Here is a 57,218-nt window from a genome sequence, read left to right as displayed (position 1 = left end):
CCGGGACTCGGCGTGCCGCCGCGCGTCGCCGGTCAGGTCCCGGCGGTGCACCCGCCAGAAGCCGGCCACCCCGGCGAATGCGTACACCCCCTGCATCACCGCGGCGGCCGGGCGGGGGTCGGGGCGCCACGGCGCGTGGAACCGCGCCGGCCCGTCGTCTGCGCAGAGGTCCACCAGGTCCAGCAGCGCGTTCAGCTTCTCGTGCTGGAATTCGTGCACGAGCAGCTCGGCCAGCAGCACCGGATCGTCGGTCGGGGACATGCCGACGGCGCCGAAGCAGCCCCGCACCGACGCGCTGACCTGGGTGCCGTCCGTCGGCGCGCGCAGCGGGACGATCGCGCGCAGGCCGCCCCGCATCGCTCGCGCGTGCGCCGGCTGCTCGGTGCGCAGCAGCCGCCACGCTGCGGCGACCGTCCGTTCGAAGGCGTGCATGCCGACGGGTTCCAGCGGGGCGAGGGCGGGCGCGGAGAACCGGTCCCGCAGCGGGTCGGCGTCGATGACGGCCAGGCACAGGCCGGGCAGGTCGACGCGCGGTTCCGGCCGCCAGCCCGGCGCGGAGCCACGGGCGGGGGTGGCCGGCGCGCCGGCACCCGGCACGCCGACCCGCACGGCGCCGACCCGCACCGTCGCGCCGCCGTCGAAGCGCAGCGGCACCCGGCCCGGCCCGACGCCGACGGCGACGCCCAGGCCGGGTAACACCAGGTCCGGCGTCGCGGTGGGCACGTCCAGGCGGAACGGCACCCGCGCGGCGACGGCGGCGGACGCGGCGAGCGCCCCGAGGCGGCCGGCCGCGACGTCCCGCCCGGCCTCGTCCGCCGCCGAGGCCAGCCCGGCGAACCATGCCCCGAGAAACGGGTATCGCAGCAGCTCACGCCCGGCGGCCGGGGCTGTGCGGTCGATGCGGGCGATCAATGCCAGGGCCTCGCCGAGCTCCGGCGGCATGCGGCGGGCCTGCTCGGCGGCGGCGACCAGCAACAGGCGACGGCGGGAGAGCTGCGCGTCAACAAGCAGGTCGACGGCTTCCGCCGATCCGCCGCCGGTGGCCAGCCCGCGCAGCAGGCCGCCGGTCAGCACGTACTCACGCATGGGCGTGCACCCGGGCGGCGACCTCGGCGTCCAGCCGGCTCGCGATGTGCCGGATCAGGCGCTCGAGGTCCCGGCAGTACACCGACCGGTGCCGGAACCCTCCGTCAGGGCCGTAGCGATGCGAGTACTGTCCCCCGCCGCATACCGCGACGATCGGGCAGCCACGGCATGCCGTCGCCAGCGATTCCCGGGTGCGCCGCAGGGCGCACGCCAGCGGGTGTCCAGCGGCCTCGTCGAGCGAGTGACCATGCACCGAGAGACCCAGGGCGCCGAGGCCGGGGGCCGTCGTCTTCAGCGCGTCGGTGGCTTCCAGGCTGCCGTCGGTCTCGATGGTGACCGCGTGCGCGGCATCGAACCCGACGGCCTCCGTCTCGCTGTGCCCGCCCAGCAGCAACGCGATGATCGACTCGAAGAGCCGGATGCCGGTCGCCCGGCGCGGAGCGCCGAACCAGCGGTCGAACACCGCGACCAGCCAGTCGGCGTACGGTGTGGCGTCCGAGTCCCCGTGCCCCGCCGGCGGGTGCACCCAGTTGGCCAGCGGCAGCAGCAGGTCGATCTGCGGCGGGCCGAGGGCGAGCAGGTCCGCATAGACCTCGCCCGGGTCGTTGTCCAGATCGATCGTGCACAGCAGGCCGGTCCACACGCTGGCCTCGCGCAGCAGGTCGAGGCCGCGCGCCATGCGGTCGAAGCTCGGCCGTCCGTCCGCGTAGCGGCGGTGCCGGTCGTGCACCGCGCGGCCGCCGTCGACGCTCACCCCGACGCCCACCTGGTGCCGGCGGAACACCGCGAGGAATCGGTCGTCGACGAGCGTCCCGTTGGTCTGCAGGGTCACCTCGACCGTCGTCGCGGACGGGACGCGGGAGCGGACCGCCGTCACCACGTCCTCGATCACCGCCGGGCCGGCCAGCAGCGGCTCGCCGCCGTGCAGGACCAGGTCGACGTTGCGCAGTTCATGCCGGTGGGCGTGTTCGCCGATCCGCCGGGCCAGCGCGGCGATCGTCTCCGGGCTCATCACCGTCGGCCGGCCACGCCAGCTCTGATCCACGTGGTGGTAGACGTAACAGTAGTCGCACGACAGGTTGCAGCGACTGTGCAGCTTGACGATGAACTGCCGGAACGGGACGGTCTCCATGCGCACGGTCAGGGACGGCGCAGCGGGGCGGCGTTGAACGCCGCGGCCCGGTCGCGGCTGCCGCAGGTCGCGTCCTGGACGACGCGGCGCAGGCAGTGGTCCAGCACCGTGTCACCCTCGCGGCGCAAGGCCAACAGTTCGTCCAGCGGCAGATCCGCGGCGCGGAGCAGGCCGGTCGGATTCGGTGTGGCACTGGCAGAGATCATGATCACTCGCATTCCTCACCGGGACAGGGCTGGACGGTGTGCGTGACGCCGGGGGGCCAGCCAATCTCTCGCGAAGCGCACCGCCGCGCGGAGGGGAAACAGGCGGCCCGTCGCTGCGCCGACCGTCTCCTGCCGGAGGAAGCCGTCGACGATCGAGGCGAACTCAAAGTCGGCGCCCAGATCACCGAAATCGTGATCGCTCAGACCGGCCGTTTCGTATCTTACCCACTCTCGCCCCCTTGCGGTCCTGATCACCGCGGTCAATTCAATGATCGGCAGATCCGGAATCCGGGATTCGGCGAGGTGAAATGCCGTGCATTTGTCGAAACCGACACCCAGCAGCAGAACGCGCGCGTCGGCGCGTTCCAGCGCGGCCAGCGGCGAGCGATCGCCGAGCAGGCTGCGCAGGTCGTGCACGGCCATCATCTCGGCGGCCCGCGCGCCCACCGCGGCGAAGGAGGTGAGCGGGTGTCCACTTCGGGCGGATCCGGGCCAGGTGCGCACCCGCTCCGCGATCGCGCCCATGCCCGCGCTGGGCGTCAACGCCGGCTCGAAGGCGGGCAGATGCTCGCGGATGACCGGCCACCACTCCTCCGGCACGCGGCGATGCGACCAGCGGGAGGGGTCGCGATTGTCCGGTGTCTGGGCCGGTACGACCACCGTCCCCTCCGGACCGACCGCGTCGAGCAGGGCCTGGACCACGGCGGTGGCACCGCCGCACACCCACCCCAGGGCGCGCATCGAACCGTGCGTGAGCACCACCTCGCCGGGGCGCACACCCAGCCGGGCGAATTGTCGCGCCAGCAATTCCCGGGTGAGCACCGGTTCCGGGTTCATTATCCGCTCCACGCCGTGGACCTGCCTTTCCGCGGCCGGTGAAGCCGCCCCTTCATCATCGATCTGGGTGGACCGGCCCGACGCACTTCTGTCGGTAGTGCGCGATAGTTGACGGCTATTGGCACCACACCGTCCAATGGACGCACGGCGTTTGTCGAAACTTGACGATTGCTGACGGTGGCGGCCGGCGAAGGGCGGATCAGTGGCGAGTGCACCGCGACCGGGTCCGCTCCCCGACGGCCCACTGCGGGACCTCGTGCTGGCCCTGCGCGGCCTGCACCGGGCCGCGGGCAAGCCGGGCGCCCGGCAGATCAGCGCCGCCATCCGCGACAGCGACGACATGCGCGACACGGTCAGCCACGAGACGGTCAGCGCCATGCTGCGCGGCGGCGGCCTGCCGAAGTGGGTCAAGGTGGAGTGTGTGGTCCGCCAGCTCGTCGCCTGGGCGGTGACCGGCCCGGACACCGACGAGGAGATCCGCCGCTTCCACCGGCTGTGGCTGGCCGCCGACGACGCGCCGAGTCCTGTTCCCGCCGGGGCCCCGTCCCCGGCACGCCGCGACTTCGTCGCCCGCTCCCCCGCACCGCCGGAACGCGAGCCGCCCCGCGGCGGCCCCGCGATCAGCAACCTGCCGGCCCGGCCCCGGCACTTCACCGGCCGCACCGGGATGCTGGAGGAGATCCGCGCGACGGTCACCGGGCCGCAGGGGCCGCCGCTGTCCCTGGTCGGCCTCGGCGGGGTCGGCAAGACGCAACTCGCCCTGGAGTACGCCCACCGCTGGACCGCCGAGTACGACGTGGCCTGGTGGGTGCCGGCCGAGCAACCGTCGCAGGCGATCGCGGCGCTTGCCGCGCTCGGCGAGCAACTGGAGATCCGCCCCGCCGCCGACATGCGCCAGACGATGCGCGACGTGCTCAGCTTCCTGGAGGACAGCGCGCTGCGCTGGCTGCTCATCTACGACAACGCCGACCAGCCGGACGACCTGGCCGCGGTGCTGCCGGCGATCGGCGGCCACGCCCTGGTCACCTCGCGCAACACCGCGTGGGCGCAGGCCGCGCCCGCGTCGGTGCGCGTCGGGGTGTTCTCCCGGCCAGAGAGCCTGTCGTTCCTGCGCGAGGCCGGGCTCACCGGGTCCGCGGAGGACTGCGAGGCGCTGGCCGACCATCTCGGCGACCTGCCTCTCGGGTTGGACCAGGTGTGCGCCATGCACTCCGCCACCGGCATGCCGGTGGCGGAGTATCTGCGCCTGTTCGCCGAGCACTTCGACGAGTTGCTGGCCGCCGGGCTGCGCGCGGGCTCGCGGACCACCACCGTCACCACGTTCGTGAACGTGGCGGCGGGCCGCCTGCGCACCGAGTCGGTGGCCGCCGCCCAGTTGCTGGAGATGCTCGCGTTCATGGCGCCGATGCCGGTGCCCGTCGCGCTGCTGCACCGCGGCCGCGACGCGCCGGTGGCCGCGCCGCTGGGACGCGCGCTGCACCGCACCGACGAGCTGGCACGCATCGTCGCCCGGCTGGGCCGGTACGGGCTGGCCCAGGTTGACGGCGGCGGGCAGGAGGTCCAGGTGCACCGGCTGGTGCAGTTGGTGGTGCGCAACGGGCTGCCGCCGGACGCGGCGAGCGCCCGCCGCTCGGACGTGCACCGGCTGCTGGCCGCGGCGAATCCCGGCGACCCGGACGACTCGCGCACCTGGCCGCTGCACGGCGAGATCGGCCCGCACCTGCTGGCCGCGGACGCGCTGCACGCCGACCGGGACGAGCCGCGCACCGCCCTGCTGCACCAGATCCGCTACCTGGAACGCATCGGCGACTTCCAGGCCTCCGAGCGCCTGGCCCGTGCCGCCGAGGAGGCGTGGCGGGTCGACCGCGGCCCGGAGCACCGCCTCACCGTGCTGGCCACCCGGCACCTGGCCAACGCGCTGCGTGCGCTCGGCCGGTACGCCGAGTCGCGGCACCTGGTGATCACCGCGCTGGGGAGGCTGCGGGCCAGCGCCCAGTACGGCGAGGAGCATCCGGACACGCTCACCATGGCCGCGGTGGCCGGTTTCCACCTGCGGCTGGGCGGCGCCTACGCCGAGGCGGTGGACGAGGATCAGCGCCGGGTGGACCTGCTCACCCGGCTCTACGGCCCGCGCGACCCGCGCACCACCGACGCCGCCGGCAACCTCGGGGTCAGCCTGCGGCTCGATGGTCGCGCCGGGGACGCCCTCCGCCTCGACGACGAAACGGTACGGATCCTGCGTGCGGATCTCGGCTCGGCGGATCCGCGCACCCTCGTCGCGGCCCGCAACCTGGCCTGGAGCCTGCTCGACGTGGGACGGTTCGGCGAGGCGGTGCGGACGCAGCGCGCCAACCTGCCCGGCCGGGTCCGCTTCGACGAGACCGCGATCGTGAGCCGCACCCTCGCCGTCGGGCTGCGCCGGCTCGGACACCACCGCGAGGCGCTGGAGGAGGCCACCGCCGGCTACCGCACCTGCCAGGAACGCTTCGGCCCGGATCACCATCTGACTCTCGCGGCGATCATGACGTACGCCAACACGCTGCGCGCCGCGGGCGATCCGATCGGGGCGCGCCGGCTGGCCGGCGAGGCGCTGGACCGATACCGGCGGCTGTTCGGGCGGCGCAACCCGCTGACGCTCGCCGCGGCCACCAACCTGGCGGTCGCGCTACGCGCGGTGGGCCAGTGGCGGGAGGCGGCGGGTAACGACGAGCAGACCTACGAGGACGCCGTCCGGGTGCTCGGCCCCGCCCACCCGCACACCCTGGTCGCCGCCGTCGGGCTGGCCACCGACCTGGCACACCAGCACAACGCGAAGGAGGCGGTGGTGCTCGGGCGGGCCACCCTGGCCGGGTTACGCCATACCCGCGGGGAAGATCACCCCGAGACGTGGGCGTGCGCGCTGAATCTCGCCCTCGATCTCGGCCCGGACGGCGACGCCGACCGCCGCGCGGCGACGGAACGGCTGACCGCCATGCTCGGCCCGGATCACCCGGAGGTGCTGGCCGCCACGGCGGGCACGAGGATGGAGTGCGACGCGGAACCACCGCCGACCTGATGTCCGCGCCGCTTCGCCTTCGGCGGCCAGATCACCCGCACCGGCACACCCATCTCGCGGGCACGGGCGACGGTGTGCGCCGTGCCGCCGTGAATGCCGTCCGGGTTGCCGTCCCACACCGCGATGAGCAGGTCGCACTGCCGGAGCATCTCCGCGCTGGCGGCGGCGTAGCGCGCCTCCGGCCGTGGGTGCGCGGGCATCCGCAGCACCCACCGGGCCCGGCGCAGCAGGCGGCGGATGTCGCGGGCGCCGCCCGGCGGTTCCGGCAGCACCACGTCGAAGGTGCCGGCCAGGTCACGCACGGCGCGGGCGAACAGCTTGTCGGCGCCGTCGGCGAGGCAGGTGACGCCGTGCAGCACACCATGCTGCTGCTGGGCCCGCAGAACGTCGACGAGCGCCCGGTAGATCGGGCGCGCCGATCCCCGGGTCAGCCGGACGTGGCCGGTGACCCCGACACGCACGACGCGTTTGCTCATCGCCACCCCTCCATCATCTCTCACCCGCGAAACCGTCCCGGGCCGCCTCATGGCGTCCCGGCGGTGACCCGCTGGGCCCGTCCGTCGGTCAGCCGGATCACTTGAAACCCGGCGTCGGCCAGCACCGCCGGCAGGTCACGGACCGCCGCGCGGGTCTTCTCGCGGTGCTCGTCCGGCAGGTCGCGCCACGGGCGCACGTACGGGGACAGCTTCGCGGCCCGGTCGAGGCGCGTCCCGTACCGCCAGCCGCGCGCGCAGGCCGCCCGAGACCAGCGGTCCTGCTCGGCCTCGGCCAGCTTCTCCACCTCGCCCGGCGTGAGGCAGAAGTCGTCGGTTCCGCTGCGGGCCACGATGGTGCAGCCGATGGAGTGCAGCTTGGCGCCGATGGAGACGGCCAGCGCCCGGTTCGACCCGCGCCGGTCGTCGTCGAGCAGGATCCAGTCGACAAGCGCCGCCTGATCGGTGAACGGGTCCGGGCTCTCCCGGCACGCGACCACGTACCGCTCGTGGATCAGCCGGGCCAGGCGCTCCACGAGGTCCTCCGCGATCAGCTCCGGCCGGCACGCGACGGCGTTCTTCGCGAACAGCCTGATCTTGCCGTCCACCTCGTCCAGCAGCGGCCGCCCGGCCGCGTCGCCGAACGCGTCGGTGAGCCCGGCCAGCCGGTCGACCGGGACCAGCACGGTGCCGCGCACGCGGTGCCAGAGCTCGTGCGCGGTCAGCGCGACCTGCAGTCCCTGTTCCTCGTCCCGGTAACAGAGAAAGGCCTCGTCGTAGCGGCGCTCCGGCTCGGCCGAGAGCATGTCCGGCACGTCCGAGGCGTACGCGGTGATCGCGCACGCCTCGCCGAGGACCGCGTACCGCAGGTGCAGCGCATGCAGCACCCGCGGCGCGTCCGGTGATACCAGATCGACCTCGGCGCGCATCGCCGGGTCCGGCCGGCGCAGCCGCCAGTCCCGGGCGAGCGCGACGAGGAGCGCCCGGACGAACATGGCGTCCCCGGCGACCAGCAGGCGCGGCGCCCGGCCGCCCACCGCCACGGTGGGCCGCTCGGCAAGCAGCACCTGCACGGCGAGCTGGTCCAAGTTGAAGAAGTCGAGCCGCAGGCCGGGGGCGGCGTGCACGCCGAGCCGCCGGGCTTGCAGGGCCACCACCCGGTCCGGGTCGTGGATCTGCGCGTACACCCGGGCGCGCCCGCCGCCCGCGGCGACCACCCGGCCCGCCGCGGCCGCGATCGCCACGTTGGTGGCCCCGTCGTCGGAACACGCGTAGATGGTGGTGGCCCGCCGCGCACCGGCGCCGCGCAGCACGTCCGGGTCGGTGGCATCGCCGGTGATCCGGAACAGCCGGCCACGACGCAGCTCGAAGGGGTCGGTGGCGGTGCTGCGCACCAGCACCGCCGGGCGCCGGGCGGCGGCCAGGCCGCGAGCGAGCGTGACCGCGGCTGCCGAGTCGCCGCAGACGATGGCGTGCCCCCGGGCGTTGCGCATGCGCATCCGGCGCAGCTCCGCGGACAGCAGCAGCCGGACGGCCTCGGCCACCGCGAACATGGTCACCGCGGGCGCGGCGAAGCGGGCGACCTGCAGCGCCGGCGGGAAGTTCGTGGCCTCCTGCAACGGGTCCGAGCCCAGCACGAACAACTGCAGGTCGGAGTAGAGCAGGTTGAGGAAGCCACGGCCCTCCAGGGCCTCCCCGACGAAATACTGATCGAGGCCGATGTATCCCAGGATCAGGGCGACGAAGGCCAGGCAGACGAAGCCCGCGCGGACGATCGCGGCGGGATGCCTCCCGATGACGGCGGACGCGGACGACGGAGCGTTCGGCACGGCCATGAATACATTGTGTCATCGGGCCACTACTCATGGGGAGGTCGATCCGTCGCCGCGGCGGGGCCACCGCGGCGACGGGTGACGCGCGCTCAGGAGGCGGCCACGCCGGCCGGCTCCTCCTCCTGCAGGGTGATGTTGCGTCCACTCGACGGGTCGAAGAGGTGGATCTTGTCGACGTTCATCCAGATCCGGGCCTCCTGGCCGCCCCGGACCCGCGACTCGGCCGACAACCGGGTCACCAGGTTGGCCCGGTCGTGCGGCACGTCCGCACCGCCGGCATCGGCGGCCAGATCCTCCAGGTCGGCGGCGACCGCCGGGCCACCCTCCACGGAGAAGTAGACGTACTTGTCCGAGCCCATCGACTCGACCAGATCGACCGGCGCGGTGAAGGTGAAGCCCTTGCCAGCCTGATCGACCAGAGCGGCGTCCTCGAAGTGCTCCGGCCGGATGCCGAGCACCAGTTGCCGCGGGGCGTCGGCCGCGGTGAGCAGCCGCCGCAGCCGGTCGTCCAGCGCCAGCTCACCCATCGGGCAGCGCAACGCGTTCTCCTCCACCGTGGCGGGCAGGAAATTCATCGACGGCGAGCCGATGAAACCGGCCACGAAAAGGTTCACCGGGCGGTCGTAGAGCGTCTGCGGATCACCGACCTGTTGCAGGTGACCGCCGCGCATGACCACCACCCGGTCGCCCAGGGTCATCGCCTCGGTCTGGTCGTGCGTCACATAGACCGTGGTGGTGCCGAGCTGCTTCTGCAGGCGCGACACCTGAGTGCGCATCTGCACCCGCAGCTTGGCATCCAAATTGGACAACGGCTCGTCCATCAGGAACGCCTTGGGGCTGCGCACGATGGCGCGTCCCATGGCCACCCGCTGACGCTGCCCACCGGACAGGTTCGCCGGCTTACGGTCCAGATGCTCGGTCAGCTCCAGAACCTTCGCCGCCTCGCCGACCTTGCGGTCGATCTCCTCCTTGGCCATCTTGGCGAGCTTCAGCGGGAAGGCCATGTTCTCCCGCACGGTCATGTTCGGGTAGAGCGCGTAGGACTGGAACACCATCGCGATGTCCCGGTCCTTGGGCGCCCGGTCGTTCACCCGCTGGCCACCGATGCGCAGCTCGCCGGAGGTGATGTCCTCCAGCCCGGCGATCATGTTCAGGGTGGTCGACTTCCCGCAGCCGGACGGCCCGACCAGGATGACGAACTCGCCGTCCGCGATCTCCAGGTCGATGCCGTGCACGGCGGTGGTGCCGTCCGGGAAGCTCTTGGTCACCTTGTCGAGAACGATGTCAGCCATCTCAAGTCACCTATCCCTTGACCGCGCCGGAGGTGAGGCCCGCGACGATGCGCTTCTGGAAGAACAACACGAACAGGATGATCGGGATGGTGATGACCACCGCGGCCGCGGAGATCGCCCCGGTCGGATCCTCGAACTGCGACGCGCCGGTGAAGAACGACAACGCCACCGGCACGGTGCGCGACTGCTCGGTCGACGTCAGCGAGATGGCGAACAGGAAGTCGTTCCAGCAGAAGATGAACACCAGGATCGCCGTGGTGAACACGCCGGGCGCCGCCAGCGGCGCGATCACCTTGCGGAACGCCTCGGCCTGCGTCGCCCCGTCCATCTTCGCCGCCTTCTCCAGGTCCCACGGGATCTGCTTGAAGAACGCCGACAGCGTGTAGATGGCCAGCGGCAGCGCGAACGTGATGTACGGCAGGATCAGCCCCGGCCAGGTGTCGAACAGCCCGGTCTGCCGCTCGATGTTGAACAGCGGCGACACCAGCGAGACCTGCGGGAACATGGCGATCAGCAGGGACACCCCGACCAGCAGCGCCTTGCCGGGGAAATCCAGCCGGCTGATCGCGTACGCCGCCATGGTGCCCAGCACCACCGCGATCAGCGTGGAGATCAGCGCGATGCCGATCGAGTTGATCAGGGCGCGGACGAACTGGTCGGTCTGGAAGATCAGCCGATAGTTGTCCAGTGTCCACTCGCGAGGGATGAAGTTGCCGTCGGTCAGCGTCGCCGTCGTCTTCAGCGACAGCGACACCACCCACAACACCGGGATCAGGGCGAACACCACCACGACGGCGTCCAGCAGACCCCACTTGAGCTTGGCACGGGGCCCGGTGTCCAGCGTGGCCATCAGCGCCTCCCCTCGTCGCTGCTGCCGGGTGCGGCGGTGCCGAACAGCTTCACGAACACGAACGCGATGATCGCCACGGCGAGGAAGATGAGCACCGACATGGTGGAGCCGATGCCCAGGTTCAGGCCCTTCATCAGGTTGTTGTAGGCGATCATCGACACCGAGGAGGTCTCGTTCGCGCCGTTGGTCAGCACGTAGATGTTGTCGAACACGCGGAACGCGTCAAGCGTGCGGAACAGCAGCGCCACCAGGATCGCGGGTTTCATCACCGGCAGCATCACCCGGGTGAACCGCTGCCAGGCCGAGGCGCCGTCCATCGAGGCTGCCTTCAGCAGATCCTCGGGCACCAGCGCCAGACCGGCCATCAGCAGCAGGGCCATGAACGGCGTGGTCTTCCAGATCTCCGCCAGGATGATGATGGACAGCGCACTGGCCCGCTCGGTCAGCGGTGCCCCGTCGGAGAGCAGGTTCGCCAGGTAGCCGGTGCTCGGCGTCCACGCGTACCGCCAGCTAAACGCGGCGACCACGGTGACGATGCCGTAGGGGATCAGCGCCGACGTGCGCACCAGTCCCCGGCCGATCAGGGTGCGGTGCATGACCAGCGCGAGCGCCATGCCCAGCACCAGTTCCACCGCCACCGAGACCACGGTGATCAGCAGGGTCACCCCGAAAGCGGTCCACCAGTAGCCGTTGCTCAGCACGGTGGCGTAGTTGGCGAACCAGACGAACTCCCGCTCGGAGGGGAACTTCAGGTCGTAGCGCTGCAGCGAGAGCCAGAAGCTGTACAGGATCGGGTACGCGGTCACGGCCACCATGACGAGCGCGGCCGGCGCGCAGAGCAGCCATCCCAGCCGCCGCTCCTGGCGCTTGCCCTCGCTGAGCGCCGCCTTCGCTCGCTTCTGCGGCAGCTCGCGGCGGCCACCCTCGGAGAGCTCCTCGGCGGTGGTCGCGGGGGTGGTCGACGAGACGCTCACGGCAGGACCCCCTGGGAATCGATGGCCTTCTGAATCGATGTGCGCAGCGAATCCGCGGTCCGCTGCGGGTCGATCGCCGAAGGCGGCGACAGCTCCGCGGCCACCACGGTGGACAGGTTCTGGTACGCCGGAGTCCGCGGCCGTGGCGCGGCGTCCTTCAGCTCCTCCAGCAGCGTCTCCCGCATCGGATAGGCCTTGGCCATGTCCGGCCGGTCGTAGACCGCCTCGATGCTGGGCGCCTGCCCCGCGTTGATCGCCAGGTACTCCTGGTTCTCCGCGTTCCGCAGGCACTTGATCGCCTCGAAGGCGAGGCCGGGATGCTTGCTGTACGCGCTCACCGCCATGTTGGAGCCGCCGATCGTGGTGACGCTCGGGGTGTTCGCGTCGATGGCGGGATACCGCGCCCAGCCGGTCTTGGCCAGGATCTGCGGCGCGTCGCCCTGCATCGAGGCGTACACGTACGGCCAGTTCACCTCGAAAGCGCCGGCCCCGGACTGGTAGGCCAGCCGCACGTCGTCCTCGATGGAATTGCTGAACGACGGGCTCACCACGCCGGAGGTGGCCAGCTTCTTCATGACGCGCAGCGCCTTGACCGTGCCGGCGTCCATCACCGCCTTGTCGCCGCTGTCGTCGACCACGTGCCCGCCGGCGCTGGCGACCAGGCTGTTGAACAGCACCACCAGCCCCTCGTACTGGGCGCCCATGGTGAGGATCTGGAAGGGCTTCTTGCCCGCGGACTTGAGCCGCTGGGCCTGGCTGATCATCTCGTCCCAGGTCTTCGGCGGCGAGGACACCAGGTCCTTGCGATACCACAGCAGTTGCACGTTGGTGTTGTTCGGCGCCGCGTAGAGCCGGTTCTTGTACTCCGCCGACGCCAGCGGGCCGGGGAGCGTGCCGTCCTCGATCGCCGCCTTGTCCGCGCCGGTCCACTCCAGAATCCAGTCGGCGCTGGCGAACTCCTGGGTCCACGTCACGTCCAGGCCGAGGATGTCCATGCTGTCGTCCTCGGCCGCGAGCCGGCGCACCATCTGCACCCGCTGGTCGTCCGCCGTACGGGGAAGCACCTGATAGACCACCCGGTAGCGGCCGTTCGCCTGTTGATTGCAGGTGTCGATCACGTGCTGGAAGCTCTCCACCGGGAACTGGTAGAGGTTGAGGGTCGGCACGCCGCCCTCGCCATCGGATCCGCACGCCGCCATCGGCGCCGTCAGAGCCAGCGCGGCTCCCGCCGCGGCGACCCGGGCGCGCATCGTGCGCCGTCGCGGATGTCGGTCATCTCTTGCCATCGACCCTCCATCCGGCACCCGCCGCACGGACGAGTGGGATGCCACCCGAGGGTCGGCGGACGCGTCTGTTCCCCCGCCGGCCGGGGCGGAAGGTGATCTCCGTCACGACCGGCCTGTGCGGTTTTCCCTGCCCTGAGCGGGTCGGACACAAACGCGAAACGACTACTTAACCTGGCGATGGTCGCCGCGTGAGGCGGGGGTGAATGTCCGGCCGCACCGGTTTGTCCCACCCGCGTCCGGGGTACCACGGCGCCGCCGATGTCCCACACTCGAGGCCGGAGCGCACCATGACGGGCGAACCCCAGGTCACGCTTGATCCGCAGTCGCTGAACCCGATCGAGGAGAAGCTGCGGGTCCCGCTGGAGGAACAGCTCACCTCCGCCCTGCAGGCGGCCACCGAGCGGGTCCGGCACGCCTACACCGGACAGAGCCTGCCCGAGGTGACGGCATGGCTGTTCGAGGAGACCAAGGCCGGCCTGCACCCGGACATCGCGGACGGCTTCCACCCGGATCACGCCGAACTGACCCAGGTGGCCCGGTCCATCGTGGCGGGCTGACGGTCCACCGGGGACGTCAGGACATCCGGCCCAGCGCGGCGCGGAACCGGGCCAGGTCGCGACGCCGCCGTTCCAGTGTCATGGCCAGACCCACCAGCAGCAGGCCGGCCGAACCCAGCGGAATCCACCGCGGCACCAGATCCCACACGCGGGCCAGCTCGTGCAGCGCCACCACGGCCGTCACCACGCCGCCGACCACCACCGGCGCCTGCCGGCGCGCCCACGCCCCGGCGATCACCACCGCGACCGCCGCCGCGCCGAGCGCCAGCCGACGCGCCGGCTGGTCCGGCGCCACCAGCACCGAGGCCAGTGACGGCAGGAAGGCGGCGGCGAGCGCCGGGCCCAGCGTCACCCAGCTCGACGGCGCGTGCCGGGCGCGCAAAGCCAGCGCCCCGGCAAGCAGCACCACCCCGGCGGCCGGAACGGTATACGCCTCCAGCACCGCCACGCGCACGGTGACCAGCAACAGCCACCATCCGGCAAGCTCCGCGAGGGCGGCGGCGACGGCGTGCCACCGGCGCCGCCCCGGCACCAGCGCCCGCAGCCCCAGCGCCAGGCCCCACAACGCGAGCACCGCCGCCGCCCGCGCCGTCGTCCCGGCGGCCAGCAGCAGCGCCACCCCGGCCGCGACGTGCGCGACGGCCTGCACCGCCCGCCCGGCGGTCGCCGCCCGCCCACCGGCGGACGGTCCCCTCGTGAGAGCCCGCCCGGTGCCCAGCGCCAGCCCGGCACCCAGCGCCAGCCCGGCACCCAGCGCCAGCACCGCTGCCGCCGCGCCGAGCACCGCGAACGCCGCGGCCGGGCCGGGCACGGCCGCGAACGCCGCGGCGGGCGCGGCGACGGCGACCACCACCCACCCCGCGAACCGCGCGCGGTCCCGGCCGGCCGTCGCCACCACGGCGCCCGCCGCCATCACCGCGCCGAGGGCGATCAGCGCCGACCACCGTGCCTGGAAGGCGGGCAGCAATCCGGCGAGGAAGAGCACGGCACCGGCGGCCCCGAGTCCGTCGGTACCGTCCCTTCGCAACCCGATGACCAGCAACCCACCCAGGCCCACGGCCAGCGACACCGCCGGCACGAACGGCCAGCCCGCCCCGGCCGCGGCAACGATGAGCGGCGGCACGAACGCCAGCACCGGCGCCGCCGCCCACCCCGCCCGCCGGGCGCCGCGCCGCACGCCCCCGATGGTCCCGGCCGCGAGCCCGGCCAGCGCCACGGACACCACGTCGGACACCGGCGCCACCGAGTCGGGCCGCACCGCCAGCGCCGCCACGCTGCCCGCGACGCCGACCACCACGGCCAGCGCCGGCAGCGGCGCGGCCGGCCCCGCAACCCGCCGCCGTGCGTGCACCGCGGCGGCGACCAGTGCCAGCGCGCCGTAGACCGCCGGTGCGTCACCGGCGGGCGCCGCCCATAACGGCGCCGTGGTCAGGCCGACCAGCGCGCCCACCGGCACGCCCGGCATCCGCCGTGCCAGCGGTGCCCATCCGGCCAGCAGCGTGGCCGCCGCCGCGGCGGCCAGCGCCGCCCGGGACTGCGCTGCGCCGCCGGCCGACAGGGCCACCGCGCCCGTCCACGCCACGGCCGGCAGCAGCGCGGCGCCCACGCCGGGCGCCGCGCGGCGCACCGACCGGTGGCCGGGCGCGATGCCCGCGCCGACGCCGACCAGCACGATCGTGCCGAGCACCACGGCGGCGGTGCCCGGACGGCCGAACCCGGCCAGCACGGCATGCACCCCGATCGGCGCCGCCACCAGCACCGGCCACCCCGCCGACCACCGCGCTGCCACCGCCATGGCCACAACCACCACCAGCAGGTCGGCCACGCACGCGGACCACCACGGCAGACCCCAGCCGGCCGGCGTCGCCAGCGCGACAAGCGCCGCACCGGCCAGCGCCGGCACGGCCGGCCGCGTCACCCCCGCCCGGCACAGCACCGCCCCCGCGGCGGCCGACAGCAGCGCGGTGACCGCCACCAACTGCCAGCCGGACGGCACCACGGTCCGGTCCCACGGGGTGGCGAAGAACGCCGACGCCGCGTCCACCGGACGCGTCGCCGCAGCCGCCACCCGGATCGTCGCGTCCACCCCCGGCACCGCGAGCACCAAGAACGCCGCGAGCCGGGCACCGCGGGCGGCCGGCCGTGGCAGCCGGACCAGCGACACCGCGACGGCCACGGCCAGCACCACCGCGGCCACTGCCACATCGCCGCCGAGCAGCCCGGCGACCCGTCCGGCCGCGGCGCCGGCCGCGACCACCAGGACGCCGGCGGCGACCGCGACGGCCCCCGATGACCGGGTCGTCACCGCCGCGGCCACCACCACCGCGGCCGCCACGATCAGCGCGGTCCCGCCGACCGCCGCGCGGCCGGGCCGCGCGGCGCCGGCCAGCGAGACCAGAGCGCTCGATCCGGACGCCACGATGAAGCAGAGACCGCACGCGTACGCCGTGATACCGATCGCCGTCCACGGAACCGGGCGCAGGAGGTTCACGGCCACGTCCAGCCCGGCCACCGCGGCGCACACGAAGGCCCATCCGGCGGCGTCCGGGTGCAGCGGCGCGATCAGCAACGGGAGCACCGGCTGCGCGGCCAGCACCGCGACGAACCGGGGACCGGCGAGACCGGTGAGATGCTCATAGCCCGCGGCCAGGGCGGCGGTCACCGCGCACACCGCGCCGGCATACCCGAGCGGCGTGTACCCCGCCACGCCGAACAGGTTCACGTACCACGCGGCGTATCCGTCCAGCAGCACCAGCACCAACCCGACCGCGGCGAAGGTCTCCCCGGTGGCACGCAGGTCACGGCGCAGCGCGAGCAGCGGCGCGGCCAGGGCGAGCACGGTGCACCCGCCGAGCAGCACCGCCCGGCCGGCCACCCCGAACTGCGCCCACGCGACGGCCGTGAACACGATCGCCGCGACCGCCAGCAGCAGACCGCCGAGCAGGAACAACGCGGTCTGGACCAGGCGCGTGGAGGCCTCCTTGGCGCGCGGGGGTGCGGCGGCCGTGGGCGGACCGGACACCGGCGTCGCGCCCCGGCCGGGCGCCGCCGTGCCGACCTGTGCCGCCATCGCCGCACGGACCCGGGCGGCGGCCGCGTGCCGGGCCTGCCACGCCTGCCGCAGGCGAGCGTCCAGGTCGAGCAGGGCCCGGTGGGTCGCGTCGCGTCGGGCGGTCAGGTCGGCGATCTCCGCGTCGCGGCGGACCACCTCGACGGCGTCCGGATCGCTCGGGCGGTGACATCCGGGACATCCAGTTCCGGGGTCGGCGGCGGTCCGGCAATGCGGGCATGGGTAGGTCACGTCCCGATCCTGGTCACCGGCCGGGGCCGGTTCCTGAGTCGGCGTACTCAGGAGCGCCAGGTCACCCACTTGAGTACCGAGATCCGCAGGAACGGGCCACCCGGTGGCCGATCGCGGTACTGGGAGTACCGCGCGGCCAGCGCCGCGCCCGCCGCCGGGGCACTGTCCAGCACCTCGGCGACGCCGTCGGCACGCACCCACCACAGCGTGTCCCAGTCGTCGTCGTAGTGGTCGGCGAGCACCGACACGCGCGGCTGGTGCGCGATGTTGTCCAGGCGGCGCAGCCGCCGGTGGCGTTTGGGTTTGTGGTCGACCGCGCTCCAGATGGTGTCGCCGTCCACGGCGAACACGATGGGCACCAGGTGCGGCGTGCCGTCCTGCCGCACGGTGGCCAGCCGCGCCACCCGCGCGGTGGCGAACCGTTGCGCCGGGGTCACGGCGCGTCCCCCGGACCATCCGGACGCGCCACGAAGGGGGCGTCCAGGCGTGCCACGAGGATGTCGTACGGCGCCGTCCGCACGCCGTTCTCGTGCGGCCTGAGCGCGGTGCGCAGCCCGCGCAGTCCCGGTGCGTCGGACACCACGAACCCGAGCCGCTCGTAGAGCCGCCGGGCACCGGCGTTGGACTGGTCCACGCCCAGCGCAACCCGGTCGTACCCCCGCTCCCGCAGCCGGTCCATTGTCGCGAGCACCATGGTCGTGCCGACCTTCCGGCCGCGCACATCCGCGCGCACCACGACCCGGTACAGCATCGGCACCTTCGGCAGGTGCTCGATCACTTCCGGCTCGTCGGCGTCGCTCCATCGGGCGAACAACGCACCGACCGGCTCGTCGCCGACCACCGCGACCACCACCTCGCCGCTGTCGGTGTCCTGGTAGGCCATGCAGTCGAGGTAGTAGGCGTGGTCGTCACGGTCCAGCGTGGCCGACAGCCGGTCGAGGTCGTGCGGCTGCGCACGACGGATCTTCACGTCCACCTGGCCAGCTAACGTGACCCGCTGCGAGTTTGCCAGCGCCGCATGCCGGTCCCGGGCGCTGGCCCGGGGCCGGCGGGTCAACCTATTCGCTGCCGACGGTGGTCGCCAGCGCCACCGCCAGCAGCGCCAGAGCACCGACCAGCAGGATGGCCACGGCCAGCGCGGACAGTGCCCATCGGAGCATCTCGCCGAGCGGCACGGTGGCCCGGCCCAGATGCTTGAGCGCGCCGCCCAGCATCATGATCGCGATGATGATCGTGACGAAAACGATCGGGCGATATTGGCCGTCCATCCAGTTCACCGCGTCCGGCGGGCCGGGCGAAGTCGACACCGGAAGGTGATTTACGACGGTGTGCAAGGCGTCTAACGTAAACAACGGCAGTCCTTTCCCTGTCCTGGGAGATGGCGATTGCTGACGAGGACGCTTCCGGCTGCGACCCGGAGGCGTTCTCTTGTCTTTGGGCGATCAGTGATTCCGTCACCGTCTGTGACTTCGTCAAACACGATCGCGATCGATGCGCCGGATCCCTTCGATGGGCGGCGGCTCCCTGGCTCGACGACTGGCCACTTGCGACCCCCTCGCCTTAACGCTCCTTCAGTTACTCTAAACTTCAGAAGTGACCTGAAGTAAGCCGAAAGCGAAAGCAAACACAGATTGCTGTCTCAGTCTGCTAAATTCGACGTCGCACTACATGCGACTGTCACAGCATCGCCATAATTCAGAAGTCTTCTGAAGTTTTGGAAGAGGGGAACACATGGCCGGACCGGTGGACGTGAGCACGCTTGCCGCGCGCCTGCGGACGCTGCGCCGCGGATGGCCGTTCGCCCCCCGTCTGACCCAGCCCGAGGTGGCGAGCGCACTCGGCGTGAGCACGCCCAGCATCTCGTCGTGGGAGAAGGGCAAATCCCTCCCGCCGCCGCACCGGCTCACCGGGTACGCGCGGATGTTCGGCGCACCCCGGATCACCGACAAGGGCCGGCCGCGGATGGCCCTCGACGACGACATGACCAATCCGGAGATGCTCGCCTTCCAGGCCCTGGAACGCGAGCTCGGTGAGCTGCGCCGGGCGGCGCTCACCGCGCTGGATCCCCGTTCACCCCGGCCGGAGCCGCCGCCTGCGGCCGCGTCCGCCCACCCGTGGCGGTTCCCCGCCGGGCAGGCGGTCACCATCGTCTGCTCGGAACTCGATGACGCGCATCGGGCCCAGTTGCCGTACGCCGATCCGCGCGACCCCAACCACATCGCGTCCTACCGGTACGCCGACATCGACGCCCTGATCGAGCTCTACGGCCACGTCAAGGGGCTGAACCCGAACAGCGGCGTGCACATCCGCACCTATCCCGAGCTGACCGACGAGGACCGGGCCTCGCACCTCATCGTGCTGGGCGGCATCGATTTCAACCCGCTGGCCGCCGACCTGCTGCCCTACCTGTCGCATGTGCCGGTCTCCCAGTTGCCCCGCGACGACGACGACGATCCGGGCAGCTTCCTCGCCCGGGCCGGCAGCGGAGACCAACGGTTCCGGCCGCGCTTCTCGCACCGTCCGCCCGGAACAACCCTGCGCGAGGACGTGGCGCTGTTCCTGCGGACCCCGAACCCGTACGCCGAGGACCGCACGGCCTTCCTCTGCAACGGGATGTACGCCCGAGGCACATACGGTATGGTTCGCGCGCTGACCGACTCGAAGGTCGCCGGCCGCAACACCGAGTACCTCAGCGCCCGCTTCGCCGGCGACCAGACGTACAGCATCCTCAGCCGCGTCCGCGTCGTTGCCAACAAAGTGGTTGTTCCCGACTGGACGCTGGATGACATCCGGCTCTATGAATGGCCGGAGGTCGGCGCGTGACTGCCCCGCACATCCTCGACGTCCCGCCGGCCCCCGAGCGGTACGACCAGCACCCGACCCACCTCGGGTTGCTGGCCTTCGACGGTCCGCCCACCGGGACGGCCCGCGTCGACGCCGTGGTGGTTCCGACGTCACGGCGCCCCGACGCCTTGCTCCCCGCGCTCGACCTGGCCGAGCGGCTCGGCGCACCGCTGGTCGCCCTGTGCAGCCAGTCCTCCAGCCCCGCCGCGGTGGTCGAGAGGTGCTGGCAACGGCCGCTGCGCACCACCGTGCTGGCGGCGCTCGTGGACGGTGGTCACCGGCTGCCCGGTTTCCGGGCCAACCGCAAGCTGGCCGAGTTCGAAGCCAGCCGGCCGGCCGCGGCGTCGCTCAAGCGCCGCGCCGACACCTCGACCAAACGCAACATCGGCCTCGCCCTGGGCCGGATGGCCGGCTGGGAACGCGTGTTGTTCCTGGACGACGACATCGCCGGGGTGAGCGCCGACGAGTTGCGCGGAGCGGCCGCGCTGCTCGACCGATACGACGCCGTGTGCCTGCGCAACGACGGCTTCTTCGACAACAGCGTGGTGTGCCACGCCAACCGGGACACCGGCGGCAGCCAGGGCACCTTCGTCGGCGCCGGCGCGCTGCTGGTGCCGGCCACGCGCACCACGTCGTTCTTCCCCGACATCTACAACGAGGACTGGTTCTTCCTGCTCGCCGGGGACCGGCTGGCCGATCTCGCGGTGACCGGCTCCTACCGCCAGGCGCGGTACGACCCGTACGCCAATCACGACCGCGCCCGCCAGGAGGAGTTCGGCGACTGCCTGGCCGAGGGCATCTTCGCGCTCCTCGACGAGGGCCGTTCGGTGGCCGACGCCGACCTGGCGTACTGGCGTGGTTTCCTGGCGCGGCGCATGGAGCTGATCACCGACATCCTGCGCCGGCTGCCGACCGCGCCGCTGGCGGTGCCGCGGCGGGAGCGGATGCGCGCCGCGCTGCACACCTCGCTGCGCAGCGTGGACCAGATCACCCCGCACCTGTGCGTGTCCTACCTGCGCGCCTGGCACCGCGACCGGCGCAACTGGGCGGACTTCCTGGGCGGCCTGCCCCGCGGCCTGCCCCCCGACCAGGCCCTCGCCCACCTGGGCATCAAGGTCTGGTCGACGTGACCTGAGGGGCCGGGGCGCTCTGCGCCGCCTGGCCGTGCCGGTTCAGCTTCTGCCAGTGCAGCCGCCCGCCACTCACCGCGGTGACCATGGAATGCACCAGCACCAGGTACATCAACTGGCGATAGGCGATCTGCTGCAACGGCAGCGCCCACAACGGCCGCAGGCTCTCCCGGTCCAGGCGGAACGCCAGCACCGCGGTGATCACCTGCACCAGCATCACCGCCGCCCAGGCCAGCAGGGTCTCGGTCCGGTCCAGGAAGATCAGTCCGTACACGGCGAAGACGTCCACCAGCGGCGCCAGCAACGGCAGGACCACCGTGAACAGCGCCAGCAGCGGCAAGCCACGGCGCCCGAAACGGCCCGGGTTGCCGGGATCGTTCAGCCCGCCGCGGTGCTTCCACAGCGCCTGCATGGTGCCGTAACTCCAGCGGTACCGCTGCCTCCACAACTGGCCGACGGAGGCGGGCGCTTCGGTCCACGACCGCGCATCGTCCACATAGACCACCCGCCAGCCGGCCCGGTGCAGGGCGATGGTCAGGTCCGTGTCCTCGGCCAGGGTGTCCTCGGTGACCCCGCCGGCCGCCTGCACCGCGACCCGGCGGAACGCGCCCAGCGCGCCGGGGACGGTGGGGATGCAGTCGAACCTCTCATACAGCCGGCGGTCCAGGTTGAAGCCGATCACATATTCGATGTGTTGCCAGCGGGCGATCATGCTGACCCGGTTGCCGACCTTGACGTTGCCCGCGACCGCGCCGATCCGCGGATCGGCGAACGGCTGCACCAGGCGGTGGATGGCCTCCGGCTCCACCACCGTGTCCGCGTCCACCATCACCACCAGCGGATGCCGGGACAGGCCGATCCCGGCGTTCAGCGCCGCTGCCTTGCCGCCCTTGGGCACCCGGACCACCCGCACCCCGCTCAGGCGCAGGCTTTCCACCGCTGCGGCGGTGCCGTCGGTGGAGGCGTCGTCGACCACCACCACCTCCACCTCGTGCGAGCCGGCGACCAGCGACCGCACGGTGCCGACGATGCCCTCGCGCTCGTTCCAGGCGGGCACCACGACCGACACCGGTTCGGTCACCTCCGGCCCCCAGGACCAGCCCGCGCGGCGGCGCCGCCGGGCGTGCCCGATCGCAAACACGAAGAGGAAGACCGTGCGCAGCAGGGTGAGCGCGCCAACCAGGATCAGCACCAGCCAGAACAGGTCGACCAGGCGGTCCGCGGACTGGATCGACCAGACGACCGCGGAGGCCCGCCAGTCCGATGCGGAGACCGCCGCCGGGTCGGCGAGCGCCGGCGCGCTGCCGACCGCGGCCACCCGGACCAGCCCGGACCGCGCGCCGGACAGCCCGGTGAACGTGTAGCCGCGGGACCGCAGCGAGGGGATCAGGCGTTCCAGGGCGGCCACCGTCTGCGCTCGGTCCCCGCCCGCGTCGTGCAGCAGCACCACGGCGCCGCGACCGGCCGCCGGGGTGGCGTTGCGCACGATCGAGGCGACTCCGGGTCGTGCCCAGTCCCGGCTGTCCGTGTCGCTGAAGACGCTGACGAAGCCGAGCCGGCTGGCCTCCTCGGTCAGCTCCCAGTTCGCGTTGTCCAGGGCGTCCGCACCGGACGAGTACGGCAGTCGCAGCAGCCGCGTGGTGGTTCCGGTGGCGTGCGCGATCGCCATCTCGGTCTGGGCATACTCGGCGCGGCGGCGCCACTGCGGCAGTCCGGACACGTCCGGGTGGGTGAACGTGTGCACCCCGAGGTCATGTCCCTCGGCGACGATCCGGCGGGCGATGTCCGGATGCCGGGCGACCTGGGAGCCGACGACGAAGAACGTCGCCGGGACGTGGAAGCGCGCCAGCACGTCCAGGATCCGCGGCGTCCACCGCGGATCCGGCCCGTCGTCGAAGGTGAGCGCGACCGTGCGGGGCGGCATGGCGTAGGAGCCGTCCGGGGACACGATCGGACCGCCGTCCACCACCGACGCGGGCACCTGAGATTGCGGCCCGTTCTCCTCGCCACGCTGGTCCGGGACGAAACGCGCGTTCGCGTACGCCTCGATGACCAGCAGGTTGAGCACGACGAAGACGATCACCGCGGCGACGATGAACCGCGGGCGGAGCGTCACGCGGCGGCGGGCCGGTGCCGCATCGGCGACCGGTGCGGTGCGGACCCAGAGACCCATCAGCCGCTCGCCACCGAGGCCTGGCTCCACCACACCGCCGCGACAAGCGCCAACCCGATCACCGCCACCCCCACCGACAGCAGGGTGAGCCAGCGCCCGCGCCGGCCACTGTCGTCCACAAAGACCGGTCGTGCCTGCTCGACCTTGGGGTAGAGCCGACCGGTCACCTCGTCGCGCCGGGAGACCCGCGCCACCCCGCGGGCCCGCCGGGCCGCCGCATCGGCACGGATCTTCGCCTCGTCATCGTCCGCCATGAAAGTCACGTTAGAAATTCGGCGCCACCGCGACAACGGACGGGTAGTCAGACAGATTGACCGGTTTACGATCGGCGATGGATCGTCAGGATGAGATCGGCGACCAGAGCGGTCCATCCCGTTTGGTGCCAAGCACCCAAACCGGCCCCGTTATCGCCGTGGAAGTACTCCGGAAAGACCAGCAAATCCCGCCAGTCCGGATGTTTCTGGAACAGCTCGCATGCCCCATAAATCGGTCGACGCCCGTCGGAGTCGGGCACGAACAGGGAGATCAGCCGCCGCGACAGATCATCGGCGACGTCGGTCAGGGAAACCTTGCGCTGCGAACCTGTCGGATATTCGACCATCAGGTCGTCGCCGTAGAAAGCCGCGAATTCCCGCAATGCCTCCACCAACAGAAAATTCACCGGCATCCACACCGGACCGCGCCAATTGGAATTTCCGCCGAACAGGCCGCTGGTGCTCTCCGCCGGCTCATAACCGACGGTGAAATCGAAGCCGCCCAAGGAGACCGTGAACGGCTTGTCCAGGTGCGAGCGCGACAGCGTCCGCAGCCCGTACGCGGAAAGGAACTCCTGGGGATCGAGCATGCGCGCCAAGATGCGCAGCAACTGGTCCTGACCGACCAGCGACAGCAACCGCTGCTGGCGGCCGTCGGAGGACAGCCGCCGCGCGCTTATCACATCGGCGTAGTCGCTCTGGTGGCCCAGCAGCCACCGCAGCCGCGCGGCGAGCTCGGGCAGCCGGTTCAGGGTGCCGGCGGACAACCGGGTGGTGGCCGCCAGCGGCAGCAGCCCCACCACCGACCGGGCCTTGAGCGGAAGCCGGTGCCCGTCCGGCAGACGCAGCACGTCGTAGAAGAAGCAGTCCTCGTCGTCCCACAGCCCCTGCCGGTAGGCCGCCTCCGCGATGTACGCGAAATGCTCGAAGAACTTGGTGGCCATGTCCTCCCAGGTGCGGTCGTGCAGGGCCAGCCGGATCGAGATGTCCAGCAGGTTCAGCGCGTACATCGCCATCCAGCCGGTGCCGTCGGACTGCTCCAGCACGCCGGCCACGGGCAGCGCGGCCGAGCGGTCGAACGGACCCACGTTGTCCAGCCCCAGGAAGCCGCCCTCGAACACGTTGTTGCCGCCCACATCCTTGCGATTCACCCACCAGGTGAAGTTGAGCAGCAGCTTCTGCATGATCCGGGCGAGGAAGTCGAAGTCCCGGCCGCCGTCGATCTCGAAGACGCGCAGCGCCGCCCAGGCGTGCACCGGCGGGTTGACGTCGCTGAACGACCACTCGTACGCGGGAATCTGGCCGTTGGGGTGCATGTACCACTCGCGCAGCAGCAACAGAAGCTGGGCCTTGGCGAAGCCGGGATCCACCCGCGCGATGGTGACCACATGGAAGGCCAGGTCCCAGGCGGCGTACCAGGGGTACTCCCACGGATCCGGCATCGAGATGACATCGAAGCTGTTCATGTGCCACCAGGCGTTGTTACGCCCGTACCGGCGGCCCGGCGGGGGTGGCGGCTCGGCCGGATCACCGGCCAGCCACTGCCGGACGTCGAAGTGGTAGAACTGCTTGCCCCACATCAGCCCGGCGATGGCCTGCCGGGCGACCGCGGCCTCCGCCGCCGCGGCGCCGGACGGGACGAGCTCGGCGAAGAAGTCGTCGGCCTCGGCGCGCCGGTCGCGCAGCACCTCGGTGAAGCCGTCGCCCAGGTCCAGCGGGCCGGGCGGCTCGTCGCTCTGGGTCAGCCGCAACCGGATCTGCCGGGTCTGGCCCGGCCCCAGACGGACCCGGTAGTGCAGGGCGCCCTTGGTGCCGACCCCGGCCGGGTTGACCGTGGGCGCCCCGGACACCACGTGGTCGTTGATGCCGTCCTTGGGGAAAAGGCTGGTGCCCGGCCGGCCCCACAGCCGCTGCGCGTTGGTCTCGTTGTCGCACAGCAACGCCGCCGGGCGGGCGTCGCCGTCGCCGGACGCGCCGTCCAGGGTCAGCACGCCCAGGCCGCGATGCCGGCCCAGCAGCCGTCCCGGGCTGCCCTCGATCACCGGCACCGGCCGGTTCGGCGCGCCCCACGACCAGGTGTTGCGGAACCACAGCGTCGGCAGCACGTGCAACTCGGCCGGGTCGGGACCGCGGTTCGACACGGTGATCACGATGCACATGTCGGTGGGCGTGGCCTTGGCGTAGTCGACGGTCACCGCCCAGAACCGGTCGTCGTCGAACACGCCGGTGTCCACCAGCTCATACTCCGGCTCCTCGCGGGTCCGGCGGCCGTTCACCGCGACCAGTTCGTCGTACGGGAAGGCGGCTTGCGGATAGTGATAGCGCCAGCGCATGGACGAATGGGTGGGCGTGGAGTCCTGGTACCACCAGTACTCCTTGACGTCCTCGCCGTGGTTGCCGCCGTGGCCGCCCAGCCCGAACATCCGCTCCTTGAGGATCGGGTCGCGGCCGTTCCACAGGGCCAGGCCGAAGCAGAAGCGCTGCCGGTCGTCGCAGAGACCGGCCATGCCGTCCTCGTTCCACCGGTATGTCCGCGACCGGGCGTGATCGTGCGGAAAATAGTCCCAGGCGGTGCCGTGCTCGCTGTAGTCCTCGCGGACGGTCCCCCAGGCCCGCTCGGCGAGGTAGGGCCCCCAGGCCCGCCACGGCTGCTCCCCGGAGTCGGCCTGGGCCAGGCGCCCGCGTTCCGACACGCCCGCGCTCACCTCCACGTTTCCACTGATCGACTACCCGCATTGTCACCGACGGGTGTTACAAAGGCGCGTCCTTCGCTCGGGGCCGGCCGGGCGTGCGCTCAGGTCAGCCAACCGGGACGGATCAGCCCCGCCTCATAGGCATAGACGACCAACTGCGCCCGGTCCCGCGCGCCGAGCTTGACCATGGTGCGGCTGACGTGCGTCTTCGCGGTCGCCGGGCTGATCACCAGCCGCGCGGCGATCTCGTCGTTCGACAGGCCCTCGGCGACCAGCACCATCACCTCGCGCTCACGGTCGGTGAGCTGGGCGAGCTCGGCGGGCGCCACCGCCGGGCCGCCCCGCCCACCGGCGGCGAACTCGCCGATCACCCGGCGGGTCACGCTCGGCGACAGCAGGGCATCCCCGGCGGCCACCGCGCGCACGCCGCGCAGCAACTCCACCGGCTCGGTGTCCTTGACCAGGAAGCCCGACGCGCCGGTGCGCAGCGCCTCGAAGACGTACTCGTCCAGCTCGAACGTGGTCAGGATGACCACCTTGGTGTCGGCCAGTTCCGGCTCGGCGGCGATCCGGCGCGTCGCCTCCAGGCCGTCCACGCCCGGCATCCGGATGTCCATCAGCACCACGTCGGGACGCGTCTGCCGGGCCAGCCGGACCGCCTCCACCCCGTCCGCAGCCTCGGCCACCACCTCGATGTCCGGTTCCGCGCCCAGCAACGCCCGGAATCCGGCCCGCACCAGCGCCTGGTCGTCGGCCAGCAGCACGGCGATCACGCGTCCCCCTCCTCCGCCGCCCCGGCGGGCAGCACGGCCACCACCTCGAATCCGCCCCCGGCCAGCGGGCCTGCGGTCAGGCTTCCGCCCAGGCTCCGCGCCCGCGCCCGCATCCCCGCGATGCCACTGCCACCCGTCGCGGCGTCCTCGCCCCGCGCGCCGCCCAGCAGCGTGGTCATGCTGGGCAGCCGGCTGGGCGCCGGGCCGTCGTTGCGCACGGTCAGGCGCAGCTCCCCCGGTTCGTACGCGGCGGTCACCTGCGCCGTGGCACCGGCCGCGGCGTGCTTGCGCACGTTCGTCAGCGCCTCCTGCACGATCCGGTACGCGGCGCGGTCCACCTCGGCGGGCAGCGCACGGCGCGTACCGGCGACCGTGACAGTGACCGGCAGGCCCGCCCCGGCGGTCAGCTCCTCGATCCGGTCCAGGCCCAGGGCGGGCTGCCGCGGCGCGGCCTCCTCCTCCGGCCGCAGCACGCCGAGCACCGCCCGTACCTCGCGCAGCGCCTCCGAGCTCGCCGTCTTGATCGCGGTGAGCGCCTCGCGGGCCTGCTCCGGCCGGTTGTCCATCAGGTGCAGGCCGACACCCGCCTGCACGTTGATCAGCGACAGGTGATGGCCCAGCACGTCGTGCAGCTCCCGAGCCATCCGCAGCCGCTCCTCCGACGCCTGCCGCCGCTCCTGCTCCTCGCGGGCCTGCTCGCGCTCCGCCCGCACCTTGATCATCTCGGCCACGTGCTCGGACTGCGCCTTGGCCGCCCCGCCCAGGAACAACACCAGCGCCAGCCCGCCGGCGGCAATCAGCGCGGTGCGCGTGTCCAGACGCGCGGCGCCGGGCACGCCGAGCGCGCCGGCGAACACGCCGTAGACGGCCACCCACGCCAGGTAGCCCATCATCGCGACCGGCACCGCGGCCCGGCCCCGGCCGGCCTTGACCGCGGAGAACACCGCGATCGCCGGCGCCACCGCGAAGTTCCACACCGGCGGCGCGACCGCGGCCAGCCCGAGCCCGCCGGCCAGCGCCACGACCAGCGCGCCGATCGGTGCACGCCGGCGCCAGAACAGCGCCGCCGGGCCGAGCAGCAGCACCGCGTACGTCAGCGCGTCCAGCGGGCGCAGCAGCACCCCGTCGGCGGCCTCGGCCCGCGCGCCGAAAACGTGACACAGCGCGGCCACCACCACGGCGCCGACCGGCCAGTCCGAGTGCCGGCCGCGCCGCCGTGGATGGGACCGGCCGGATTCGCGCATGGCACCGAACCTACGGCACCCGCCGGGGCTGGAACATCCACAGGGCGCGGCGGCCCGGCCTGCTCCCACGGCGGTAGTGCGCCCCCGCGGCGTACCCCGTGAGGAGTAGCCGCTCCGGTGCCCGTACCACCGCCGCCGCGTCCGGGATGCGCCGCGCGGCCGACGCCCGGAAACGCCCCCGGCGCCGATGCTGGAGACCGTGCCACCCGTCTCAAGGAGGATCCCGTGAATCCGAACGAAGCCACCTGGTCCGGCCCCCACCGTCTGCGGACCTCGGACACCGAACGGGAGCGGGTCGCCACGATCCTGCGCGCCGCCATGACCGAGGGGCGCCTCAGCCTCGCCGAGGGCGAGGAACGGATGGCCGCCGCGTACGCCGCCACCTATCGCGACGAGCTGGCCCCGCTCACCGCGGACCTGCCCGACCAGGGACGCCAAGCGCTGCAGCAGACCCCGGAAGCGGTCGCCGAGTCGCGGCGGGACCTACGCCGGCACGCCGGCTTCGTGGTGGTCGTCTCGCTGCTCCTCGTCGGCGCCTGGTTGCTGTCCCACGCGCCCTTCTTCTGGCCGATCTTCCCGCTGATCTTCCTGTTCGCGGGGTTGCGGCGGCACGCCCGGCACGGACGGCACCCGCAGTGGCACCACCAGCGGCACCGGGTGGCGCCGTGGAACGCCCCCGACTACCGGTGATCATCAGCACTGCCGGCTGACCGTGGCGGTCGTTGCCCGCCCTCCGTCCCTCTGCGACAGTGACCGGAATCTTCACGGGGGGTGGGCAATCACCGATGATGGGTCCGTCGCATGCGCTTTCGGGCGCCGCCGTCTGGCTGGCCGGTAGCTGGGCTCTGGACCATTTCGCCGGGTACGGTCAGTCGCCGTTGGCCGTGGCGGTCGGGGCGACCGTCTGCGCGGGCGCCGCGCTGCTGCCCGATCTGGACCTGTCCGGCAAGGTCACGCGCAATCAGGGTGGCGCCACCGTGGCGCGCACCTTCGGCGTGCTCTCCCTGTTCGTCGCCGAGGTGATCGAGAAGGTCAGCCTGGGCATCTACCTGGCGACCCGGACGAGCAAGGACCCCCGCCGCACGTACGGGCATCGCACGTTCACGCACACGCTGCCGTTCGCCGCGCTGCTCGGCTGGGGCACCACCGCGCTCTGCGCCCACGTCGGCAAGTGGGCCGTGGTCGGGGTGATGTTCGTGATGGCCGGGCTGGCGCTGCGCGGCCTGTTCGACGAATGGGCGGAACGCGCCGGGTGGCTCATCGTCACCATCACCGCCGCGGCCATCGCGTGGTTCACCGCGGCGCACCTGCCCGGCGGCCGGGGATATCCGATGCTCGGCACGGCCGTGGGCGTGGGCTGCGTGGTGCATCTGTTCGGCGACATGATCACCCGCAACGGGGTGCCGTTGTTCTGGCCGGTGCCGGTCGGGCGACGGATGTGGCGCATGGTCGGCGTGCCGGACGGCATCGCGGTGCGCACCGGCGGACGGGGCGAGACGCTGGTGCTGCGCACGGTCTTCACCGCCGTGTCGGTGCTGGCGGTGCTGGGCATGTTCGCGCCGCACGCGCTGACCTACGTCGATCCGGAACGGTGGACGCAGGGGTGACGTGCACGCAGGGATGACACGGGCCGCTCACGCGTCGGCATAACACTCCACGATGGACACGTCGAGGGGGAAGCGCACGGCCGTGTCCCCGAACATCATCTCCCCCGCCCGCGCGGCGCCCGTGCGGACCGCCGCGGCCACCCGCTCGGCCTCCTGCACCGGGCAGTGCACGCCCACCTCGTCGTGCACGAAGAGCACCAGCTCGGCGCGCATGCCGACGAGCGCGGTGCGGAGCGTGGCCAGCAACACCAGCGCCCACTCGGCGGCGGTGGCCTGGATGACGAAGTTGCGGGTGAAACGGCCCCGGGCGCGCCCGGACGCGCCGCCCCGGGAGTCGGCCGGGCCGGACTCCTCGGCCGGTTCCAGTCCGGCCTGTCGCCCCGCGGTCGCGGGCGGCGGGCAGGTGCGCCCCAGCCAGGAGCGGACCAGGCCGCCGGCCTCCCCGGTGCGCGCGGCGGACTCGACATAGGCGAAGGCGGTCGGGTAACGCTGCCGCAGCACCGCGAGCGCCGGCACGGCGTTCCCGCCGGTCTGCCCGTACATCGCGCCGAGTAGCGCGACCTTCGCCGTGGCCCGGTCGCCCCCGAAGGAGTCCGCGGCAAGGGCGGCGTAAAGGTCGCCGGCGCCACCCGCCGCGGCCAGCCGGGCGTCGCCGGAGACGGCAGCCAGCACCCGCGGCTCCAGTTGCCCGGCGTCGGCGACCACGAACCGCCACCCCGGATCGGCCACCACCGCCCGGCGCACCACCTTGGGCACCTGCAGGGCCCCGCCGCCGCGCGTGGCCCACCGGCCGGAGACCACGCCGCCGGGCACATATTCCGGCCGGAACCGGCCGCCGCTGACCCACGCCTCGCGCCAGGCCCGGCCGTGCGCCGTCCAGATCCGGTAGAGCTCCTTGAACTCCAGGAGCGGCGGCACCGCCGGGTGGTCGACCCGGCGCAGCACCCAGGCACGGGTGTTCGGCACGTCGATGCCGGCCCGGGCGAACGCGCGCAGCACCTCGGCCGGCGAGTCCGGGTGCAGGCCGTGCGTGCCGAACGCCGCGTTGACCTGAGCGGACAGCTCGGCGAGGCGTTTCGGCGGGCCGACCGGCTGCGGCGGGCCCAGCAGCTCGCGCAGCAGGTCGTCGTGGATGTCGGCGCGCCAGGGCAGGCCGGCGTGCCCCATCTCCACGGCGATCAGCGCGCCCGCCGACTCGGAGGCGACCAGCAGCCGGAACCGGCCGGGGTGCGCGGTGCCGGCGATGCGGGCGACCTGGTCGGCGTGCACGGCGATCACCGCGGACGGCGGCGTCTCGTCCGCCCCGGCACCGCCGGTCCCGGCACCGCCGCCTGCGACGCCGCCGGCCTCGAACAGGGCGCCCTGGGCAAACCCGGGCGGCTGCGCCATGCGCGGCCGCGGGTCGGCCGGCACCGGCGCGCCGATGAGCCGCGCGTGCGCGGCGGCGAGGGAACGCGGCTCACCCCACCGCCCGGCATGCCCGAGCAGCAGGGCCTCGGTCAGCTCCAGATCATGACATCGGGCCACCCGCACGCCGGCGCGCAACAGCCACGGATAGATCTCCGTGGTGGACGACCAGATCCAGCGGGGCGCGTCGGCGGCCTCCCGCTCGGCGATCGCCGTGGCGAGGTCGGCCACCCGTCGTGGCGGACCCGCCGGCGCACCCGCGGGATCGACCTCCCGCAGCCACCCGCCCGCCCCCTCGGCAACCACCGCTACCAGCACAGACTCATTCTGCACCGGAGGTACGACAGTCTTCGCCGGATGCGGGTCGCCGGCGGCACCTCCCTCCCCAGAGGGCACCGCCGGCGAGTCTGCCGCCGAAACGCGTCCGCGTCAGCGTGTCACTTGGTGGCGCCCGCCGTCAGGCCGGCCTGGATCTGCCGCTGGAAGAACGCGTACACCAGGATCATCGGCAGGATCGACAGCGTCAGCGCGGCGAACAGCGCCGCCCAGTTCGCCTGGTAACCGGCGGACACCGAGATGTTCGCGATGCCCTGCGTGAGCACCCACTTCTGGTCGGCGCCCTGGCCCTGCATGATGGCCACCGGCAGCAGGTACTGGTTCCACTGACCCACGATGTTGAAGATCGTGATGGACACCAGACCGGACCGCGCCATCGGCATCATCACCTGGAAGAACAGCCGGGTGTGCGAGGCGCCGTCGACGATCGCGGCCTCCGCGATGGAGTTCGGCAGCGTCTTGAAGAACGCCGTCATGAAGAACACCGTGAACGGCAGCGAGTAGGCGATGTAGACCAGGATCAGGCCGGTGTAGGTGTTCAGCAGGCCCAGGTTCTGCAGGATCAGGAACAGCGGGACCAGGGCCAGGAAGACCGGGAACGCCAGGCCGGAGACGAACAGGTAGTAGAGGAAGCGGTTGCCGAAGAAGCGGTACCGGGCCAGCACGTACGCCGCCATGGAGCCGAACAGCATGGTGCCGGCGGTGCTGATCGCGACGACGAACACGCTGTTCAGGAAGTAGCGCCCGACGTGCGCCTGCGACCACGCGGTGCGGTACGTCTCGAAGGAGATCTTGCTGGGCAGGCTGAACGGCGCATGCGTGAAGATCTCGGTGTTGCTCTTGAAGGACGCCAGCACGACCCAGATCAGCGGGGCGATGACCAGGATGCCCCACACCGCCAGGGCGATGTGCGCGAAGCTGCTGAACAGCTTGAGGTCCCGCTTGTCCCGGGCAGCCGACGAGGAGCGCCGGCCGGTGCCGGGGTATCGGACGGTGCCGGGGGGCGTGGTCGGGGCGGTGTCGTTGATGGTGCTCATCTCTTCAGGCTCCCGTCCGGCTCACATCTCGATGGCGTCGCGGCGGGTGACCCGCATGGTCAGCGCCGCGAAGCTGATGGTGAGGAAGAACAGCACGACGCCCATGGCCGAGGCGTAACCGAACTGTGCGTAGTCAAAGGCGTTTCGGAAGATCTCCAGGCCCAGCACCGTGGTCGCGCCGTCCGGACCACCACGGTCCACTGACATGACGTTGACCAGGGCGAACGCGTCAAACGCGGCGATGCCGAGGTAGACCCAGGCGACCTGGAGGGTGTTCCACAGCAGCGGCAGGGTGACCCGGAAGAAGAGCACGCCGCGGGTCGCGCCGTCCAGCGCCGCCGCCTCGTAGATCTCCGTCGGGATGGACCCCATGCCGGCGGAGAACAGCACCACGTAGAAGCCGACCCCCTGCCAGACCAGGACGGCCAGGATCGACCACAGCGCCAGCTTGCCGTCGGCCAGGAACAGCACCGGACCGGCGCCGAACTGGTTGAGCAGGCCGTTGATCAGGCCGCTGTCGTCCGGCGAGTAGACCCGGGCGAAGATCACCGCGACCAGGGCCAGGGCGAGCAACTGGGGGAAGAAGAACACCACGCGGTAGAACTTCGACCCCCAGACGCCGCGCGTCTTGCCGCCCTTCGACCCGCCGCCGACGTTCAGCAGGAAGGAGAAGAACAACGCCAGGACGATGGTGAACAGCGGGAGGAAGATCAGCAGCACGAGGTGGTGTCGGATCGCCTTCCAGAAGGTGTCGTCGTGGAAGAGCTTGACGAAGTTGTCAAAGCCTATGTAGTTCACGTTCGGCGAGAAGCCCCGCCAGTCGGTGAACGACAGTTGGAACGCCTGCACGTATGCCGCGACCACGAACGTCACGTAGATGGCCACCGGCACGATCAGGAAGCCGATGATGAACGGGTACCTGCCGTGCTTCATGGTTGTCTAGCTCCGTCCGTGGTCGCGGTCAGCCGTGCGAGGAGGGGTCAGCGGGTGAACTTCTCGATGGAGTCGTCGGCCTTCACGGCGTCGGCGACCTTCTGCATGCGCGCGCAGAACTTGTCCGCGGTGCCGCCTTGGAACATCAGCTCGTTGGTGGCGGCGCGGGCCTCGTCGTCCAGCTTCTTGTACCAGGTGTCGAAGCGGTAGCTGAAGTAGTCCGAGCCGGCCGCCGACAGCATCTTGTTGCCGCTGGTCAGCCCGGGGCTGATGTCCTCGCCCTCGGTGGCGCCGGCGACCACGGTGAGCACCTTGGTCAGCTCGGTGAAGCCCTTGGCGCCCGCCTTCGACAGCATGTGGCGCAGGTACTCCATGCCGCCGCGCGGGTTCTTGCCCTTGCTGGCGACGAAGTACTGCTCACCGGCGGCCGCGTAGATCGCGGTGGCCGGCATCTTGTCCGCCGTGGTCACGCTCGGCACCGGCATGACCTGGTAGTCGAAGCCGTCCGGGGTGTCCTTGGCCTGCTCGTTCTCCAGCCAGGAACCGGACGGGTAGAAGCCCACCTTGTACTGGTCGTGCTGAAGCTGGACCTCGGTGTGCTTGAGGCCGAGGAACGCCTTGTTGGAGTACTTGGCGCCGATCTCGCCCCAGGCCTTGGCGGCCTGCTTGACGGCGTCGGACTGCCAGGCGCCGTCCTCCAGGTTGTCGATGTTCTTCAGGATGTCCGGGCCGCCGATCTTGGCGGCGCTGGTGAGGATCACCAGGTACTGGTAGTACGAGGCGTTGGCGCCGGCGTAGCCGTACGGCGTGATGCCCTTGGCCTTCATCTTGTCCAGCAGCGCGGTGAAGTCGGCCCAGGTGGTCGGCGCGGTCCAGCCGTTGTCGGAGAACAGCTTGCCGGAGTACCAGAGGCCGAAGACGGTGAAGGCGTAGTTCAGCACGTACGGCTTGTTGTTGAACGTGCCCTGCTCGACGGTGCCGGGGATGAGGGTGTCCTTGACGGTCTTGCCCTCGATGTCCACCGACGGTGCGGCGAACAGGTCGGTCAGGTCCTGCACCTGGCCGGCCTGCACCAGGGCGCCCTGGTCCATCAGCTTCGAGCCGGAGTTGTTGATCATGTCCGGCGGGTTGCCCGCGGTGAACCGCGGCTGCACCACGGTGGCGATCTCCTCGGTGTTGGTCTGGTTCACCTTGGAGTTCGGGAACAGCTTGTTGTACGACGGGGTGTCCACGTCGCTGGCGTACTTGGTGCCCAGGCCGCCGTTGAAGATGACGATCTCGACGGGCGTGTTCGGGTCGACGCCCAGCGGGTTGGTCGACGACACCTCGCCCTGCGGCTTGTCGGCCTGGTCGTCGTCGCTTCCGCCGCTGCCCACGCAGGCGCTCAGCATGCCGACGGCGGGAGTGGCGAGCAGGCCGACGGCGGCGGCGCGGCGCAGGAGCGTACGGCGGTCGAGCTCGGGGGTGCCGAATATCTCGGACATCAACAGTCTCCTCGAGGGGTGTGGTGCGGAGTGTCAGCCCCTGACGACGGTGCCGTCAGGTCCGCTGCGACATTGCGTACGGGAATGGAGAGACCGCCGCCGTACGGACGACGACAGCCCGGATGTGAGGTGATGTGCAGCCCGGGAGCAGACCATGCTGGCACCCGGGGAGACACGAGTCGAGCCCGCATTGTTACGAATTCGGCTCATTTTTCCCCTTCCGCGTCCACGGCCTTGTGACCGTGGACGGCTTGCGCGGTGCGCTGGAAGGCGGCATGCGAACGTTCGTGGGTCCGCTGCGCGACGGCGACGTAGAGCAGGTCCAGGACCACCAGTTGCGGATGGCGCGCGGACAGCGCGTCGGGGCGGAAGGTGGTGGCCTGGGTGGCGGTGAGCAGGACGACGTCGGCGAGCTCGGCCAGCGGCGACCGCGGGAAGCTGGTCAGCGCGATGGTGGTGGCGCCACGGCTGCTCGCCTCGGCCAGCATCTCGATGGTCTCCCGGGTCTCGCCGCTGTGCGAGACGCCCAAGGCCACGTCGCCGGCCCGGCTCAGCGCCGCACTGGCCAGGCCGTTGTGCACGTCGTTCCAGGCCCACACCGGAACGCCGATGCGGTGCAGGCTGAACTGCATCTCCTCGCCGACCAGCGCGCTGCCGCTGGCGCCGAAGATGTTCACCCGCGGGGCGCTCGCAATGGCCGCCGCCGCCCGTTCCACCTCGTGGAGATCGAGCAGCGCCGCGGTGTCGTGCATGGCCCGCGTGTCGGCCGCCATGATCTGGCCCAGCACCCGTTCGAGGGGGTCGCCCGGCTGGATCTCCCGGCCGATGTCGATGGTCCATCCGGCCGAGCGGGCCCGGCCGGTCTCCGCCGCGATGCCCAGGCGCAGATCCGCGTAGCCGTCGAAGCCCAGCGCCCGGCAGAACCGGGTGACCGTGGCCGGTGAGGTGCCGCTGCGCTCGGCGAGCTCCACGATGGTCGCCCGGGACGCGGCCGCCGGCTCGGCCAGCACGCGCTCGGCGACGCGGCGCAGGGCCCCGGTGAACTCCGGGAGCAGGGCGCGCACCCGGACCAGGGCGCCCTCAACGGCCGGTGGCGCGCCCTGGTTGCGCTGGTCGCGCGCCAGGGAATCGACGACCGCAGTGTGTGCGGCGCCATCGATCTCCGGCTCGACCATGGGCCCGCCCTTCAGGAAGGAGTGTTAACTGTCGCGGTAAAAGTTCTTACTAACCACCCCTCCATGTCAAGCCTGTGGATGAAGTTTTCAAACCGTTACCCGGCCCATGTCGGTGAACTGGTGTTAAACGACGCCAGATAACGACGTTCGTGTCGCATTTGTCGCACGGGGAGAAAAGCGCGTTCGGTAACTTATGCCGGTTTTTCACTCGGCCGAACGCCCGATGCGCGCTCGACCCGTCGGGCCGACTCCCCGGGCACGCGCAACCTCCCGGAAACAGCCGGGGTGGCGATGGAAATAAAAATCAGGCGCTGTCGCGGACCGCCCGCAGGAACACCTCGGACCGGTGCTCGAAGTTGCGGAACCGGCCGTAGCTGGGCGCCGCCGGAGACAGCAGGACCACGCCGCCGGCCGGCGTGAGCGTGCGCGCCAGGCGCACCGCGGCCGGCAGGTCCTCCGCGTTCTCGGTACGCACGCCGGGCAGCCCGGCAAGCTCCTCCAGGATGCGCGGGCCGCTGTCCGGCAGGCCGATCACGGTGATGTCGCGCCCGCGCAGATGCTCCCGCAACGGCGCGTAGTCCAGGCCACGGTCGGTGCCGCCGACCAGCACGGTCAACGGCCGGTCTGGGTACGCGTCGATGGCGTGCATCGCCGAGTACGGGCTGGTGGACAGCGTGTCATCGACGAACGTCAGCCCGGACGGGTCGGTGCTCTCGGCGAGTCGGTGCGGCAACCCCTCGAACCCGCGCACCGCCTGCTGCAAGACGTCCCGCATGGCCATCACGTCGACGCCCATGCCGTCCAGCACGGCCAGCGCGACGCAGAGGTTGCGTCCGTTGTGCACGCCGCGCAGCCGCAACGCCGAGCGCGGGAACACCGGCTCCCCGCGCCGCGACACCATGTCGCCGTCGATCCGGAAGTCGGAGTCCGACGCAGCCGCGGCGACCGTGCGGTGATGCGCGGTCGCCGACATCAACCGCTGGTCCGCGCCGTTCACCACGATCAGCTCCGGATCGTGCGCCAGGATGTTCAGCTTGTCCCGGTAGTACGCCTCCTCGCCGCCGTGCGCGTCGAGATGCTCCGGGAACAGTGAGGTGACCACCGCGACCCGCGGCGAATCCGTCAGGTCCGCACACTGATAGCTGGACAGCTCCAGCACGTAGCGCTCGGCGTCGGGCAGGTCGAGCAGCGGCACGCCGATGTTGCCGCCGAACACGTTCGGCCGGCCGGCCGCCGCGAGCAGGTGACTGATCAGGCTGGACGTGGTGCTCTTGCCCTTGCTCCCGGTCACGCCGACGGTCCGGGACGCGTGGTCGGCCATCCACACCGCGCTGCCACCGGTGATCACCACGCCCCGCTCGCGCAGCCGGCTCATCCACGGATGCGTCTGCGGCACCCCCGGCGACCGGACCACCACGTCGGCGGCGAGCAGCGCGCCGAATGCGTGGTCGCCGCCGGCCAGCGGCGCGAGCCGGGCGAGCTCGCCCTCCCACGGCACGGACAGGTAGTTGGCGCTGTCCTCCACCACCAGCAGACGACTCGGGCCGTGCGCGGCGACCGCTCGCACGGCTGCCCGGCCCTCCCGCCCGGTACCCCAGATCGCCACGGACCGGCCCTGCAGGTCTGCCAGGCGCACGTCGTCCCTCCCTTTGCATCGGCAGCAACTAGTATGGCGGGCCGGTACGACGACGGGAGTGTGCGGGTGCGCCAGCGGTACGAGGTCATGCGGTTTCCCGCGTACGCGTTCGATCCGGCCACCGGGGTGGCCACGTTCGACTACGCGTTGGACGACCTGACCTTCACCGAGACGATCACCTTCCCGATGCCGGAGCGCGGCGAGGTCCCGCCGGCCTTCGCCAGGGTGCTGGAGCTGCTGCACGTGGTGGCCGGGGTGAGCTACTACAAGGTGGGCGCGCCGCCGCGCATCGAGGCGCCCCGGCCGGTGCCCGCCGAGGTGGCCGCGCTGTTCACCGCCGTCTACACCGACGGGCTGGCGGAATACGCGTACCGCAACGATCTGCCGCACGTGCTGGAGCTGCGGGTCACCACGCCGGGCACGACGCCGGCCGCCGACCCGGTGGACAACGCGCACGGCCGCCCGCTGTCGCCGGTCGGCGGCGGCAAGGATTCCATCGTCACCCTGGAGATGCTGCGCTCGGCCGGCCTCGATCCGGTGCCGTTCTCGGTCAACCCGAACCGGGTGATCGACAGCGTCAACGCCGCTTCCGGCCTGCCCGCGCTGTCCGCACGCCGCCGCCTCGACCCGCGGCTGTTCGAGCTGAACGCGGCCGGCGCGCTGAACGGGCACATCCCGGTGACCGCCATCAACTCGCTTATCGCGATCGCCACCGCGGTGCTGCACGGGCTGGGTCCGGTGGTGATGTCCAACGAGCGCTCCGCCTCCGACCCCAACCTGATCTGGAACGGTCACGCGGTCAACCATCAGTGGTCCAAGGGTGTGGTCGCCGAGGGGCTGCTCCGCGCCGCGGTGACCGCACACACCGGGCTGACCGAGCCCTACTTCTCGCTGCTGCGCACACTGTCCGAACTGCACATCGCCCAGTTGTTCGCGCAGCACACCCGCTATGACGACGTGGTGACGAGCTGCAACAAGGCGTTCAAGCTGCACGACCCGACGGCGCGCTGGTGCGCCGACTGCCCGAAGTGCCGGTTCGTCTTCCTGGCCATGGCGCCGGCCATGGACCGGGCGCGCTTGGCCCACATTTTCGGTCACGACCTGTTCGCCGACCCGGCGCAACTGCCCGGCTTCCGGGAGTTGCTGGGCCTCGACGCGCACAAGCCCTTCGAGTGCGTCGGCGAGGTGGCGGAGTCGGTGGTGGCGCTGTCCATGCTCACCGACGACGCGCCCGTGCTGACCGCGCTACGCGCCGAGATCCCGCCGTCGGCATGGGCGGCGGCGTCCCGCGACGAGGTGCTCACCCCGGGCGGGCCCGCGTTCGTGCCACCGGCATACGCGAAGATCCTGGCGGACGCCGCGGGCTGACTCCTCCGGCGCCCGTGGAGCTCAGCCGGCCGTCGGGTCGTCGTGGTGAATCCGCCCGCCGTCCACCCCGAGCTGGTGCAGCGCGGCACTTGTCGCGGCAAGCATCAGCGGCGGGCCGGCGAGGAACACCTCGTGCCCGGACCACTCGCCGTAGGCCGCCACCGCGTCGGTCACCAGCCCGGACGCGTACCGCCCGGCCTCGCCCTCGGAGACCACCGGCACCACGGTGGCGCGCCGGCACGAGCCGGCGATCGCGGTGATCTCCTCGACGTCGTACAGCTCGTCGAGATCACGCACGCCCCAGAACAGCACCGCGGACCGCGGATCGGCGGTCACCGCCAGCTCGGTGAGCAACGCCTTGAGCGGCGCCACGCCGGTGTCCCCGGCGATCATCAGCAGATCGCGGCCGGGAGCGGCGGCCAGCACCATGTCGCCCTCCGGCGGGCCCAGGCGCACCCGGTCGCCGGGAGCGGTGTCATACACCAGCGTGCCGCTCACCCCGGTCGCGGACTTCGCCCGTACGTGCAGCTCCAACGCGCCGTCCGGGCGCAGGGCCAGCGAATAGGGCCGCCACACGCCGGGTAGCTGCGGCACCTCGATCCGCGCGTACTGGCCCGGACGCAGCGGCATCGGAAGGTACGGCCGCAGGCGGAGCACGGCCAGGTCGGGCCGGCGGCGTTCGTGCGACTCCACCACCGCCAGCCAGGTCGTCGGCTGGTACGCCGCGACGGACGCCCCGTGCGCAACCCATCCCCGCACACGGCGCAGCGTGGACCGCCACGCCTGGTCGAAGTCCTGCCGCCAGCCGCCCGCGGCCATGCCGGCGCGCATCGCCTCGGCGAGGGCGGCGCCGATCAGCGCGGGTTCGGCGACCGGCACCCCGCAGGCGGCGAGCACCGCGCCCAGTTGCGCGCAGCCGGCCGCCATTCGCGGCGGGTCGTCCCAGTGATGCACCAGCCAGATCAGGCCCTGGGCAAGCTGGGCGCGTTGCTCCGCCAGGCCGCCCGGCAGCCGCGTCAGCATCTCTGGCCGGGCCTGCAGCAACGTCGCGCGCAGCCGCTCGGCGACCGCCTCCGGCCCGCCGGCCATCGACAGGCTGTTGCCGAGCAGCCGTTGGATCTCGCGCAGCGCGGCCTGGTCGGCGGGGTCCATGCCGTCGGCCGGCCGGTCCGAGCCGGGCAGAGCCGTACCGGCCGGGCTGCCCACCGGCGCCGACGGGCCCGGCACACCCCGCGACCCCATCACGCCGGGCCGGCCGGTCACGCCGGGCTGGCCCGGCTGGCCGGTCACGCCGGGCTGGCCGGTCACGCCGGGCTGGCCGGTCACGCCGGGCTGGCCGGTCACGCCGGGCTGGCCGATGACGCCGGGCTGGCCGATGACGCCGGGCTGGCCGATGACGCCGGGCTGGCCCGGTGGGCGGGATGGGCTCGGCGGGCCGGGCGCGTGCGCGGTCGGCAACGGCGGAGGGGGCGGCAACGGCGGAGGGGGCGGCGCGGGCAGATGGGGCAGCGCGGGGACACGCCGCAGCGCGGGCAGGTGGGGCGTCCGCTCGACACCGTGGGGTCCGGCACCCTCGGCAGCCGTCCGATGCTGGTCGGAATCGGACACCCGGCGCCCCTTCCCCGTGGCCCACGTCGAATGGGACAACCGTACTGCACATCGGCGTCGGTCGTCTCCGGCGCGAGGGCGCGGGACCGGTGTCCGGGCGGCGATCGGGCCGCGGGCAGAATGCCGGTGTGCCGGACGCTGAGATCACCGACCCCGACGACGCCCGGATCGCCGACTACCGGGCGCTCACCGACGTCGAGCTGCGCACCCGGTGGGAACCGCCGAACGGACTGTTCATCGCCGAGGGCGAACTGGTGATACGCCGGGCCTTGCGTGCCGGATACCGGCCGCGGTCGGTGCTCATCGACCGCAAACGCGCCGACCAGGTCGACGATCTGCGTCCGCAGGCGCCGGTCTTCACCGCCGCCCCGGTGGTGCTGGAGGCGATCACCGGCTTCCACGTGCACCGCGGCGTGCTGGCGTCGTTCCACCGCCGTCCGCTGCCCGACCTGCCGGACCTGCTGGCCACCTCCCGTCGGCTGGCGGTGTTGGAGGGGTTGAACACGCACACCAACCTCGGAGCGCTGTTCCGCAGCGCCGCCGCGCTGGGCATCGACGCGGTGGTGCTGTCGCCGGACTGCGCCGACCCGCTCTACCGCCGGGCGGTGCGGGTGAGCATGGGCGAGGTCTTCGCCATCCCGTACGCGAAGGCGGCGCCGTGGCCACAGGCCCTGGACACGGTGCGCGCGGCAGGGTTCACGCTGCTGGCGATGACCCCGGCGGACGACGCGGTGGCGCTGCCACGGCTGACCGCCGAGCACCGCGCCCGCCCCGCGCTGCTGCTGGGCGCCGAGGGCCCCGGCCTGAGCCGCCAGGCGTTGCGGGCCGCGGACGCAGGCGTGGCGATTCCGATGCGTCGTGGGGTGGACAGCTTGAACGTGGCGACGGCGGCGGCGATCGCCTTCTACGAGCTCTCCCGGACGGACTAGGTGTGGTCGACGCGATACGTCACGTGGGTCGCGTTGCCGGACGACCGCACGTGCATCTGACGCAACGCGCGGGCCACCCCGCCCTGGAACAGCGGCGTGCCCGAGCCCAGGATCACCGGCGACAGATGCAGGCGCACCTCGTCGAGCAGGCCGGCGTCCAGGGCGCCGCGGATGGTCTGCCCGCCGCCCATCACCACCACGTCGCGGTCCTCGGCCAGCGTGGCGGCCTTCGCGACGGCGCTGGCGATGCCGTCCACCACGAAGGTGCACCGGTCGCCCAGCCGCACCTGCTCGGGTGGGCGCCGCGTCACCACCAGCACCGGCGGCCGCGCGGCGTGTCCCGCGCCGTAGCCGACCTCGTCGTTCCATCCGTGCGGGCCGTCCACGATGTCGAACAGCCGCCGCCCCATGACCACCGCGCCGGTCGCCGCGGTCGACTCCGCCAGCACCTCGACGTCGACGGGGTCGTCGCTGAACGCCCAGGTGTGCAGGCCCTCGCCGCCGTGGCCCAGGCCGTGGTCGAGATCCGGATCCGGCCCGGTCACGAAGCCGTCCAGGGACATCGAGATGTCACCGACCACCTTCATCGCTTCTCCCCCTCCGGCCCCCGCCCGCTGCGGCCACCCCTCCCGCAGCATGCCACCGGCGTGCCGCCCACCGGCGACCCGGCTCAGACGCGCGGGATCAGCCGGCTGCCGGTCCAGGCCAGCCCCATGCCGGCGGCCAGCAGAAGCAGCGCGCCGACGGTCGGCAGCGGCCGTACCGCGTAGGAACCGGCGCCGATCGAGACCGCCGCCAGCATCAGCAACACGCCGTCGGCCGGGTTGGCCATCCGGGACCGGAGCACGGCCCAGCCGAGCAGCAGCCATCCGGTGCCGGTGACGGCCGCGCCGACGGTTGCCAGGGTCGTGACATGGTCGGCGGTCACTGCCGCACCGTCCGGGCCCACGCCGGACGGCAGCGCCACGAGGGAGAGCAGCAGGATGGAACCGGCGAGGCCGACGAGCAGGCCGGCGATGGCGAACCGGCGTGTCCGGGAACCGGCCAGCAGGCCGGTGAGCGCGATCATCGCGATGGTGGACAGCCAGCCGGCGAGCAGACGCACCGCCAGCGGCCCGGGCGGGGAGGTCACGCCGAGGGTGGACCACCCGTAGAGCACCGCCCCGACGGGCAGTGCCCAGAGACCGGCGCGCGCGTACCGGCGCACCGACCAGATCCACACCGCCTCGCGGACCGGCAGGCTGGGGTCGTCGACGACGGGCCGCGCGCCGCCGACCCAGGCCGGCGCCACCCGCAGCGGTCGCCCGCTGGCGGTCTGGTGCTCGCTGACGCTCATCGAGGTCTCCCTGTCGCCGCGTCTGGTCCACGGATCAGCATCCCAAATGGACCGGATTGTCAACCGGGAAACCGGGGAAATCGGGCCCGGCGAGGGACATCTGCGACGCCGGTGACGGATGAGGCGGAACGGCCGGGGCCGTTCCGCCTCATCGTCGTGCGAGCCTCAGGCGCGGTCGGACTCCGCCTCGGCGTAGTCCGCCCCGCCCAGCGCCGCCGACGGCGGAACCGCCTCCGGGGCGGGCAGGCTGGGCGTGCCGCCGGCGCCGGTGACCGGCACACGGGCCGGCTTGTCCCCGGACACCTGCGCCTCCGCCTCGCGGACCTGGGCGTTGACCGCCGCCGCCTCGGCCGCCGCGGCCTGCGCCGCCTCCACGGCTTCGCGCTCGACGGCACCCGAGTTGACGTCCTCGGTGGGCTCGTCGCCCGCCATGCTGGCGAGGCCGCCGAGCGCGCCGCCGAGCCCGTCGAGGGCCTTCGTCAGCTCGGTCGGCACGATCCAGACCTTGTTCGCCGAGCCGTTGGCGATCTGCGGCAGCGACTGAAGGTACTGGTAGGCCAGCACCTTCTGCGACGGGTTCGCGGTGTGGATCGCGTCGAACACCGTCCGGATGGCCTTCGCCTGCCCCTCGGCCTGCAGGATGCGCGACTGCCGGTCACCGTCGGCACGCAGCACCGCCGCCTGCTTCTCACCCTCGGCGGTGAGGATCTGCGCCTGCTTGTGGCCCTCCGCGTTGAGGATGGCGGCGCGGCGGTCCCGCTCGGCGCGCATCTGCTTCTCCATCGAGTCGCGGATGCTGGGCGGCGGCTCGATCGCCTTGATCTCGACCCGGGTCACCTTGATCCCCCAGCGGCCGGTGGTCTCGTCGAGCACACCGGACAGGTGCCGGTTGATCTCCTCGCGGCTGGTCAGCGCCCGCTCCAGGTCCAGCGAGCCGATCACGTTACGCAACGTGGTGACGGTCAGTTGCTCTATGGCCTGCAGGAAGTTCGAGATCTCGTACGTCGCCCGGACCGGGTCGACCACCTTGAAGTACAGGACCGTGTCGATCGACACGACCAGGTTGTCCGAAGTGATCACCGGCTGGGGCGGGAAGCTGACCACCTGCTCACGCATGTCCACCTTGGTGCGCACCGCGTCCACGAACGGCACCAGCAGGTTCAGGCCGGGCGACAGGGTGCGCTTGTATCGCCCCAGCCGCTCCACCACGTCCATCCGCTGCTGCGGGATGATCCGCACGGCACGAACCAGCGTGATCACCGCGAACAGGGCGATCACGAAGATGAGTACACCCACAACTGCTTCCATGGCGCCCCTCTATATGTTCGGCATGTCGTCACGCCACACCAGAGCGGTGGCGCCACGAACCTTGATGACCCGGACGCGTTCACCGGGCTGGTATTTCTCCGTGTGGTCGTAGGCGCGCGCCGTCCACAGCTCCCCGTCGATCTTGATCATGCCGTGCTCGGCGTCGACCTCTTCGAGCACGGTCCCCGCGGATCCCTCGATGGCCTCCAGACCGAACGGGGTCTGTCCGGACTCCACCGCGGGACGCTGGTGGCGCATGATGATCGGCCGGATCGCGCCGACGGAGAGCCCGGAGACCGCGGCGAAGACGATCACCTGCAGCAACAGCGGCGCGCCCAGGGCGGCGGCTCCGGCCGCAGCCAGCGCACCCGCCGCGAAGAAGATCACCAGGAAGGTCACGGTGAACGCTTCGGCGATCGCGAGCGCGATGCCGAGAACGATCCAGATGACGGCCTCCACCCCTCGATCGTGACACGTCGGCGCACGTACGGCGACAGATGTCCGGCCCTCGTGCACCGGCCGCACGCTCAGCCACACCGGCGCCCCGACCGCACGGGCCGGAGCGGCACCGAGCCGGGGCGTGGGACGGGCGTAGCCATATGCCGGACGGGAAGTTAGACAGGGACGTCCCCTGCGAAAGGCTTGCCGTGTCCCTGTTGCCGGAAACCGGCCGTCGAGTGAACGAGATCGCCGCCCGGGCCCAGTCCGCGGGACGGGTGCCGTCCCTGGCACTGGCCGTGGTCCGGGACCGTGCCGTGCTGCACTTCGCCGCGGCCGGTGCGCAACCGGTCCCCGACCCGCAGACCCAGTACCGGATCGGCTCGATCACCAAGACGCTGACCGCCACCATGGTCATGCAGCTACGCGACGAAGGCTTCTTCGCCCTCGACGACCTGCTCTACCGGCACCTGCCGGGCACCTCGGTGGGCGGCGTGACGCTGCGGCAGTTGCTCGGTCACGTGTCCGGGCTGCAACGCGAGCCGAACGGACCGTGGTGGGAACGCAACCCCGGCGGCGACGTCGACCGGCTGCTGGCCGACCTGGCGTTCGACAAGCTCGCCGGGCCGCCGTTCCGCCGGTTCCGCTACTCCAATCTCGCGTACGGGCTCCTCGGCGCGGTTCTGCAACGGGTCACCGGCACGACGTGGGCGGATCTGGTCGGCAAGCGCGTGCTCGACCCGCTGGGCATGACCCGGACCAGCTACGCACCGGTCGAGCCGTTCGCCCGTGGCTACGTGGTGCACGCCCTGGACGGCTCGTTGCACGAGGAACCCCGGCCGGATGCCGGCGCGATGGCCCCGGCCGGACAGTTGTGGTCCACGGTGACCGACATGGCGACCTGGGCCGGGTTCCTGGCCGATCCGCCGAGCGAGGTGCTCAGCCCGGAGACGGTGGACGAGATGTGCACCCCGGTGTTCCTCAGCGACCTGGAGTCCTGGACGTCGGGACACGGGCTCGGCCCGCAGCTCTACCGGGTCGGCGAACGCATCTACGTCGGCCACGGCGGTTCCATGCCCGGGTACGTCGCACACCTGAGCGTGCACCGTCGCAGCCGGATCGGCGTGGTGGCGTTCGCCAACGCGTACGGGATGACCGGCACCAGCATCCAGGAGGTCGGCTTGCGCGCGCTGAGCGCGGTGCTGGACGCGGAGCCGCCGGCGCCCGAGCCGTGGCGCGCACCCGCGCCGCCGAGCGCCGAGGCAGCCCCGCTGTGCGGCCGCTGGTGGTGGATGGGCCGCGAGTTCGAGATGCGCGCCGACGGGGACGAGCTGACGTTGGACGAGGTGGCCCGCCCGGGACGGCCGTCGCGGTTCACCCGGGAAGGCCCGGACCGCTGGCGCGGCGTCGACGGCACGAACCACGGCGAGGTGCTGGCCGTGCAGCGCACCCCGGACGGCGAGGTGGCCGGCCTGGACATCGCCACGTTCGTGTTCCGTCGCGACCCGCGCCACCTGGCCTAGGACCGCCGCAGCTCACGTGGTGACGTGGTCGATCAGCCGCTCCATCGAGTTGATCAGGGGCGTCTCGACGTCCTTGTAGCTGTGCACCGAGGCCAGGATGCGCCGCCACAGGTCGGCGGGTTCGCGCACGCCCACCGCCGCGCACACGCCCTCCTTCCACGGTTGCCCGCGGGGAATCCGCGGCCACGCGCGCAGCCCGATCCGCTCGGGCCGCACCGCCTGCCAGATGTCCACGTACGGGTGGCCGGTCACCAGCACGTCCGGGTGTGTCACCGCGGCGACGATGCGGCTCTCCTTGGAACCGGGCACCAGGTGGTCGACCAGCACCCCCAGGCGGCGCTGCGGGCCGGGCCGGAAGTCGCGCACCGCGGCGCTCAGCTCGTCGATCCCGTCCAGCGGCTCCACCACCACGCCCTCGATGCGCAGGTCGTCGCCCCAGATCCGCTCGACCAGCGCGGCGTCGTGGATGCCCTCCACCCAGATGCGGCTCGCCCGCGCCACCTGGGCCGGGGCGTCGCGCACCGCCACCGAGCCGGAAGCGGTGCGCTGCCGGGCCGGCGCCGGGGCGCTCGCCCGGGGGCGGCGCAGCGTCACCGGCTGACCGTCCAGCAGGAAGGCCGCCGGCGCCAGCGGAAAGTTGCGCCGTCGCCCGTGCCGGTCCTCCAGCACCACCGCGTCCAGCTCGAATCCGACCACCGCGCCGCAGAACCCCGAGTCGGCGTCCTCCACCACCATGTCCGGCTCGGCGTCCACCTCGGGCACCGTCTTGCGCCGCCGCCAGTTGCCGGCCAGCACGTCCTCCCCATACATGCAGGCACGGTAACCCGATTGCTGTGACACTTCGTTCACCGACGCTCCGGCCGAGACAAGCCGGTACGCGTCCACGTACCCTTGCTCGCATGTCCAGCGCTGCGAATGCCGCGACGCTCACGCCCCGCCGGTCCACCCGGTTCGTGGCGTGGGTGCGCGCCTGGCGCGCCGGACTCGTCCCGTTCGACGAGCTGGCCGACGAGATCGCCGGTGACGAGGAGCACCTGGTCTCCGACGCGCCCGGCACCTGGACCGACGTGCCGCTGAACGAGGGCCTGCCGGTCTTCGCCAAGCTGCACCCCGACGACATCCGGCTGGTGCTGCCCGCGCCCGGCGACCCGCGTGGCTTGCCCGGCCCCGGCCCGTTGACCGGCGCCGCGATGCTCGCCGGGGAGGCCGTGATGGCCGGCGGCTTCGGCGTGGTGCCGGAGGTCCGCCGGCACACCTCCGGTTCCGGCGTCGAGTTCGAGACCGTGCTGTGGCGGGTCTTCCCCGCCCCGGAACACCGGCCGGTGTTCCAGATGGGCGCCCCCGAGGCCGAGGCGGAGCTGACCGCCGCGCTGGCCGAGGCCACCACCCTGCTCACCCGCCTGGACGTGGCGCAGTGGCGGCCGGAGCTGGCCGGGGCGCTGCAGGCGTTGCGGCGCCCGGACAGCACCGCGACGCTGCCGGTCGGCTTCGACCCGCGCGCCCGCCGGTTGTTCGCCCGCGCCAGCGTGCTCGACCAGGTGCTGGCGTTGGCCGAGCACAGCGCGCCCGGCAGCGCGGTGAACGGCTACGAGGCGCAGCAACGGGACGCGGCGCTGCGCCCGCTGACCGCGGCGTGCCGCCAGGCGCTGGTGGCCGCCTGCAACGCCCCGCTGTGCCCCTGACCCGCGTGCCCGGCGTCATGCCCCGACGTAGGTCGCCAGATGCTCACCCGTCAGCGTCGACCTGGCCGCGACGAGGTCTTCCGGTGTGCCCTCGAAGACGATTCGCCCGCCGTCGTGGCCCGCACCCGGCCCCAGGTCGATGATCCAGTCCGCGTGCGCCATGACCGCCTGATGATGCTCGATCACGATGACCGACTTGCCGCCGTCGACGAGCCGGTCCAGCAGGGCCAGCAGTTGTTCCACGTCCGCCAGGTGCAGGCCGGACGTCGGTTCGTCGAGGACGTACGTGCCGCCTTTCTCCCCCATGTGCGTCGCCAGCTTGAGCCGCTGCCGCTCGCCGCCGGACAGCGTGGTGAGCGGCTGGCCGAGGGTGAGATAGCCGAGGCCCACGTCGGAGAGCCGGTCGAGGATCCGGTGCGCCGCGGGCAGGTGCGCGTCACCGTCGCCGAAGAACTCCACCGCCTGCGCCACCGGCATCGCGAGCACCTCGGCGATGTCCCTGCCGCCCAGGTGGTATTCGAGAACCTCCGCCTGGAATCGCTTGCCCGCGCACTCCTCGCAGGTGGTGGCGACGCCGGCCATCATGGCCAGATCGGTGTAGATGACGCCGGCGCCGTTGCACACCGGGCAGGCGCCCTCGGAGTTGGCGCTGAACAGGGCCGGCTTCACGCCGTTGGCCTTGGCGAACGCCTTGCGGACCGGGTCCAGCAAGCCGGTGTAGGTCGCCGGGTTGCTGCGGCGGGAACCCTTGATGGCGCCCTGGTCGATCGCCACCACGCCGTCGCGGCCCGCCACCGAGCCGTGGATCAGGGAGCTCTTGCCCGACCCGGCCACCCCGGTGACCACCACCAGCACGCCCAGCGGGATGTCCACGTCGACGTCGCGCAGATTGTGCGTGGCGGCGCCGCGCACGGCCAGTTTCCCGGACGGCGAGCGCACCGCGGACTTCAGCGTGGCACGGTCGTCCAGGTGACGCCCGGTGCGGGTGCCGCTCTTGCGCAGCCCCGCGACGGTGCCCTCGTACACCACCTCGCCGCCGCCGGTGCCCGCGCCCGGTCCCAGGTCGACGACGTGGTCCCCGATGACGATCGTCTCCGGTTTGTGCTCCACCACCAGCACCGTGTTGCCCTTGTCCCGCAGGCGCAGCAGCAGGTCGTTCATCCGCTGGATGTCGTGCGGGTGCAGGCCCACGGTCGGCTCGTCGAAGACGTACGTCACGTCGGTGAGCGACGAGCCGAGGTGCCGGATCATCCGGGTGCGCTGCGCTTCGCCGCCGGACAGCGTGCCGGACGGCCGGTCCAGCGAGAGGTAACCGAGCCCGATCTCCACGAACGAGTCGAGGGTCTCCCCCAGCGCCTCCAGCAGCGGCGCCACTGACGGCTCACGCAGGTCGCGCACCCAGTCGGCAAGGTCGCTGATCTGCATCGCGCAGGCGTCGGCGATGCTGTTGCCGTTGATCTTCGAGGACCGGGCTTCGGCGCTGAGCCGGGTGCCGTCACAGTCCGGGCAGACGGTGAAGGTGACCGCCCGCTCGACGAAGGCGCGGATGTGCGGCTGCATCGCGTCGACGTCCTTGGCGAGCATCGACTTCTGGATCTTCGGGATCAGTCCCTCGTACGTGAGGTTGATGCCCTCGATCTTGATCTTCGTGGGTTCCTTGTAGAGCAGGTCGGCCCGTTCCCGCTTGGTGAACTTGCGGATCGGCTTGTCCGGGTCGAAGAAGCCGCAGCCCCGGAAGATGCGGCCGTACCAGCCGTCCATGGTGTAGCCGGGAATGGTGAGGGCGCCCTCGTTGAGCGATTTGTCCGCGTCGTACAGCGCGGACAGGTCGAAGTCCTGCACCGAGCCGCGACCGTCACAGCGTGGGCACATGCCACCGGTGAGCCGGAACGACCGGCGCTCCTTGACCTGTTGTCCACCCTTGCGCACGGTGACCGCGCCCGCGCCGCTGATCGACGCCACGTTGAACGAGAACGCCTGCGACGAGCCGATGTGCGGCTTGCCGAGGCGGCTGAAGAGGATGCGCAGCATGGCGTTCGCGTCGGTGGCGGTACCGACGGTGGATCGCGGGTTGCTGCCCATCCGCTCCTGGTCGACGATGATCGCCGTGGTCAGCCCGTCCAGGACGTCGACGTCGGGCCGCGCCAGCGTGGGCATGAAGCCCTGGATGAACGCGCTGTACGTCTCGTTGATCATCCGCTGCGACTCGGCCGCGATGGTGCCGAACACCAGCGAGCTCTTGCCCGATCCGGAAACGCCGGTGAACACCGTCAGGCGCCGCTTCGGGAGCTCGATGCTGACGTCCTTGAGGTTGTTCTCCCGCGCGCCGTGCACACGGATCAGATCGTGGCTGTCGGCGACGTGCGCCGCCGCGGCCCGGGCGTTCGTCCTCGCGGCCATCCTCAGGTCCCCCCTCTGTCCTCCGGCGTGGTCCGCCGCTCAACGGTCCTGCAGCAGCCCCAGCACATTGCCGTCGGGGTCGGTGACGGTGGCCACCAGACGCCCGCCGCCGACGTCGTGCGCCGGCTCCCGCACGGTGCCGCCCGCGGCGGTCACCTCGGCAAGCCTCGCCTCGATGTCGGGCACATGCCAGTACGCCACCGGCGTGGTCATGCCCTGCGGCCCGCCGCCGGGTACCAGCCCGATGTGCTGGCCGGCGACGTCGAAGCCGACATAGTAGGGCGCGTCGTGCTGCGGTTCCACGCCCAGCAGCGCGGCGTACACCTTCTTCGCGGCGGTCAGGTCGGAGACGGGGTGGAGCAGCGTCTTGGCTCCCTCGGTGGATACGCCGGGCATGGTCACTCCTGCGGTTGTGGCCGGTCGGGTCAGTCTGGCGCACCGGCGAGCCCCGCATCCGCGGTTCGGCGGCACATCACTCCCGGCGAGGGAGTTCGCACCCGGTGACGCCCAGGACGATCACGCTAGCCACCCGCGGCGGCGGGCGCTTCTCCAAACCTGATCGGTCAGATCTCGCCGGTCAGATCGGCCACCGAGTCGACGATGCGCGACGGGCGGTACGGGTATTTTTCGCTCTCCGCCCGCGTGCTGATGCCGGTCAGCACCAGGATCGTCTCCAGGCCCGCCTCCAGGCCGCACAGCACGTCGGTGTCCATCCGGTCGCCGATCATCGCGGTGTTCTCCGAGTGCGCCTCGATGGTGTTCAGCGCCGACCGCATCATCATCGGATTGGGCTTGCCGACGAAATACGGCTCCACGCCTGTCGCCTTGGAGATCATCGCCGCCACCGACCCCGCGGCGGGCAGGGCCCCCTCGTTGGAGGGGCCGGTCGCGTCCGGGTTGGTGCAGATGAACCGCGCGCCGTCGTTGATCAGCCGGATGGCCGAGGTGATCGCCTGGAAGCTGTAGGTGCGGGTCTCACCGAGCACCACGTAATCCGGCGCGTAGTCGGTCAGCACGTAGCCCACCGCGTGCAGGGCGGTGGTCAGGCCGGCCTCGCCGATCACGTACGCGGTGCCGCCCGGCCGCTGGTCGGCCAGGAACTGCGCGGTGGCCAGCGCGGAGGTCCAGATGGCCTGTTCGGGCACGTCGATACCCATGCGGAGCAGGCGGGCCTGCAGGTCACGTGGGGTGTAGATGGAGTTGTTGGTGAGGATCAGGAACGGCTTGCCGGACTGCTTCATCCGGTTGACGAACTCCGGTGCTCCGGGCACCGGCTCACCCTCGTGGACAAGCACACCGTCCATGTCGGTGAGCCAGCTCTCGATGGCCTTGCGCTCGGTCATGAGGCTCCTCGGCGTTGCGGGGACGGGCAGCAGTCCGCGGGGCAGACGTCCCAGACCGGCAGCGTACCCAGCCGCTGCCGGGCGGCGTCACGCGTACGTTCCTCGACCAGCTCGCGGATCATGGTGACGAACCGGGGGTCGGTGCCCGGCGTGGCCGCACGCGCGTACCCGAGGCCGAGGTCTCGCGCCGTGTCCCGGGCCTCATTGTCCAGGTCCCACAGCACTTCGAGGTGGTCGGAGACGAAGCCGATCGGGCTGACCACCACGTCGGTCACGTCCTTGCCGGCCAGTGCGGTGAGGTGGTGGTTGATGTCCGGTTCCAGCCACGGCACCTGCGGCGGACCGGACCGGCTCTGCCAGACCAGATCCCAGCTCAGGTCCGGGGCCGCGGCGGCGTGCACCAGCTCCGCGATCTCCTGCAACTGGGCGGTGTAACGCCCGCCGTCCGGGCCGGCGGTCTCGGCCATCCGGGTCGGGATGGAGTGCGCGGTGAAGACCAGCCGGGTGGTCGGCCGGCGCGCCGGGTCCAAGGTGGCCAGCGCGGCACGCACCGCGTCGGTGTGGGGGCCCACGAAGCCGGGGTGGTCGTGGAACTGCCGCAGCTTGCTGATCGCGGGCGCGCCGGGGCCGACGTGGGCGCGCGCCGCGGCGATGTCCTCCCAGTACTGCTTGCACGAGGAGTAGCCGCCGTACGCGCTTGTCGCGAAGCCGAGCGCGTGGGTGACCCCGTCGTCGCGCATCTGCGCCACGGTGTCCGCCAGCATCGGCTGCCAGTTGCGGTTCCCCCAGTACGCGGGCAGGTCCACCCGGTGCGCGGCGAACTCCGCCCGCACCGCGGCCAGCAGATCCCGGCACTGCTGGTTGATCGGCGACACCCCGCCGAAGTGCAGGTAATGCTCGGCCACCTCGGCCAGCCGCTCGTCCGGCACGCCGCGCCCGCGCGTCACGTTGCGCAGGAACGGCATCACGTCATCGGGATGCTCCGGGCCGCCGAAGGAAAGCAGGAGAAACGCGTCGTACGCCACCGGGACATCTTCTCGCGGGCACACCCGGCGTCGCGCGCCCGGGTGTGCCCGATGGGTGCGAAGTCACGCCCCGAGGGCGTGATATCCCCCGTCCACGTGCACGATCTCCCCGGTGGTGGCCGGGAACCAATCGGACAGCAGAGCGCACACCGCGCGGGCGGCCGGCCCCTGGTCGGTCAGGTCCCAGCCCAGCGGCGCCCGCTGCGCCCAGGCATCCTCGAACTGCTCGAAGCCGGGGATGGACTTGGCGGCCATGGTGCGCAGCGGGCCGGCCGACACCAGGTTGCTGCGGATGCCCTGTTTGCCCAGGTGCAGGGCGAGGTAGCGGGAGGCGGACTCCAGCCCGGCCTTGGCCACCCCCATCCAGTCGTACACCGGCCAGGCCTTGGTGGCGTCGAAGGTCAGGCCGACGATGCTGCCCCCGGCGTCCATCAGCGGCAGGCAGGCGGTGGCCAGCGACTTGTACGAGTACGTCGAGACCTCCAGGGCCTTGGCCACGTCCGCCCAGCCCGCGTTGAGGAACTCGCCGCCGAGCACGCTCTGCGGCCCGAAGGCGATCGAGTGCACCACGCCGTCCAGCCCGTCCACGTGCGCGCGCACCCGCTGCGGCAACGAATCCAGGTGCGACGGGTCGGTGACGTCGAGTTCGATCACCGGCGCCTCCTGCGGGAGCCGCTTGGCGATCCGCTCCACCAGTGACATCCGGCCGAAGCCGGTCAGCACCACCGTCGCGCCGTTCTCCTGCGCGATCTTGGCCACCGAGAAGGCGATCGAGGCGTCGGTGATGACGCCGGTGACGAGCAGCCGCTTGCCAGCCAGCAATCCGGACACGATATCTCCTTGAAGTGTCGCGGGTCAGTGACCCATGCCGAGGCCGCCGTCGACCGGGACGACCGCGCCCGAGATATACGCCGCCTGGTCACCGGCCAGCCAGGTGACCGCCGCGGCCACCTCGTCCGGCTGCGCGAGCCGGCCCGCGGGGATGGCCTTGAGGATCTCCTCCTTGCGGGCCTGCGGCAACGCGTCGGTCATGTCGGTGTCGATGAAGCCGGGAGCGACCACGTTCGCGGTGATGTTACGGGTGCCCAGCTCACGAGTGATCGAGCGGGCCATGCCCACCAGGCCGGCCTTGCTCGCCGCGTAGTTCACCTGGCCGGCCCCGCCGTACAGGCCGACCACCGAGGAGATGAACACGATGCGCCCCCACCGGGCCCGCAGCATCTTGCCACTGGCCCGCTTGGCGCACCGGAAGGCGCCGGTCAGATTGGTGTCGATCACCCGGGTGAACTGCTCCTCGGACATCCGCATCAGCAGCGTGTCGTCGGTGATGCCGGCGTTGGCCACCAGCACCTCCACCGGGCCCAGTTCGGCCTCCACGGCGGCGAAGGCGGCGTCCACCGCGTCCGGATCGGTGATGTCGCACTGCACACCGAACATGCCCTCCGGCGCGCCGCTGCCACGATGCGTGATCGCCACCCGATCGCCCTGCTTGACGAAGGCCTGCGCGATGGCCAGCCCGATGCCCCGGTTGCCCCCGGTCACCAGCACGGTCCGCGGCACTACGATCCCCTCCCGGTCGTGTCGACGTCATACCCCGGTGGCAGGCGCCGGGCGGCACCTCGGGGGCACGACGCGGCGGCAACACCGCCGTAACCTGCTGGGATGGAGCCTATCGGTATGGCGGTGGCGCACGAGGCTGCGGCCCCGCTGCGCCGGTTGCTTCTCGGACCGGGACGACGCCTGACGATGCCGCGCCACCGGTTCCTGCGGTACGCCGTCCCGCTGCTCCTGCTCGCCGCGCTCGGCCTCGCGGCGGCGAACACCCAGTACCTGTCCGGCAACCGGGACATGCCGGAGCTGGTGGCGGTCCTGCTCTCCGGCGCTACCGTGCTGCCGCTCGTGCTCGTCGTGCGCAACCCGATCGTCGCCTGGCGGGTGGCCTATCCGATGCTCTTCTTCGGCACCCTGCACGCGCGGGCGTCGGAGTCCTGGCCGTGGTCCCCGGTGCAGATCATCGGTTTCCTGGCGACCATCGCGGTGCTGGCCGCCACCGAGACGGCCGCGCTCACCTTCTGGGCCACCACCGCCGCCGTCGTGGTGCCGTTCCTCTACACCGATCAGGCCAACGCGTACGGCTTCGCGGCGCTGATGGTGGTGGTCGCGCTGGCCGGCGACGTGGTCGCGCGCCGCCGGACCGGTCGGCGGGAACTCGCCCGGCAGGCCGAGCTGACCGAACGGGAACGCTCCCGCCGGGCCCTGCTGGAGGAACGCGCTCGCATCGCGCGCGAGATGCACGATGTGGTGGCGCACCACATGTCGATGATCGCGGTGCAGGCGGAGACCGCGCCCTACCGGCATGCCGGCCTCCCCGAGCCGGCCCGCGCCGAGCTGGAGTCCATCGCCCGGTCGGCACGGTCCGCGCTGACCGAGATGCGACGGCTGCTCGGCACGCTGCGCGCGGAGACCGGCGACGCGATGCGCGCGCCGCAACCCGGACTGGCCGACGTGCCGGCGTTGGTAGAGACCGCGCGGCGGGCGGGCATGTCGGTGGCCTACGACGGCGACCCGTGTCCCGGCGTGCCGGACCCGACCGGCCTGGCGGTCTACCGGATCGCCCAGGAGGCGCTGGCCAACGCGGCACGGCACGCCGCGGGCGGCACGGTCGAGGTCCGGTTGCGCGCCGACGGCGGGTCGCTGGCGCTGACCGTGCGCAACAGTCTCCCGCCCGGCGATCCCGTCACGCCGGCCCGCGACGGGCACGGCCTGGTCGGCATGCGGGAACGCGCGGAGCTGCTGGGCGGGTCCCTGTCGGCCGGCCCGGACGACCGGGGCGGCTACCTGGTCCGGGCGACTCTGCCGTACGAGCCGGAAGGGCCGGCGGCGCGGTATGAGCCGGAGGGGCCGACGGCATGATCAAGGTGCTGATCGCGGACGACCAGGCGATGGTGCGGGAGGGCTTCGGCGCGCTGCTGGGCGCGCAGTCCGACCTGCTGGTGGTCGGCGACGCGGCGGACGGCGCGCAGGCGGTCGCGGCGGCCCGCCGGTTGCGTCCCGACGTCGTGTTGATGGATGTCCGGATGCCCGAACTGGACGGGCTGGAGGCCACCCGGCAACTCCTCGGGGCGGGTCACCACGACGGGCCACGGGTGATCATCCTGACCACCTTCGACCTGGACGACTACGTGTACGAAGCGTTGCGCGCCGGGGCCAGCGGGTTCCTGCTCAAGGACGCCCCGGCGGCCGACCTGGTGCACGCGGTGCGCGTGGTCGCCGCGGGCGACGGCCTGCTCGCCCCGTCGGTGACGCGCCGGCTGATCGCCGAGTTCGCCGCTCGCCCGGCCGCGCGCCGGGCCCGCCCGGTCGCGTTGAACGGCCTCACCCCACGGGAGACCGACGTGCTGCGGCAGATCGCGCGCGGCCTGTCCAACCAGGAGATCGCGGCCGAGCTGGTGGTCGCCGAGCAGACCGTGAAGACGCACATCGGGCGGATCCTGGCGAAGCTGTCGTTGCGTGACCGCGCCCAGGCGGTGATCTTCGCGTACGAGAGCGGGCTGGTGGTCATCGGCGACCGCTGAGACGGCACCGGTCCGCGGTGCCACCCCGGCCCGCCGGTAGCACCGTGGGTGCCCCGGCACGTTCCGCCCCCGGTGTGACGATTCGCCACCGTCCACGCTCGCACCCTTCCCGGCATGCGCACCCCATCGATCCTCGTGTTGCCGGTCCTGCTGACGTTCGGCCTTCCCGGCGGCCTCCCGGCACCCCTGCGGGGGACTGCGGCCACCGCGGGCCCGGCCACCGCGGGCTCGGCCACGGCGGGCTCGGCCACCGCGGGCCCGGCCACCGCGGGCCCGGCCACCGCGCTCCGGCCCGCCACGCCACGGCCCGCCGTGACGGTGCCCACCGCGCCGCCCGAGTCCGGCGGCACCCCGCCCGCGGTGGTCCGGGCGATGCGGGCGGCCGGACAGCCCTACGCGTCATGGGCCGTCACCGGCCGGCACTTCCTCGCCTTCGACGCCACCGGCGACGGCACCGCCGTCGAAGTCCTCGGCGACCCGTCCACCGCCACCCACGTCGCGATCCTCGTGCCCGGCGTGAACACCTCCCTGCGGGACTTCGACCGGGGCCTGGGTGGCGTCGCCCGGCGCGCGCCCGCCGTGCAGGCCCGCGCGCTGCACGCCGCGGCACCCGGCGTCGCCGTCGTCGCTTGGCTGGGTTACGACCCGCCGGACGGCCTCGGCCTGCAGGCCGCACGGCAGACGCGGGCCCGCAGCGGTGCCGCCGCGCTGCGCGCCTTCGTGACCCGGCTGACCGCCGGCCGCCCACATGTCCGGGTCACGCTGATCGGCCACAGCTACGGCGCCCTGGTCGTCGGGTTGGCCGCGCCCGGCCTGCCCGCCGTCACCGATGTGGTCGCGCTCGGCGCACCCGGCATGGGCGTGCAGCACGCCCGGGACCTGGACGGCGTACGGGTGTGGTCCGCCCTGGCCGAGACCGACTGGATCCGGCGCATCCCGCAGCTACGGTTGTTCGGGCTCGGCCACGGCCGGCGGCCGTCGACGGCGGCGTTCGGCGCCCGGCCGCTGCCCGTGGCCGGGGTGGACGGGCACGACGGCTACCTGGTGCCGGGCAGCCCGACGCTGACCGCGGTGGC

50 protein-coding genes (1 of these 50 running past the window's edge) are annotated in these 57,218 nt (G+C 72.2%); 13 read left to right on the top strand and 37 right to left on the bottom strand.

Translation table 11 applies throughout. The features are described 5' to 3' along the window. The 4 genes in view from IEY73_RS01255 to IEY73_RS01240 are tightly spaced (at most 15 nt apart) and all read right to left on the bottom strand, a layout consistent with a single transcriptional unit that may run on beyond the window. On the bottom strand, positions 1-1,086 hold the 5' portion of the coding sequence (locus IEY73_RS01255) for an HEXXH motif domain-containing protein (protein ID WP_189077140.1). The gene continues 309 nt to the left of window position 1, outside the view; the window shows 1,086 of its 1,395 coding nt (coding positions 1-1,086); it begins with the start codon at positions 1,084-1,086; its stop codon lies off the left edge, out of view. Continuing rightward, positions 1,079-2,218 (bottom strand): FxsB family cyclophane-forming radical SAM/SPASM peptide maturase, encoded by a 1,140-nt coding sequence (locus tag IEY73_RS01250; protein WP_189077139.1) that lies wholly within the window; start codon positions 2,216-2,218, stop codon positions 1,079-1,081. Before IEY73_RS01250 ends, IEY73_RS01255 begins: the two co-directional genes overlap by 8 nt. Before the next feature lie 8 nt (positions 2,219-2,226). Then, on the bottom strand, positions 2,227-2,424 hold the full coding sequence (locus IEY73_RS01245; RefSeq protein ID WP_189077138.1) for an FxSxx-COOH-like cyclophane-containing RiPP peptide: 198 nt from the start codon (positions 2,422-2,424) through the stop codon (positions 2,227-2,229). Positions 2,425-2,439: 15 nt separating this feature from the next. Continuing rightward, the gene (locus tag IEY73_RS01240) at positions 2,440-3,261 is read right to left on the bottom strand and encodes an AAC(3) family N-acetyltransferase (RefSeq protein ID WP_189077137.1); all 822 of its coding nucleotides are present in this window, start codon (positions 3,259-3,261) and stop codon (positions 2,440-2,442) included. Between the two features lie 202 nt (positions 3,262-3,463). On the opposite strand from IEY73_RS01240, the gene fxsT reads away from it, so the two are divergent. After that, positions 3,464-6,316, top strand: a complete 2,853-nt coding sequence (fxsT, locus tag IEY73_RS01235) for an FxSxx-COOH system tetratricopeptide repeat protein (protein WP_189077136.1) — start codon at positions 3,464-3,466, stop codon at positions 6,314-6,316. Here the strand turns inward: fxsT and IEY73_RS01230 are convergent. The 6 genes from IEY73_RS01230 to IEY73_RS01205 form a co-directional block, all read right to left on the bottom strand. Further along, on the bottom strand, positions 6,247-6,792 hold the full coding sequence (locus tag IEY73_RS01230; RefSeq protein WP_189077135.1) for a hypothetical protein: 546 nt from the start codon (positions 6,790-6,792) through the stop codon (positions 6,247-6,249). The genes fxsT and IEY73_RS01230 overlap by 70 nt on opposite strands. Before the next feature lie 47 nt (positions 6,793-6,839). Continuing rightward, the gene (locus tag IEY73_RS01225) at positions 6,840-8,624 is read right to left on the bottom strand and encodes an NAD-binding protein (RefSeq protein ID WP_189077134.1); all 1,785 of its coding nucleotides are present in this window, start codon (positions 8,622-8,624) and stop codon (positions 6,840-6,842) included. Between the two features lie 86 nt (positions 8,625-8,710). Continuing rightward, positions 8,711-9,913: an ABC transporter ATP-binding protein gene (locus IEY73_RS01220; RefSeq protein WP_189077133.1), complete on the bottom strand. Its 1,203-nt coding sequence runs from the start codon at positions 9,911-9,913 to the stop codon at positions 8,711-8,713. A gap of 10 nt (positions 9,914-9,923) precedes the next feature. Further along, positions 9,924-10,763 carry a carbohydrate ABC transporter permease gene (locus IEY73_RS01215; RefSeq protein ID WP_189077132.1) on the bottom strand — a complete coding sequence of 280 codons (840 nt, stop codon included), beginning with the start codon at positions 10,761-10,763 and terminating at the stop codon, positions 9,924-9,926. Continuing rightward, the gene (locus IEY73_RS01210; RefSeq protein WP_306661459.1) at positions 10,763-11,737 is read right to left on the bottom strand and encodes a carbohydrate ABC transporter permease; all 975 of its coding nucleotides are present in this window, start codon (positions 11,735-11,737) and stop codon (positions 10,763-10,765) included. The genes IEY73_RS01215 and IEY73_RS01210 overlap by 1 nt, the downstream gene beginning before the upstream one ends. After that, positions 11,734-13,023, bottom strand: a complete 1,290-nt coding sequence (locus IEY73_RS01205; protein WP_189077131.1) for an ABC transporter substrate-binding protein — start codon at positions 13,021-13,023, stop codon at positions 11,734-11,736. The genes IEY73_RS01210 and IEY73_RS01205 overlap by 4 nt, the downstream gene beginning before the upstream one ends. A 287-nt stretch (positions 13,024-13,310) precedes the next feature. Between IEY73_RS01205 and IEY73_RS01200 the strand changes: the two genes are divergently transcribed. Further along, the gene (locus tag IEY73_RS01200; RefSeq protein WP_189077130.1) at positions 13,311-13,580 is read left to right on the top strand and encodes a hypothetical protein; all 270 of its coding nucleotides are present in this window, start codon (positions 13,311-13,313) and stop codon (positions 13,578-13,580) included. Positions 13,581-13,596: 16 nt separating this feature from the next. On the opposite strand, the gene IEY73_RS01195 is transcribed toward IEY73_RS01200, so the two are convergent. The 4 genes from IEY73_RS01195 to IEY73_RS01180 form a co-directional block, all read right to left on the bottom strand. Next, positions 13,597-16,881: an SCO7613 C-terminal domain-containing membrane protein gene (locus IEY73_RS01195; protein WP_189077129.1), complete on the bottom strand. Its 3,285-nt coding sequence runs from the start codon at positions 16,879-16,881 to the stop codon at positions 13,597-13,599. A gap of 47 nt (positions 16,882-16,928) precedes the next feature. Continuing rightward, the gene (locus IEY73_RS01190; RefSeq protein WP_189077128.1) at positions 16,929-17,318 is read right to left on the bottom strand and encodes a TIGR03668 family PPOX class F420-dependent oxidoreductase; all 390 of its coding nucleotides are present in this window, start codon (positions 17,316-17,318) and stop codon (positions 16,929-16,931) included. Beyond that, the gene (locus IEY73_RS01185) at positions 17,315-17,857 is read right to left on the bottom strand and encodes a GNAT family N-acetyltransferase (RefSeq protein ID WP_229715329.1); all 543 of its coding nucleotides are present in this window, start codon (positions 17,855-17,857) and stop codon (positions 17,315-17,317) included. The genes IEY73_RS01190 and IEY73_RS01185 overlap by 4 nt, the downstream gene beginning before the upstream one ends. Positions 17,858-17,939: 82 nt before the next feature. Then, positions 17,940-18,188: a hypothetical protein gene (locus IEY73_RS01180; protein WP_189077127.1), complete on the bottom strand. Its 249-nt coding sequence runs from the start codon at positions 18,186-18,188 to the stop codon at positions 17,940-17,942. A 424-nt stretch (positions 18,189-18,612) separates the two neighbouring features. On the opposite strand from IEY73_RS01180, the gene IEY73_RS01175 reads away from it, so the two are divergent. After that, a complete protein-coding gene (locus IEY73_RS01175; RefSeq protein WP_189077126.1) occupies positions 18,613-19,704 on the top strand; it encodes a helix-turn-helix domain-containing protein in 1,092 nt (363 codons plus the stop codon). Continuing rightward, a complete protein-coding gene (locus tag IEY73_RS01170) occupies positions 19,701-20,855 on the top strand; it encodes a hypothetical protein (protein WP_189077125.1) in 1,155 nt (384 codons plus the stop codon). The genes IEY73_RS01175 and IEY73_RS01170 overlap by 4 nt, the downstream gene beginning before the upstream one ends. On the opposite strand, the gene IEY73_RS01165 is transcribed toward IEY73_RS01170, so the two are convergent. The 5 genes from IEY73_RS01165 to IEY73_RS01145 all read right to left on the bottom strand — a co-directional run bounded on the left by IEY73_RS01165 (position 20,836) and on the right by IEY73_RS01145 (position 27,992). Further along, positions 20,836-23,028, bottom strand: a complete 2,193-nt coding sequence (locus IEY73_RS01165; protein ID WP_189077124.1) for a bifunctional polysaccharide deacetylase/glycosyltransferase family 2 protein — start codon at positions 23,026-23,028, stop codon at positions 20,836-20,838. The genes IEY73_RS01170 and IEY73_RS01165 overlap by 20 nt on opposite strands. Then, a complete protein-coding gene (locus IEY73_RS01160; protein ID WP_189077123.1) occupies positions 23,028-23,282 on the bottom strand; it encodes a hypothetical protein in 255 nt (84 codons plus the stop codon). Before IEY73_RS01160 ends, IEY73_RS01165 begins: the two co-directional genes overlap by 1 nt. 65 nt (positions 23,283-23,347) lie before the next feature. Then, positions 23,348-25,975, bottom strand: a complete 2,628-nt coding sequence (locus IEY73_RS01155) for an MGH1-like glycoside hydrolase domain-containing protein (protein WP_229715327.1) — start codon at positions 25,973-25,975, stop codon at positions 23,348-23,350. 101 nt (positions 25,976-26,076) lie between these two features. Beyond that, positions 26,077-26,748 carry a response regulator gene (locus tag IEY73_RS01150; RefSeq protein ID WP_189077121.1) on the bottom strand — a complete coding sequence of 224 codons (672 nt, stop codon included), beginning with the start codon at positions 26,746-26,748 and terminating at the stop codon, positions 26,077-26,079. Then, positions 26,745-27,992 (bottom strand): sensor histidine kinase, encoded by a 1,248-nt coding sequence (locus tag IEY73_RS01145; RefSeq protein WP_189077120.1) that lies wholly within the window; start codon positions 27,990-27,992, stop codon positions 26,745-26,747. Before IEY73_RS01145 ends, IEY73_RS01150 begins: the two co-directional genes overlap by 4 nt. A 225-nt stretch (positions 27,993-28,217) precedes the next feature. Between IEY73_RS01145 and IEY73_RS01140 the strand changes: the two genes are divergently transcribed. Both IEY73_RS01140 and IEY73_RS01135 read left to right on the top strand, forming a co-directional pair. Next, on the top strand, positions 28,218-28,682 hold the full coding sequence (locus tag IEY73_RS01140) for a DUF1707 SHOCT-like domain-containing protein (RefSeq protein WP_189077119.1): 465 nt from the start codon (positions 28,218-28,220) through the stop codon (positions 28,680-28,682). A gap of 95 nt (positions 28,683-28,777) precedes the next feature. After that, complete coding sequence (locus tag IEY73_RS01135; protein WP_189077118.1) at positions 28,778-29,599, top strand: metal-dependent hydrolase; 822 nt, start codon at positions 28,778-28,780, stop codon at positions 29,597-29,599. A 27-nt stretch (positions 29,600-29,626) separates the two neighbouring features. Here IEY73_RS01135 and IEY73_RS01130 read toward each other — a convergent pair whose 3' ends face one another. The 6 genes from IEY73_RS01130 to murD form a co-directional block, all read right to left on the bottom strand. Further along, the gene (locus IEY73_RS01130; RefSeq protein ID WP_189077769.1) at positions 29,627-31,324 is read right to left on the bottom strand and encodes a bifunctional 3'-5' exonuclease/DNA polymerase; all 1,698 of its coding nucleotides are present in this window, start codon (positions 31,322-31,324) and stop codon (positions 29,627-29,629) included. A gap of 119 nt (positions 31,325-31,443) precedes the next feature. Continuing rightward, positions 31,444-32,379 carry a carbohydrate ABC transporter permease gene (locus IEY73_RS01125; RefSeq protein ID WP_189077117.1) on the bottom strand — a complete coding sequence of 312 codons (936 nt, stop codon included), beginning with the start codon at positions 32,377-32,379 and terminating at the stop codon, positions 31,444-31,446. A gap of 21 nt (positions 32,380-32,400) precedes the next feature. Further along, positions 32,401-33,312, bottom strand: a complete 912-nt coding sequence (locus IEY73_RS01120; RefSeq protein WP_189077116.1) for a carbohydrate ABC transporter permease — start codon at positions 33,310-33,312, stop codon at positions 32,401-32,403. A gap of 47 nt (positions 33,313-33,359) precedes the next feature. Beyond that, the gene (gene ngcE / locus IEY73_RS01115) at positions 33,360-34,796 is read right to left on the bottom strand and encodes an N-acetylglucosamine/diacetylchitobiose ABC transporter substrate-binding protein (protein ID WP_189077115.1); all 1,437 of its coding nucleotides are present in this window, start codon (positions 34,794-34,796) and stop codon (positions 33,360-33,362) included. Between the two features lie 206 nt (positions 34,797-35,002). Continuing rightward, a complete protein-coding gene (locus IEY73_RS01110) occupies positions 35,003-35,971 on the bottom strand; it encodes a MurR/RpiR family transcriptional regulator (RefSeq protein WP_189077114.1) in 969 nt (322 codons plus the stop codon). Positions 35,972-36,275: 304 nt separating this feature from the next. Continuing rightward, positions 36,276-37,607, bottom strand: coding sequence for a UDP-N-acetylmuramoyl-L-alanine--D-glutamate ligase (gene murD / locus IEY73_RS01105; protein ID WP_189077113.1), 1,332 nt, complete (start codon positions 37,605-37,607; stop codon positions 36,276-36,278). Positions 37,608-37,640: 33 nt separating this feature from the next. On the opposite strand from murD, the gene IEY73_RS01100 reads away from it, so the two are divergent. After that, positions 37,641-38,975, top strand: a complete 1,335-nt coding sequence (locus IEY73_RS01100; protein ID WP_373292718.1) for a MurL-like N-terminal domain-containing — start codon at positions 37,641-37,643, stop codon at positions 38,973-38,975. 21 nt (positions 38,976-38,996) lie between these two features. Here the strand turns inward: IEY73_RS01100 and IEY73_RS01095 are convergent, their stop codons facing one another. Beyond that, positions 38,997-40,583, bottom strand: coding sequence for a globin (locus tag IEY73_RS01095; protein WP_229715325.1), 1,587 nt, complete (start codon positions 40,581-40,583; stop codon positions 38,997-38,999). Between the two features lie 44 nt (positions 40,584-40,627). On the opposite strand from IEY73_RS01095, the gene IEY73_RS01090 reads away from it, so the two are divergent. Then, positions 40,628-41,512 carry a TrmH family RNA methyltransferase gene (locus IEY73_RS01090; protein ID WP_373292734.1) on the top strand — a complete coding sequence of 295 codons (885 nt, stop codon included), beginning with the start codon at positions 40,628-40,630 and terminating at the stop codon, positions 41,510-41,512. On the opposite strand, the gene IEY73_RS01085 is transcribed toward IEY73_RS01090, so the two are convergent. The 4 genes from IEY73_RS01085 to IEY73_RS01070 all read right to left on the bottom strand — a co-directional run bounded on the left by IEY73_RS01085 (position 41,509) and on the right by IEY73_RS01070 (position 44,615). Next, entirely contained in the window at positions 41,509-42,099 is a 591-nt protein-coding gene (locus IEY73_RS01085; protein ID WP_189077110.1) for a dihydrofolate reductase family protein, read from the bottom strand. The genes IEY73_RS01090 and IEY73_RS01085 overlap by 4 nt on opposite strands. A gap of 83 nt (positions 42,100-42,182) precedes the next feature. After that, on the bottom strand, positions 42,183-42,848 hold the full coding sequence (locus IEY73_RS01080; RefSeq protein WP_189077109.1) for a hypothetical protein: 666 nt from the start codon (positions 42,846-42,848) through the stop codon (positions 42,183-42,185). Positions 42,849-43,013: 165 nt separating this feature from the next. Further along, positions 43,014-44,156, bottom strand: a complete 1,143-nt coding sequence (locus tag IEY73_RS01075) for an SPFH domain-containing protein (protein ID WP_189077108.1) — start codon at positions 44,154-44,156, stop codon at positions 43,014-43,016. A gap of 9 nt (positions 44,157-44,165) precedes the next feature. Continuing rightward, on the bottom strand, positions 44,166-44,615 hold the full coding sequence (locus IEY73_RS01070; RefSeq protein WP_189077107.1) for an NfeD family protein: 450 nt from the start codon (positions 44,613-44,615) through the stop codon (positions 44,166-44,168). Between the two features lie 188 nt (positions 44,616-44,803). Between IEY73_RS01070 and IEY73_RS01065 the strand changes: the two genes are divergently transcribed. After that, positions 44,804-46,117, top strand: a complete 1,314-nt coding sequence (locus IEY73_RS01065) for a serine hydrolase domain-containing protein (RefSeq protein ID WP_189077106.1) — start codon at positions 44,804-44,806, stop codon at positions 46,115-46,117. A 12-nt stretch (positions 46,118-46,129) separates the two neighbouring features. Here IEY73_RS01065 and IEY73_RS01060 read toward each other — a convergent pair whose 3' ends face one another. Beyond that, positions 46,130-46,927, bottom strand: a complete 798-nt coding sequence (locus IEY73_RS01060) for a DUF3097 domain-containing protein (protein ID WP_189077105.1) — start codon at positions 46,925-46,927, stop codon at positions 46,130-46,132. Between the two features lie 89 nt (positions 46,928-47,016). On the opposite strand from IEY73_RS01060, the gene IEY73_RS01055 reads away from it, so the two are divergent. Then, on the top strand, positions 47,017-47,799 hold the full coding sequence (locus tag IEY73_RS01055; protein ID WP_189077104.1) for an Rv1486c family protein: 783 nt from the start codon (positions 47,017-47,019) through the stop codon (positions 47,797-47,799). Between the two features lie 15 nt (positions 47,800-47,814). Here IEY73_RS01055 and IEY73_RS01050 read toward each other — a convergent pair whose 3' ends face one another. From IEY73_RS01050 to fabG, 6 genes are all read right to left on the bottom strand, one after another. Next, a complete protein-coding gene (locus IEY73_RS01050) occupies positions 47,815-50,199 on the bottom strand; it encodes an ATP-binding cassette domain-containing protein (protein ID WP_189077103.1) in 2,385 nt (794 codons plus the stop codon). Between the two features lie 39 nt (positions 50,200-50,238). Then, on the bottom strand, positions 50,239-50,595 hold the full coding sequence (locus IEY73_RS01045) for a VOC family protein (RefSeq protein WP_189077102.1): 357 nt from the start codon (positions 50,593-50,595) through the stop codon (positions 50,239-50,241). A gap of 167 nt (positions 50,596-50,762) precedes the next feature. Continuing rightward, positions 50,763-51,542, bottom strand: a complete 780-nt coding sequence (locus IEY73_RS01040) for an HAD-IIA family hydrolase (RefSeq protein ID WP_189077101.1) — start codon at positions 51,540-51,542, stop codon at positions 50,763-50,765. Beyond that, on the bottom strand, positions 51,539-52,567 hold the full coding sequence (locus tag IEY73_RS01035) for a ferrochelatase (RefSeq protein ID WP_189077100.1): 1,029 nt from the start codon (positions 52,565-52,567) through the stop codon (positions 51,539-51,541). The genes IEY73_RS01040 and IEY73_RS01035 overlap by 4 nt, the downstream gene beginning before the upstream one ends. A gap of 63 nt (positions 52,568-52,630) precedes the next feature. Continuing rightward, positions 52,631-53,398 (bottom strand): enoyl-ACP reductase FabI, encoded by a 768-nt coding sequence (fabI, locus tag IEY73_RS01030; RefSeq protein ID WP_189077099.1) that lies wholly within the window; start codon positions 53,396-53,398, stop codon positions 52,631-52,633. Between the two features lie 24 nt (positions 53,399-53,422). Continuing rightward, entirely contained in the window at positions 53,423-54,127 is a 705-nt protein-coding gene (fabG, locus tag IEY73_RS01025) for a 3-oxoacyl-ACP reductase FabG (protein WP_189077098.1), read from the bottom strand. Between the two features lie 102 nt (positions 54,128-54,229). Between fabG and IEY73_RS01020 the strand changes: the two genes are divergently transcribed. The 3 genes from IEY73_RS01020 to IEY73_RS01010 form a co-directional block, all read left to right on the top strand. Beyond that, a complete protein-coding gene (locus tag IEY73_RS01020) occupies positions 54,230-55,480 on the top strand; it encodes a sensor histidine kinase (protein WP_229715321.1) in 1,251 nt (416 codons plus the stop codon). Then, a complete protein-coding gene (locus IEY73_RS01015) occupies positions 55,477-56,142 on the top strand; it encodes a response regulator (protein WP_189077097.1) in 666 nt (221 codons plus the stop codon). Before IEY73_RS01020 ends, IEY73_RS01015 begins: the two co-directional genes overlap by 4 nt. A 114-nt stretch (positions 56,143-56,256) precedes the next feature. Next, the coding region (locus IEY73_RS01010; RefSeq protein ID WP_229715319.1) for an alpha/beta hydrolase at positions 56,257-57,218 on the top strand (962 nt) is incomplete at its 3' end.

Origin of the sequence: Mangrovihabitans endophyticus (assembly GCF_014646155.1) — a bacterium.
GTDB lineage: Bacteria > Actinomycetota > Actinomycetes > Mycobacteriales > Micromonosporaceae > Actinoplanes > Actinoplanes endophyticus.
This window is presented reverse-complemented; position numbering and strand designations above follow the sequence as displayed.

What these genes read in the sequence shown, in the direction of transcription:
- IEY73_RS01250 (WP_189077139.1), bottom strand. Translation starts at nt 2,218, where the DNA reads ATGGAGACCGTCCCGTTCCGGCAGTTCATCGTCAAGCTGCACAGTCGC.
- IEY73_RS01245 (WP_189077138.1), bottom strand. Translation starts at nt 2,424, where the DNA reads ATGATCTCTGCCAGTGCCACACCGAATCCGACCGGCCTGCTCCGCGCC.
- IEY73_RS01240 (WP_189077137.1), bottom strand. Translation starts at nt 3,261, where the DNA reads ATGAACCCGGAACCGGTGCTCACCCGGGAATTGCTGGCGCGACAATTC.
- IEY73_RS01230 (WP_189077135.1), bottom strand. Translation starts at nt 6,792, where the DNA reads ATGAGCAAACGCGTCGTGCGTGTCGGGGTCACCGGCCACGTCCGGCTG.
- IEY73_RS01225 (WP_189077134.1), bottom strand. Translation starts at nt 8,624, where the DNA reads ATGGCCGTGCCGAACGCTCCGTCGTCCGCGTCCGCCGTCATCGGGAGG.
- IEY73_RS01220 (WP_189077133.1), bottom strand. Translation starts at nt 9,913, where the DNA reads ATGGCTGACATCGTTCTCGACAAGGTGACCAAGAGCTTCCCGGACGGC.
- IEY73_RS01215 (WP_189077132.1), bottom strand. Translation starts at nt 10,763, where the DNA reads ATGGCCACGCTGGACACCGGGCCCCGTGCCAAGCTCAAGTGGGGTCTG.
- IEY73_RS01205 (WP_189077131.1), bottom strand. Translation starts at nt 13,023, where the DNA reads ATGGCAAGAGATGACCGACATCCGCGACGGCGCACGATGCGCGCCCGG.
- IEY73_RS01200 (WP_189077130.1), top strand. Translation starts at nt 13,311, where the DNA reads ATGACGGGCGAACCCCAGGTCACGCTTGATCCGCAGTCGCTGAACCCG.
- IEY73_RS01175 (WP_189077126.1), top strand. Translation starts at nt 18,613, where the DNA reads ATGGCCGGACCGGTGGACGTGAGCACGCTTGCCGCGCGCCTGCGGACG.
- IEY73_RS01165 (WP_189077124.1), bottom strand. Translation starts at nt 23,028, where the DNA reads ATGGGTCTCTGGGTCCGCACCGCACCGGTCGCCGATGCGGCACCGGCC.
- IEY73_RS01160 (WP_189077123.1), bottom strand. Translation starts at nt 23,282, where the DNA reads ATGGCGGACGATGACGAGGCGAAGATCCGTGCCGATGCGGCGGCCCGG.
- IEY73_RS01145 (WP_189077120.1), bottom strand. Translation starts at nt 27,992, where the DNA reads ATGCGCGAATCCGGCCGGTCCCATCCACGGCGGCGCGGCCGGCACTCG.
- IEY73_RS01135 (WP_189077118.1), top strand. Translation starts at nt 28,778, where the DNA reads ATGATGGGTCCGTCGCATGCGCTTTCGGGCGCCGCCGTCTGGCTGGCC.
- IEY73_RS01125 (WP_189077117.1), bottom strand. Translation starts at nt 32,379, where the DNA reads ATGAGCACCATCAACGACACCGCCCCGACCACGCCCCCCGGCACCGTC.
- IEY73_RS01120 (WP_189077116.1), bottom strand. Translation starts at nt 33,312, where the DNA reads ATGAAGCACGGCAGGTACCCGTTCATCATCGGCTTCCTGATCGTGCCG.
- ngcE (WP_189077115.1), bottom strand. Translation starts at nt 34,796, where the DNA reads ATGTCCGAGATATTCGGCACCCCCGAGCTCGACCGCCGTACGCTCCTG.
- IEY73_RS01110 (WP_189077114.1), bottom strand. Translation starts at nt 35,971, where the DNA reads ATGGTCGAGCCGGAGATCGATGGCGCCGCACACACTGCGGTCGTCGAT.
- IEY73_RS01100 (WP_373292718.1), top strand. Translation starts at nt 37,641, where the DNA reads ATGGCGGGCCGGTACGACGACGGGAGTGTGCGGGTGCGCCAGCGGTAC.
- IEY73_RS01085 (WP_189077110.1), bottom strand. Translation starts at nt 42,099, where the DNA reads ATGAAGGTGGTCGGTGACATCTCGATGTCCCTGGACGGCTTCGTGACC.
- IEY73_RS01080 (WP_189077109.1), bottom strand. Translation starts at nt 42,848, where the DNA reads ATGAGCGTCAGCGAGCACCAGACCGCCAGCGGGCGACCGCTGCGGGTG.
- IEY73_RS01075 (WP_189077108.1), bottom strand. Translation starts at nt 44,156, where the DNA reads ATGGAAGCAGTTGTGGGTGTACTCATCTTCGTGATCGCCCTGTTCGCG.
- IEY73_RS01060 (WP_189077105.1), bottom strand. Translation starts at nt 46,927, where the DNA reads ATGTATGGGGAGGACGTGCTGGCCGGCAACTGGCGGCGGCGCAAGACG.
- IEY73_RS01055 (WP_189077104.1), top strand. Translation starts at nt 47,017, where the DNA reads ATGTCCAGCGCTGCGAATGCCGCGACGCTCACGCCCCGCCGGTCCACC.
- IEY73_RS01050 (WP_189077103.1), bottom strand. Translation starts at nt 50,199, where the DNA reads ATGGCCGCGAGGACGAACGCCCGGGCCGCGGCGGCGCACGTCGCCGAC.
- IEY73_RS01045 (WP_189077102.1), bottom strand. Translation starts at nt 50,595, where the DNA reads ATGCCCGGCGTATCCACCGAGGGAGCCAAGACGCTGCTCCACCCCGTC.
- IEY73_RS01040 (WP_189077101.1), bottom strand. Translation starts at nt 51,542, where the DNA reads ATGACCGAGCGCAAGGCCATCGAGAGCTGGCTCACCGACATGGACGGT.
- IEY73_RS01020 (WP_229715321.1), top strand. Translation starts at nt 54,230, where the DNA reads ATGGAGCCTATCGGTATGGCGGTGGCGCACGAGGCTGCGGCCCCGCTG.
- IEY73_RS01015 (WP_189077097.1), top strand. Translation starts at nt 55,477, where the DNA reads ATGATCAAGGTGCTGATCGCGGACGACCAGGCGATGGTGCGGGAGGGC.